Source organism: Cryobacterium sp. (assembly GCF_025463825.1).
GTDB lineage: Bacteria > Actinomycetota > Actinomycetes > Actinomycetales > Microbacteriaceae > Cryobacterium.
Genome location: NZ_JAODBG010000088.1, coordinates 1 through 47,200 on the forward strand (window position 1 = coordinate 1; position 47,200 = coordinate 47,200).

The following is a 47,200-nucleotide window of genomic DNA, read 5'->3' on the forward strand; positions in this document are numbered from 1 at the left end:
CCTCGCCACCGCCTAACGGCGAACGAGAGGGCCAGTGGCTCCTAGACACACCGCCACTGGCTCTCTTCCGCACGATCGCTGGCTCTGAACCGCACGATCGGGTGGCTCTCAAGACCTCAAATACTCAAGGATTCTGATTGGGTTCTGGAGATGGCGGTTTCGGCGTCTCTCCGTTCGGGATGATGAGCACTTCTGAAATGCGGCGACGATCCATTGCCGTGACTTGCAAACTAATGTCGTCGAGTTGAACGACGTCACCGATACGAGCGAGCCGCCCGAGCCGCTCAATGACAAATCCAGCGACGGTATCGGAAGCGCTCACGGGCAAACGAACACCGGTTGCTTCTTCAAAGTCCTGGAAGTTGAGTCGGCCATCGATCGCGCCTCCTTCTGACTGGAGGTCGCGGACGGGAGAGTCGGTGTCGTATTCGTCAAAGATCTCACCCACGACTTCTTCCACGAGGTCTTCGAGGGTGACGATACCGTCGGTGCCGCCGTACTCATCGATTACGACGGCGATCTGGTGACCTTGTGCCCGCATCGTTGTGAGTGTGGGGAGCACTCTTGCGGTTGCTGGGAAGTACGAGATTGTGCGCATGATGTTTCGAACGGGCTTGTCGGGATTCTCCGCGATGGCCTCGTTTAGGTCTCGAACGTGGACGAAGCCGATGACGTCATCGATGGTGCGGTCGACGACCGGGTATCGCGAATACGGTTGGTCGTGCACTTCATCAGCGACTTCGCGAAGGGTTGCGGTTCCATCTACTGCGGCGACCTCGGGTCGGGGTCTCATGACCTCGCTGAGTTGACGATGCCGTAAGGAGAGCACGTCGTCGAGGATCCGCCGTTCGTCTTCGGGTAGCCCCTCATGGCTTGAAACTATGTCGCGTAGTTCTTCCTCGGTCATTACTTCGCCGGTCTTGTGCGGGTCTCCGCCGAGTAGACGCACGATCAGGTTCGTCGACACCGACAACAGCCAGATAACAGGGCGCATGATGATTGCAAAACCGTTGAGCACGGGAGCGACGGCGTACGCGAATGCTGCATTGCGCTGGATCGCGAGGCGTTTCGGGGCGAGTTCACCGAGCACTAAAGATAGGTACGCGATTACTAAAGTCAGTGCGATCGTGGCAAGCGTAGACGCAAGCGCTGTGTTGAGGCCCAACCCGACAAACAGCGGGACGACTGAGGGTACGATCGAGGCGGCCCCGTAGGCGGCGGACGCGAATCCAGCGACGGTGACGCCGATCTGTACGGCGGCGAGGAACTTATTGGGGTTACGTGCCAGCGCCGCAACCTTCTCACCGCGCTTTCCGCGGGCCGCGATTGCATTGATCTGGCTTTCTCGGAGCGTAACGAGTGCCATCTCGGTAGCGGCGAAAACGCCGCCGACCAAGACGAAGATGAGGACGAGAGTGATGTTTAGTACAAGGTCGCCGTTCATGACGTCTCGACTGTCGTCGTGTGGGGCTGGGTCGAGACGAAAGGTCTATGACCATCGGGAGACGGCTCCTTAGATGTCCTGTACATGCGTAGAGGATACCGAAGGTCTCGCGATAGAAGCTGGGTCGGAGATCATCGCCCAAACCTTTCCGGGGCTGTCTCTGGTGTGCGCAGTGAAGCTGTGTCAATGGCCATTAGGAACTGGGCGGTTTCTAGCCAACGTCGCATCACCTGAGCTTCAGGAGAAGCGATGCCAGATAGTCCAAGAAAACGGCAGAAGGTTGCCGGCGCACTGCCGATGGTCGAGACGCGTAAGAAATATGCTCAGCTGATGAGGCAAGGAATCAGCAACGCCGAGGCGTGCCGAACGCTGAACATCAACCGGCGCACGGGCATGCGGTGGCGGCATGGGCGGACAGTGACGAATGGGCACGGACACGCGACGACGTACGCACCGATCTCGCTGAAGGCACCACCGGTAATCTCGCCGCGATACCTGTCCGAGGGCGAGCGGATTCAGATCGCTGATGGGCTGCAGGTCGGCAAGAGCCTGCGTCAAATCGCGGCCGAAATCGGCAGAAGCCCGTCAACGGTCAGCCGTGAGGTGATCCGAAACCGGTCGCCGCGCCTGAAACGATATGCCCCTCGAGTGGCCCAAGTGCTGGCAGACGCTGCGCGCAAACGCCCTCGGCCGGGCAAGATCGCCGGGAACCCACAGCTGCGGGATGCCATTTCCAAACACCTTCTCGAACAGTGGAGCCCTAGACAGATCAGCCACCAGTTGCGCATCGATTATCCGGGGCAGCCCGAGATGCACGTCGTACATGAAAGCATCTATCAAGCTCTGTATTCGTCGCACGCGAGCGGACTATCCCGGGGAATGAGCCGTCATCTCCGAACCGGGCGCCGCGGGCGACTGAGCCACCGTCACACGACGAAACGCCGTTCGAGGTTCTCCGGCCCGCTACTGGGCGAGCGCCCTGCCGAGGTCGATAGTCGCCTCGTCCCCGGCCATTGGGAGGGCGATCTCGTCTGCGGAACATTTAACCGTTCAGCCATTGCGACCCTCGTGGAACGCACCAGCGGCATGCTGCTGCTCGTACACCTGAGCGGGAAGCGCGACGCCGCCACGGTCCGTGAACGCGTCGGTCAGGCCATGTCAGCGTTGCCAGCGCACCTGCGTAAGTCATTGACGTGGGACCAGGGATCGGAGATGGCGGAGTATCTGCAGTTCAAGAAAGAAACGACGATCCCGGTCTACTTCTGCGACCCGCATTCCCCTTGGCAACGCGGCTCCAACGAAAACACCAATGGGCTCGTCCGCCAGTACTTTCCCAAGGGCACCAACCTGAACCTGCACAGTCCCGAACGCCTCGCTGAAGTCGCCGCAAAGATCAACGCTCGTCCACGGGAATCCCGCAACTGGGAACCAGCTCAAGTGCACTTCGATAGGCTCAAGAAACAGCCCCCAATTTGATCCAGTGATGCGACGTTGGGTAGAAAACACCCAGTTTGGCATGGCCGCTAACAGAGCTGTAGTGAGCGGTGCCACTGGTATCCGACACCTGATTGGATTCGCAGCATTTTTCAGGATCTGGTGCCAGTTTTCTCGTCAGACCGGTGGTTTCCTGGGAGCGGTCGTCGCCCCTGCCCTCTGCACACGTCGGAGTGTGAAGGTGATGGGACAGTGGGGGCATTGTGTGGTGCGCTGTGCGCCATGACCCAGGACGGAGTGCGATGGCAACGCGGTGGGCGCGGGTCGTTCGTGGCTTCATCGCTGCACTTGTGGCGACTTTTGTCGCGGGGTTCATGCACGCCTTGGCCGGTGGTGGGGCGCCAGGAACTCTGGGCATCGTGATCGCGTTGGCGTTTACTCTGCCCGCTGCTGTCTTCCTCGCGGGAACGTCGATGTCCTGGGTTCGCCTGTCGGTGACGGTGATGGGGAGTCAGAGTTTTTTCCACGCCACGTTGGGCTTGGGGAGCGGTTCGGGATCTCTCACGCTGGGACAATCCTCCGGGCACGCCCACGGTGCAACGGCCCTGCCGATCAACGATTCTTCCCAGACACTCGACCCGGACCTGATCGGCCAGGGCTTCGCTATGGGGCCCGCGCACCTGATCGCAGCGATGATCACCATCCTCGCCCTCCGCTACGGGGAAGCAGCCTTTTGGTCTGTGCTCGCGCTGACAGGTCTGAGCATTGCCGTGGCACTGATCCGCGTGCCAGCCACGACCTTGTGGCCTCATGGTCTGACGCGTCCGTCGGTAGTTTTCGCCGAGTTGGCATCCTCGCTCGCTGAGCTGTCTCCGATGCGGCATCGAGGGCCGCCGTCGGTCGTGGTCTAAACCACGCACCCACACTCTTTTTCTATATCCAGGTAGCGCCGTGCGCTTTATGCGATTTCCGGCATGCCCTCGAACGAAAGATTCCTATGAATAAGCGCACCCTGTCCGCTTCCCTTACCGCGGCCGGCGTTGGACTTGCCCTCGCTCTTGCTGCCCCGCTGGCCGCATCGGCGCACGTGAGCGTCACCCCCAACGATTCAGACACCGGGACGTACTCGAACTTTGAGTTCAAGGCCCTGAACGAATCAGCCACCGCCACCACGACCACCCTCGAAATTGAGCTGCCGACAGACACTCCCATTGTCAGCGTGTCCTACCAGCCCACGCCGGGGTGGACGACGTCGGTGATCACGGAGGACCTCCCGGAGCCCGTCACCGTGGGGGAGAACGAAATCACTGAAGCACCCACCCGGATCATCTTCCAAGCCGACGCTGGCGCGGGGATCGCACCCGGCCAGTTCCAGCAGTGGACCGTATCGTTTGGCCCGCTCCCGGACGTGGGAAGCCTTGTGCTTCCCGCCGTGCAGACTTATGACGATGGTGAAGTCGCCAACTGGACGGCCACAGCCGAGGAGGTGGAAGCCGACTCTTCCCTCAAGCCGGCACCGGTCATCTTCATCAACGACGAGCCCAACACCGGAGGCCACGGACACGACAGCGCTGACACCGAGGAAACGGTCACCGATGATCACGGCACCGAGTCGGCGTCGGCGGTCACCTCAAGCGACGGTTCCGGTCTGGCAGTTGGCTTGAGTATTGCGGCGCTCGTCCTGGCCGCGATCGGCGCCGGGCTGGGCGCCTTCGCGGTGTTCGGCCGTAAGACCCCCCGTAGCTGACCATGGCGCAGCGACTGCGTTCCGTGTCGGCGGGGGTGGCGGCCATTGCCGCTGTCCTGCTGCTCACCTTTGGAGGTGCCGCGGCGCCGGCGACAGCCCACGACGCCCTGATCTCCAGCTCCCCGGCTGAAGGGTCAACCGTTGCCGAGGTCGAGACGGTGGCGCTGACGTTCAGTGACACCCTGCTGAACCTCGGCGGGATCGATAACGCGTTCGTGATCCAGGTCATCGGTCCCGATGACCGGTACTACGAAACAAGCTGCACAACACTCGCCGGCGCCGTCATCTCGTCCGACGCGGCCCTGGGCGTCGGCGGGGAATACACCGTGCAGTGGCAGGTGGTGTCCGCCGACGGACACCCCATCTCCGACACTTACACCTTCGACTACCAACCCGTCGACGCCACGAGCGAATCGGAGGGAAGCAGCACACCAGCGTCCTGCGGGACCGATGTCACAGACCCCAAGGGGGCAGTTGAGACGGGCAACTCTGACTCGTCCGGTCTTCTGCTGGGGTTGGCCCTCGGCGGCGGATTCGTCCTGGTCGTCGGAATCGCCGTGGCCCTTCTGATCCGGGAGACACGGCGCCGCGAGTGAACCGTGGTGGCCCCGTTACCGTCGTCACGGGGCCACCACAACCCCCGGCATGACCTATGTGCAATTATATTCGCATGAATGCAGATACGAATGTTTGCACGTTGGATGTTGATGGTGAGTATGTCGAGTTGGCCGTCGAGATCTTCGCGATGCTCGCCGACGCCACACGTATCCGCATCATTTTGGCGCTGCGCGATACGGAGCTCCCGGTCAATCAACTCGCGGAGCGGGTCAATAAATCGCAAGCCGCGGTGTCCCAGCATCTGGCGAAGCTGCGCATGGCCCGGATCGTGACCACCCGCCGGGACGGGACGCGGGTGTTCTATCGACTGGCGAATGAGCATGCCCGCCAGCTGGTCGCCGACGCCATCTTCCAAGCCGAGCACGCCCTGGACGCTATCCCCGCTCATCACCGACACCCGCACGACGTCCGTAACGCCGAGTCGGACCCCGGCGCACATGCTTGACGTGCTGAGAAACCCTACCTACCGCAGACTCTTCACCGCCCAGGTGGTGGCGTTGATCGGGACCGGGCTGCTCACGATCGCGTTGGGCTTGCTGGCCTTCGATTTGGCCGGCGGAGACGCCGGCATCGTGTTGGGCATCGCTCTAACGATCAAAATGCTCGCCTACGTCGGTGTGGCACCTGTCGTGTCCGCGCTGACCAGCCGCGTGCCACGGAAACTTTTGCTGGTGTCCTCGGACGTCCTCCGGGCGGCCGTGGCGATTTCGTTGCCGTTCGTTACCGAGGCCTGGCAGATCTACGTTCTGATCTTTGTGCTCCAGGCCGCGTCTGCTACTTTCACGCCCGCTTTCCAGGCCCTCATCCCTGACGTGCTGGCCAAGGAGAGCGAATACACCCGGGCGCTCTCGCTGTCCCGTCTGGCCTACGACCTGGAGTCGTTACTCAGCCCCATTCTCGCAGCGGCACTTCTGACCGTGATCAGCTACCACTCCCTGTTCGTGGGAACAGCCCTGGGGTTCATCGGCTCCGCGGCCCTGGTGATATCGGCCGTGCTACCAACGATGAAGCCACCAGCCGTCACACCGTTTGTTGACCGGCTCACCCGCGGGGCGCGTGCCTTTTGGCGCACACCCCAGTTGCGGGCGCTCCTGGCGATGAACCTGGTCGTGGCCGCGGCCACCGCCATGGTGATCGTCAACACCGTCATCCTCGTGCAAAACAATCTCGGCCGCACCCAAATCGACTTCGCGATCACCCTGGCCAGCTACGGATTCGGTTCCATGGTCGTCGCGCTCGGCTTGCCCCGGGTACTGGATCGGTATCCCGATCGCCGCGTGATGCTGGCCGGCAGCGCCATCCTCCCGGTCGGACTCGTGGCCGTCGCGCTGCTGGCCCTCGCACCGGCTTCACTGCCGACCTGGTGGGGAGTGCTGGTTGTCTGGTTCGTGCTGGGCGCCGCGACATCGCTGATTCTCACGCCCTCGGCACGGCTTCTGCGCCGCTATTCCGACGACACCACCAGGCCCGCCGTGTTCGCAGCCCAGTTCTCGCTCTCACACGCCTGCTTCATCATTACCTACCCACTCGCCGGCATCCTGGGTGCAACGCTCGGCCTAACGCCAACAGCCCTCATCTTGGCGGCCATCGCGGGAATCGCCGGAATCACGGCAGCTCGCTCGTGGACCAAGCCGGTGCCAACGGGCGCAAACTCGACACCGCCACTGACCGCGCCCCCAGCCTCGCCCTGATCGGCGCCAGCTTTGCGGTCCATTCCGCCTGGATCCAAGACGGCGCGTGTTTTGCCTGGGGCTTATCGTCGCCCTCGCGGCTCGGCGATGACGAGCTAATCATTTCTCAGTCGAAATGTACACAAGTGTGTTACGTTTTTTTCGGATAGGGAGTGGTTATGAGTAATGCGGTGGCATTGAGCCCACAGACATACGTAGGTGACGATGTGGCTGGTGTCGCACGGGTGCACGATTTCCTCGCGGCGCATGAGGCTGCCGGTCGAGAAGCCCCTGTTCCGCACTACTTCTTGGCCGGCGCCGCAATGGGTGACCAGGTGGAGATTCCAGAGGAGATCCATCGGGTGCTCCTGCAGGTAATTGACTCTATGCAGCGGGGGCTTGCAGTGAGTATTTTGCCGCAGTCGAAGACGCTCACCACTCAGCAGGCGGCGGATCTCCTTGGGATCAGTAGGCCCACGCTTGTGAAGCTCCTTGATGAGCAGAAGCTTCCCTTTGAGCGAGTTGGCACTCATCGAAGAGTGCTTCTTGTTGATGTGATGGCTTTTCGGGATCGACGTCGTCAAGAGCAATATGACGCTCTTGAGGAGATGCGGTCGACTCTTGATGACGAGACTCCTGTTGAGGAGATCTTGGAGCGGGCGCGCCAGACTCGGCGTGCCTTGGGTGCTCAGCGTCGGGCGAGGGCTGGCGCACTGACAGACTAAGCGGGTGTTTACCGCCCTCTTAGATAGCTGCGTGCTGTGGCCCAGCACCCTCCGGGACTTCCTGCTTTCCCTAGCGATTGATATGCCTGCGTGGAGTAGCGCGGTCTTGGATGAGGTCGAACGTAATGAGGCTGTGAAGCTTACTGAGCGCGGGCCAAAGCTGAGCGATGGTGAAGCAGCACAGCGCGCGGCCGCCTTGGTCCGGCAGATGCGTCTCATGTTCCCGGATGCTGAGACTCAGGGGTGGGAGCCGCTGGAGGGCACTTTTGATCTCCCCGATATCGATGACGAGCACGTGGTCGCCGCCGCGGTCCTAGCGAAAGCAGGGGCGATCGTGACCGAGAACGCGAAGGATTTCCCGAGTGACCGGATACCGCCGCAGATCAAGATCCTGAGCGCGAGAGAGTTCTGTCGGGACACTGTTGAAATGAACCCCCAGCTCGCTTTGAGGGCCGTCCGAGAGATGGCCGCGAGGTCTGGGAGATCCGGTCCAAGACTCGATGAGGGCTCCATCTTGGACATCCTCGAGCAGCGCTACAGCCTCCATGAGGCCACAGCGATGATCAGAGAATCGATGAACCTGTGACCCGCGCAGCGCCTTACAGCTGATCAAACCGCGAGCGTTTGTTTGCAGACATCTGGGTTGCCTCAGTCGCTGGGGAATTGGCCAACAGCTCGTTGACCAATTGGGACAGGTTGTTCCCAGATCGGATGTTTAGCGGGCGGGTGGGTGGCGCCGCGGACACGGTTGTGAGCTTTATCGAGGATGAGCCGGTTGTCATCGGGCCAAGTGGTTGCCAGACAGTCGTTCGGAGCATTCCTGCACGCACCTATGGGCCGGCAGGCGTGTTCGTCGCGGTGCTGTCGTCCGGGCGAACAGCGCCGGCAAGGTTTGCAGGGATTAGCGCGGCTCGCTTCATCTCGCGTGTGGCGATGCCGAGACGCCCGGCAACTTCGGCGCGGGATGCACCCGTTGTCAGCATCTCGTCGATGATTAGGGCTGCACTTGTGCGCCGGGCGGCGGTGTTCTTCTCCGCTTAAGCGCGGATGCGGGTGATCTCTTTTTCTGCCAGCTCGGTTACCTCGTCTATCTGCTCGAGGTACGTGAAGTAATCGACGGCCAGGGACTCTAGTTTGTCCTCGCGTTCACGGAACTGTGCGGACTTCTCACGGGCGAGCTGCCGGGCCGCGCCGCAAAAGCCGCCCGGTAGGGGTTGGAGCTGAGCATTGGGAGCGAGGTCAGTTGCTGCAGACTAGCTCGGCCGTTGCTTTTCGACCGCGTTTACTGTACTCACCTCGTTCTTCGTCGGCTCCGTGCACTCCCCTGGTCTCAAAGCACAGCCGTAGTCTCATCGATCCCGGCCGCTTTCTTTCCTCATTCTTCGTCATTTAATCCGTCACTCCTCTGGCATTAGTAATCAACGAGGCAAACTGTGCGTGTGATGACCATGCATATCCTCTCCGCGGGAGACGGGTATGCGTACTACACGAGCGAGACCGTGACCGGTGACGTTAAGCGCGAGAACGGCCGTGAGCTGGGCGATTACTACACCGAGGATGGCAACCCTCCCGGTGTCTGGATCGGTGGTGGCTTGACCGCTCTTGGCGTGACCGGAACGGTTACCGAGGAGCAGATGAAGGCTCTTTACGGTGAAGGGTTGCACCCAGACGCGGAATGGATCATCACCGCCGCACAGGCCCAGGGGAAGACCGCGGATGGGGCGATCGCGGAGGCCAAACTGGGGCGGTCGTACTACGGCTACAGCACCGGAGGCACCGACTTGAAGGACTAGATCGAGGCCGGATACGCCGACGTCGATAAGACGAAACGACGTGAACCCAGCGTTGCCGAGCGACGCGTGATCCGGGCCCGCGAAGGCGCCCTGGCGTTTCGTGAGGCCAAGGGGCGTCCGGCCGCGGACAAGGAAGAGCTCGGCCGGTTCATCACCGCGGCGACCCGGCCGCCGCAACAAGCCGTCGCCGGATTCGACCTGGTCTTCTCCCCCGCCAAGAGCGTGTCCCTACTCTGGGGCCTGGGTGACGAACCCACCCGTCAGGCGATCGAGGCCGCGCAGGCGGTCGCTATCGCTGACACGGTGAAGTACCTCGAGCGTGAGGCTGTCGCCACCCGCGCCGGCACGAACGGCGTCGCCCAGATCGACGTCGAGGGCGGTCTGATCGCGACCCTGTTCCGACACTACGACTCCCGCAACGGCGGCCCGCAACTGCACGATCACCTAGTCGTCGCGAACAAGGTCAAGGGGGTCGACGGCAAGTGGCGAACCCTGGATTCCAAGCTTCTCCACCGGCAGGGTGTCGCCGCATCCGAGTTCTACAACCAGCGCGTCAGGACGAGGTCACCAGCACGCTGGGCCTAACCACGGAGCTGCGCGAAGTCACCCCGGGCAAATGCCCCGTGGCCGAGATCGCAGGTATCGACGAGCGCCTCACCTCGCAGTTCTCGACCCGGTCTGCAGATATCAAGAAGGCAGTCGGCCAGCTCGAGAAGGACTACCGCGCCAGCCACGGCCGCTCCCCCGACGCGGCCGCCCGCATCAAGCTCGCCCAGCAAGCCACCCTCGACACCCGCGCGCAAAAACTGCACGCCCGCTCCCTCGCAGCGCTCCGCACCGAGTGGGCCGCAAAAGGCACTGAACGCGTTGGCACCGCCACCATCCGGAACCTCCTTCTGGATGCTCGTGCCGCCGCACACGCGACGGACGAGACAAGAGCTGAGCCGCGCCTGGTGGATATCGACCGTGCTGCTCGCCAGGTCGTCGCGACGGTGTCTGAGCACCACGCGGTCTGGGGGCCGCACATGATCGAAGCCGAAGCCCGCCGCTGGGTCCAGAACGAAACCAGCCGCGGAGCTGTGCCAGCCGGCACCGTCGAGCAGATCACCCGGCGAGCGTTGGAGACGGACTCAATCGCGGTCACATCGCCCGCTCCGCACGGTGCGTTCCAACCCTTGACCCGTCGTGACGGGTCGAGCATTTACGATCATAAGAGCCGCATGCTCTTCACCTCCGCCGGCCTATTGGCTGCCGAAGATACCCTCCTCGACGCTGCCCGCACCCGGACAATCGCGCCGGTCGCCGTAGCCGAGTTTGACTGGACCGCCGCGGCCCACAGTGGTCCGCTGGACGCGGGACAGCGGGCCCTGGCCCGGGAGTTCACGACGTCGGGAACGCTGCTGGTCGTGGGGACGGGCCCTGCCGGGGCGGGTAAAACGACCGCGCTGGCGTTGGCGGCCCGCGCCACCGAGCACGCCGGCGGCCGGCTGATCGAATTGGCCCCATCCGCAACTGCCGCCACCGTGTTCCGTGACGCCGTGGGCGTGCCCGCGGCGACGATCCACTCGTTCGTGGGTGCCTACGACACCCACGGCGACGCGACACCGGATAGTCGCCAACCGGACGAGTTGAAGCTGCGTCCGGGCGATATCGTCGTGGTCGACGAGGCCGGCATGGCCGGCATGGCCGGCACCGTCAACTTGGCCAAAGTCACCCGAATCGCCGAACGCCACGGCGCTCACGTGCGCCTGATTGGTGACGATCGGCAACTCGCTGCCGTCGAATCCGGTGGAGCGCTTCGCCTACTGGAACGTGAAGTCGGTTCGGTCCAGCTCGAGCAGATCCACCGGTTCGCCTCCCAAAATACGGCTTGTCACGGTGGCGTCGCTGTTACCGGTCCACCTCACGAACGCACGCCCTCGGACCTGCGCGTGCCGGGCGCGCCCGACGAAGCGGTATCGAGCCAGGCCCGCAGGGCCGGGTAGAGCTCGTACAGATGCGTTGCGGTGACCGTCGGGGTGGCGCCGGCCGGCAGGTGGCCGCCGACGAGGGCGGTCGTGGCTCCGCGGGCGTGTGCGGGCGCGAGGTCGTTCGCCCAGACGTCCCCGATGCTGGTCAGGCCGGTGGCGGCATCCGTGTCGGCGGGCAACAGGGCGAGCAATTCGTCCAGCAGCGGCCCGAAGCCGGCCGGCTTGCCCACCGAGGTGTGCACGGTGTCGAAGGCGCCGGCCAGGCCCAGGGAGGCCAAGGCCTCGTGGATCCGGATGCTGGGACATTCGTCGCGAGCACGAGGTGGGCCTTCGGCCGGGCCTCGGCCAGGAACTCGGCCAGGCCGGTCGGCGCGATCACCGGCGCGGCCGCGGTGGCGAGCTCGACCCGGCTCGCCAGGTACGCGCTGCTGCGCACACCGGCGGGCACGGCGTAGCTCTCGGCGAGTACCCGGACGAGGTCGTAGCCGTCGATCGGGTTGGCGGCGTCGGCGCCGCTGCCGGGCCGTGGAGCGAGCAGATCATCACGGCCCGCAATTCGAGGCGCTGCACGCCGCGGCCGGCCTCGAGGCCGAGTGGCCGGTCGGTAACGCGGGGTGCTGCATGTCTACGGCTACCTGTTGTCGAAGGTGGCCACGCCGTACGGCCTCAAGGGTGACCGCTGGCGGAACGGCGAGCTGGCCGAGCTGCTCGGCCTGGCGCCCAGCGCGTTCCTGCTCGAGGCGGCGGAATCGGCCGGCGAGACCGTGTTGCAGCGCGTGACGCAGGCCACCCTGCCGCACCTGGCCCATCTCGCGCACGGTCGCGGCGACCTCCTGGTGATCGACGACGAAGTGCCCGGCGGCGGCACGTTCTTTCGCACCACCGTGCTCAGCGCACGCGGCCGCGACAGCGCCGCCTTGGTCTACGGTGTGTGCGAGGGCGGGCGGATGCGCCTGGTCACGGCGTTCCCGCTCGCCGACCCGACCGCGGCGTCGCTCGACGCCCTCGCGGCCGATCCGCCCCGCATGCGCTACAACGCGGCGTTGGCTACGATGCCGCCCCGGTCACCGCTGCAGCGCCGCCACTGACCGGCTCCACACGGCGGGCGGCGCTGCTCGCGAGAGCGGTGCTGTGGGCTCGTCAGCGGTGCTGAAGCAACCCTTCACCCGCTCTCGCGAAGGTCGCTACGCGAACGCGTTCGGCAGGGTGCTGCGGTGCCGCGACTGCAGCTCGCTGAGCGGCACCGTGAAGTAATCCTGGATCTCGAGCTGGGGAGCGGTGGCATCCGTCACGCCGATGCGCAGCACCGGGTAGTCGCGGCCTTCGCAGAGGCCGAGGAACTTGACGTCGTCCTCGCGGGGCACGGAGACAAGGACCCGGCCGGTCGACTCCGAGAACAGGGCAACGGATGCGTCGATGCCGTCGCGCTCGAGGATGTCGCCGAGCCAGACCCGGGCGCCGACACCGAACCGGAGAACGGCCTCGGCGAGAGCCTGCGCGAGGCCGCCCGTGGAGAGGTCGTGCGCGCTGTCGATCAAAGCCTCGATCGACGCGGCGTGCAGCAGCCCGGCGAGGTCGGCTTCGCGGCCGAGATCCACCACGGGCGGCACACCGCCGAGGTGGTCGTGCACGACAGCGCTCCAGGCGGAGCCGTCGAGCTCTTCGCGGGTGATGCCGAGCAGGTAGATGTTGTGTCCGTCGTCCTGCCAGCCGCTGGGCACGCGGCGGGCCACGTCGTCGATCACGCCGAGCACGGCCACGACAGGGGTCGGGTGGATCGGCTGGTCGCCGGTCTGGTTGTAGAAGGACACGTTGCCGCCGGTGACCGGGATCTCCAGCTCGAGGCAGCCATCCGCGAGGCCCGTAACGGCCTGGGAGAACTGCCACATGACCTCGGGGTTCTCGGGGGAGCCGAAGTTGAGGCAGTCGCTGATGCCCACCGGCACGGCGCCCGTGACGGCCACGTTGCGGTACGCCTCGGCCAGGGCCAGCTGGGCGCCGCGGTACGGGTCGAGCTGGCAGTAGCGGCCGTTCGCGTCGGAGGCGATGACGAAGCCCAGGCCCGACTCCTCATCGATGCGGATCATGCCGGCGTCGTCGGGGAAGGACAGGGCGGTGTTGCCCATCACGTAGCGGTCGTACTGGTCGGTGATCCAGCTCGGGTCGGCCAGGTTGGGCGAGCCGAGCAGGGCGAGGAACTGCTCCTGCAGGGTGGCGGCATCCGTCAAGCGGGGCAGGGCGGAGGCGCTGTCGGCCTGCAGGGCGTCGATCCAGGTGGGGTAGGCCACCGGGCGGTCGTAGACCGGGCCATCGACGGCGACGGTGCGCGGGTCGACGTTGACGATCTCTTCACCGTGGAAGTCGATGATCAGCCGGCCGGAGTCGGTGACCTCGCCGAGCACGCTGGTCTCCACGTCCCACTTCTCCACGACGGCGAGGAAGCCGGCGAGCTTCTCCGGCGTGACGACGGCCATCATGCGTTCCTGGCTCTCGCTCATCAGGATCTCTTCGGCCGTCAAAGACGGGTCGCGCAGCAGCACCTTCTCCAGCTGGATGTACATGCCGCCGTCGCCGTTGGAGGCCAGCTCGCTGGTGGCGCAGGAGATGCCCGCGGCGCCCAGGTCCTGGATGCCCTCGACGAGCTTCTCGCGGTACAGCTCGAGACAGCACTCGATGAGCACCTTTTCGGCGAACGGGTCGCCCACCTGCACGGCGGGCCGCTTGGTCGGGCCGCCCTCGCTGAAGGTGTCGGAGGCCAGGATGGATGCGCCGCCGATGCCGTCGCCGCCGGTGCGGGCGCCGAAGAGCACCACCTTGTTACCCGCGCCGGTCGCGTTGGCCAGGTGCAGGTCCTCGTGCCGCAACACGCCCACGGAAAGCGCGTTGACCAGGGGGTTGCCCTGGTAGACGGAGTCGAACCAGGTCTCGCCGCCGATGTTGGGCAGGCCCAGGCAGTTGCCGTAGAAGCTGATGCCGGAGACCACGCCGTGCACAACGCGGGCGGTGTCGGGGTCGTTGATGTCGCCGAAGCGGAGGGCGTCCATCACGGCGACCGGGCGGGCGCCCATCGAGATGATGTCGCGTACGATGCCGCCGACGCCTGTCGCGGCGCCCTGGAACGGCTCGATGTAGGAGGGGTGGTTGTGCGACTCGATCTTGAAGGTGACGGCCCAGCCCTCACCCACGTCGAGGACGCCGGCGTTCTCGCCCATGCCCACCATCAGGTTCTTCTTCATGGCGGGGGAGACCTTGTCGCCGAACTGGCGCAGGTACTTCTTCGAGCTCTTGTAGGAGCAGTGTTCGCTCCACATCACCGAGTACATGGCGAGCTCACCCGAGGTGGGCCGGCGGCCCAGGATGGTGCGGATCTCGGCGTATTCGCCGGGCGTCAACCCGAGGGCGGCGTACGGCTGCTCCTTCTCGGGAGTGTTGATCGCATTGGTCACGGTGTCAGCGACGCCGCGGGAGGATGGGTTGGAAACAGCGGTCACGAGTGGCGTTCTCCCAGAGATAGCGGATGCTTGACCTGCTTAGTCTACCGGGCCGGGTCGGCCGCGACCCGGTGGGTGCCGCCCGGGGAGTTACGCGGGTCAGGCGCCGCTGCGCGGGTGGCGCGCCACCCGCGCAGCGGCGCGGAGCCCGCGCTCGACAAACACGTGCCGAGTGCCGGGCTGCCCGCTAGAACAGGGTGTCGGGCCCGAGGCTGAGGCCGAGGGCGCCGACGACGAACATGACGAGCAGCACAGCGCCGAGCGCGCAGACGAGGAGCAGCCCGTCGGCCGGGCCGAGTGGCACCGGACGCCACACGGTGCGGGGACCACGGCCGAGACCCCTGGACTCCAGGGACTGCGACAGTCGTTCGCCGCGCCGCAACGACACGACCAGGAGGGCGAACGCGGCCGTGCCGAACGCACGCACCCCGAACCGGGTGCCGCCGCGAGCGCGAAGCGGCGACCGCACCGATTGCGCCTGGCGGATCACCTGCCATTCCCGGGGTAGTTGCTGCAGCATCCGGTAGCCGGCCAGGACCGCGAACGTCACCCGGGCGCTCAGCCTGGCGTGCTGATGGAGGCTGGTCATGAGCGCCACCGGGTCGGTCGTGGCGATGAAACCGATCGACAGGATGCCGATGGCCATGCTGCGCAGCGCTAGCGCCGATCCCACCACGAGTCCCTCCACGCTCACCCGGATCGGTGGCAGGTCGACCAGAACCTCGCCGGGCCGGCTCAGGGCGTTGACCACGAGGATCCCCAGAGCAAACCCGACGAACGGCAGGTGCGCCAGCAGCAGCGTGCGTGCCGGGATCCGGGCGAAGCCGAGTACGGCAGCGAGACCGAGCAGGTAGAGCACTCCGGGGGTGACCGGGTCGAACACGACGAGCAGCAGGAGGGAGACCAGGAAGAGGAGCGCCAGCTTCACGGTGGGGTTCCGCCGCGATAGCGGGGAGGCCGCCACGGCGCCGACCCAGCTCACCGGGTCACCGCTGGGGCAGCGGCCGGCCCGGCGGTCCCGGGGTCGGGCGCGGGTGCCCCGCGGTCGCCGGCGTCCACTGACGCGTCGAGGGCGTCGAGCACCCGCCGCACCCGGGCGCCGGAATCGAGCGTCGCGACGAGCCAGGCCACCAACGGCGGCACGGTGACCCCGGCGCGCCTGAGCTGCTCACCGCCCCGCAACACCTCGATGGCCGGGCCGTCCGCCACGATCCGGCCGTCCGCCACGAGAAGAACCCGGTCGGCAACCGTTGCGACGGTGCGCACATCGTGGCTGGAGAACAGGATGCCGGTGCCCGCGGCGGCCGCCCGCCGGAAAGCGGCGATCGTGGCGATGGTGGAACGCCGGTCCAGGCCGAGCGTCGGTTCGTCCGCCAGCAGACTGGCGCGCTTGTGGGCGAGCATCGCGGCGAGGCTTAGCCGCCGCTTCTGCCCTCCGGAGAGCCGGTAGGGGTTCCGGTCGGCGAGGCGGCCGAGCCCGTGCTCCTCGAGCAGCCGCTCCACCCGCGGCCCGGCATCGGCCGGCAAACCCACCAGAACCTCCTCCCGCACGGTGTTGCCGAGGAACTGGTGCTCCGGATTCTGGAAGACCAGTCCGGGCCGCTCGCCGGCAACCGTGCCGCCGGTCGGCGTCAGCAAGCCCGCGAGGGTCAGCAACAACGACGACTTGCCGGCGCCGTTCCGCCCGAGGACCGCCACTATCTCGCCGGCACGCAACTCGACGTCCACGGCGCTCAGCAGAGCGCGGCGGTCGGCGCCCGGCCGCCGCCGGTGGAACCGTCCGGTGCGTCGTGGGACCGGGTCGCGGCTCACCCCGAGGGCACGCCCGGCCAGCACCACGGCGCCCGCCACGGTGGCCGGCGGAGCGTCGGCCCCTGTCGGGTCGCCAGCCAGACCGAGAAGCGCCCGCCGCACGGCCGGCTCAGCGATACCGCCGGGGATTCCGAGGGCGGCCTGCAGTTCCGTCTCGCAGGGCAGCCAACAGCCGGCCCGGTGCAACTCGCCCGCAGCCCGGGGCAGAACGGATGCCGTGGGCCCGTCGTGCCGGATCCCGCCGTCGGCGCCGAGCACTATGCACCGCTCGGGCAGGCCCGCGATGCCGCGGTTGCCGGCGTACTCGTCCAGCCGGTGCTCCACCAGGAGCACGGCCACGGTGCCGGGCCGGGCCGCCGCGTCGACGGCGTCCCGCACCTGGCGCATGCCGTCGGCATCGAGCATCGAGGTGGGTTCGTCGAGCACGAGGATCTCGGGGCGGCCGATGAGCGCGGCAGCGAGCGCCACGCGCTGGCTTTCGCCGCCGGAGAGGGTGCCGGTCGCGCGGCCGCGGAGAGCTGCGGCACCGACGGTGGCGAGGGCGCCGTCGATCCGCGCCGAGATCTCGGTCGGCGGCACCGCCCGGTTCTCCAGCACGAACGCGAGCTCCTGTTCCACGCCCGGCAGGCACACGGCCGAGTCCGGGTCCTGTGGCAGCACGCCCAGGAGCGACGCGAGGTCGACGACCTCGGTGTCCCGGGTGTCCCGGCCGCCGACGGTGACGGTGCCGGTCACGTCGGCGATCACAGAGTGCGGAACGACGCCGGTGACCATGGCCAGCAGGGTCGACTTCCCGGCGCCGGACGGGCCCAACACCACCACCCGCTCGCCCGCGGCGATCGTGAAGGAGGCGCCGGCCAGCACGGCCCGGTTGGAGCGCGGGAACGTGACCGACACGTCCTCGAAGCGGACGGCGGGCGGTGCGGTGCTGGATGCCGGTGCGCTGGTTGCGGTCATCCCCGCGCCTGGGCGTGCAGCGCGCGGCCGATGGCGAAGTTGTCGACCACGCCCGTCTTGGCCAGCGCGTCGACGATCACCTTGGCCAGGAGCCCGCCGAGGATCACGCCGGACGCCAGCTGGATGGCCAGCCGGAGGAAGAACAGGTCCTGGCCGTACCAGCCGGACCGGAAGGCGGAGAAGACGAACACGAAGCCGGCGCCGAGCAGCCCGGACAGCGCGTAACTACCCCAGCCGAAGGAGGTGTAGCGCCGCAGGGCGAACGGAAGCTCACTGCCGACCCCCTGGATGGCGGCGGCGACGAGGAGCATCGGCCCGACGGCCGAGCCGAGGAAGACAACTTCGATGACGGAGGCGATCACCTCGGCGATCACACCGGCGAACCGGGTGCGCACGATCGCGACGGCGATGGGCGCTACGAGCAGCCACCCGCCGAGCAGCACGTGCTGGGCGAGGTCGCCGGCGGGTCCGAGCAGGATCGACAGGCCGGTCCAGGCCTGCACCAGCGCCCAGTAGAGGAAACCGAAGACCACCCCGAGCACGACGATGAGCACGAGGTCTTTCAGGGTGAAGCGGCTGGTGCGGCGGGTGCCGGTTGGGGCCGAGGGTGTGGGGACAACGGTGGATGCGGGCATGGCGGAATCCTTCGAATGTGGGTCAACAAAAGTGAGAGGGGCCGGATGTGGCCTGGAGAGCCGGGCGCGACAGGGCGCCGGGCTCGTCGGCGAATCCGGGTGTTACAGCGCTGAGGGGCTGTTGATCGACAGCGTGAGGTGGCTGGTGACGTGCTGCACGCTGCGGCCGACCAGGATCCACCCTGCGGCGGCGGTCTGGATCACTGTGGCGAGGTCACCCTCCAGCCGGGTCACGAAGTGTTCGGACGCGACGAAGCTCCCGTTGGCTGTGGCGTAGTCGATGGCGGCGTAGATGTCCCGCATGTGGTCGGGGGTGGTGCCGGGGCGCCCGCCGTCGTCGAGCGGGTAGAGCGCCCACTCGCCGGCGGCGCGGATGCCCGTCGCCGGCACCTCGGGAATCTCGCTGTGCAGCGGTCCGGCGCCGCCGGGCAGCTCGCAGATGACCTCGCCGGGGCATCCGCGCGAGAAGTGCACGGTGGCGCTCACGTGGTGGCCCGACCGGCCGGCGGCGGCAATGAGGTCGGTCAGGTACCGGACGATGTCGGGCTCAGCACCACCGACGAAGGTGCTGACCACGCCGGTCTCCAGCGTGAGTCCGGTGGGATCGGTGCTCCGGATCGCAGCCAAAATGATGTCGGCATAGCGCTCGCTCATCACCGCGAGGGTGACGCGGGCACCGACCCCGAATTGCGGGGGAGTGAAGGTGGCCGCGGGCGTCGCCGCGGCATCCGGCAGGGTAGGGATGGTGGTCATTTCGCGCCTTTTGTCAGTGAACAGGGCACGGGAATTTGTCGAGTGCGTTCTCCCTGCGCTGGCATGATCCAGATCAGGTTCAACGGTCGAAGCTTGAGTAGCTTCCTCTCAGCCCGGCTTACCGGACTCCCGTGTACAGCACCGACCCTACACGGTCGCACCGGCGCGACGCGCGCTACCCTCGGGGCATGGCATTCGCGAATGTAGGCACACTCGAGACCGTTCCCGGCAAACGCGACGAACTCGTCGCTCATCTCGTGCGGCGTAACGACCGCCTGGGTGAGGTCGGGTGTCTGTCGTACGAAGTGGGCGTGAACGACGATGAGCCGAACACGGTGTTCGTGGTGGAGCTCTGGGAGGACGCAGCCGCACACCGGGCGTCACTCGACCCTCCCGAGGTGCAGGAGGCGATCGCCGCGGCCCGTCCGCTGCTGACGGGCACGTTCGGCGGTTTCCGTTTTGATGTCGTCGGGTCACCGCTTCGCGCGTGACGCCGGCCGGATTATCGGCCGGGACCCGTTGCGGTGACCGGCACCGGGGTCAGGCGCCGCCGCCGGGAGGGCCCACCACCAGCAGCGTCGTGAAGACGGCGACCAGGCCCACGGCGAGGACGGATGCGAACAGCACCGGTCGGGCCAGCCCGACCCGCAGCAACCGGCTCGCCACGGTGTGGTCGCGGGGGTCGTCGGTGGCGTCGCTGCGCCAGTCGCCGGCCAGCAGGTCGCGACGTTCGAGCCAGCGGTCGAACGGGATGGTGGCGTACGGCACCACGGCGGTCGCCACGGCGACGAGCATCAGCCGAGGCCGCCAGTGCTGGTTGACGCCCACGAGCACCGCGGTGATCCCGTAGGCCAGGAACACCAGCCCGTGCACGAACCCGGCCACCCGAACGGCCGCGTCGCCGAACTCGCCGGGCGCGAACACGTACTTGAGTAGCATCCCGGTGATCAGGAGGGTCCAGGTGATCGCCTCGGCGATGGACAGGGTGCGGTAGAGCAGGCGGGGTGACACGTCGAGATCTCCTGGAGGCATGGGTGGCGGGCGGGGGTGCTGTGGGACTGCTTCCAGCCTGTCAGGCCCACCTGAGCGGAGCATCCGTCGAACGATTGAACGCGAGTTGCCCCTTAACGCACGAATTGCCCCGGCGCACCGGGGCAACTCGTCCGCAACAGGGCAACTCGGCGCAGGTTCCTACGCATTGACCAGCGATCGCTCGATTGCCGAGGTGAAGAACGCCAGGCCGTCGACGCCGCTGCGCATGGCGGCGGCGGTGTCGGGGCCGAAGCCGGGCTCGACGGCGTGTTCGGGGTGCGGCATCAGGCCCACGACGTTGCCGCGCTCGTTGCTCACACCGGCGATGTCGTTCAGGGAGCCGTTCGGGTTCACGTCGAGGTAACGGGCGATGACGCGGCCCTCACCCTCGAGACGGGCCAGGGTCTCGGCGGAGGCGATGAAGCCGCCCTCGCCGTTCTTCAGCGGGATGGTGATCTCCTGGTTGGCGGTGAAGCCACGGGTCCACGCGGTGTCGGTGTTCTCGATGCGCAGCCGCTGGTCGCGGCAGATGAACGCGCCGGCCTCGTTGCGAATCAGGCCGCCCGGAAGCAGGTGCGCTTCGGTGAGCATCTGGAAGCCGTTGCAGATGCCGAGCACCGGCATCCCCTTGTTCGCGGCGTCGATGACCTCGGCCATGATCGGCGAGAGACTGGCGATCGCGCCGGCGCGCAGGTAGTCGCCGTAGCTGAACCCGCCGGGTAGCACGAGCGCATCCACGCCGTGCAGGTCGTGCTCGCCGTGCCACAGGGCCACCGGCTCGGCGCCGGCCAGGCGGACCGCGCGCTGGGCGTCACGATCGTCGAGCGAGCCCGGGAAGGTGACGACGCCGATGCGCATCAGAGCGTTTCCCCGGCGGCGGCCTCGAGCACGAAGATTCCGGTGACGTCCTCGATGACAGAGTTGGAGAGCACGGTGTCGGCGAGTTCCTGCACCTCGGCGAGCAGCGCCGCATCCGCGGGCCCGTCAACGGACAGTTCGAACCGCTTGCCGACGCGCACGCCGGTGAATTCGGTCTTGCCGAGGCGGCGGAGGGCGCCGGCGACGGCCTTGCCCTGGGGATCGAGCAGTTCTGCCTTGGGCATAACTTCTACGACGATGGTTGTCATGTCACTTCCGTAAGACGTCGGGGGCGGATGCGTCGATTCTACAGTCCCTGGACGGGGCCGAGTCCGGCCTGGCCGAGGAGGATGCCTCGCAGCACGTCTCGGATGGCCGCGATCCCGTCGTAGGTTTCCACGAAGCTGGTGCTCAGCGGCGCCAGCCCGATCCGCAGCCCCTCCGGCGCCCGGAAGTCCGGGATCACGTCGTGCTCCCACAGAATCCGGGTGACCTGCCGCATGGCGGGGTGGTTCACGGTCAGGTGGCCGCCGCGGTGGGTGTGCTCGCGCGGCGAGGCGACGGTGACGCCCATCGGCACCAGCCAGGCGTCCACCAGTTCGAGCGCGTATTCGGTGAGCGCCACCGATTTGGCGCGCACCTGGTCGATTCCCACCTCGTCGATCATGGCGATGGTGTCCCGCATGGCGAGCATGCCCACGATCGCGGGGGTGCCGCTCAGAAACCGGCGGATGCCCGCGGCCGGCACATACTGAGGGCCCATCGCGAACACGTCCGCGGCGCCCATCCAGCCCTGGATCGGCTGTGCCAGGTCGGGCTGCAGCTCGGCGCGCACGTAACCGAACGCGGGGGCGCCGGGCCCGCCATTGAGGTACTTGTAGCTGCAGCCCACGGCCAGGTCGACGCCGTCGAGGTCGAGGTTGACCGGCACCGAGCCGACGGAGTGGCACAGGTCCCAGAGCACCAGGGCGCCGGCCTCGTGCACGGCGGCGGTGATCGCGGGCACGTCGGCGAGATAGCCGGACCGGTAGGCCACGTGGCTGAGCACGACCAGGGCGGTGCGCGGGCCGACCACGGCGCGCACCTGGTCGACGGTGACGCCGGCGGTGGTGCCGGACTCGATCCAGCGCAGGGTGAGGCCGCGTTCGGCGGCGATGCCGGCGAGTACGTACCGGTCGGTGGGGAAGTTGTCGGTGTCCAGCACGATCTCGGTGCGCTGCGGCAGGAAGTCCACCGCGGCGCGGGCGAGTTTGTAAAGCGTGACGGTGGTGGAGTCGCCGATGTAGACCTGGCCGGGACCGGCGCCGAGCGCGGCCTTACCGAGGGCGTCGCCGATGGTCAGCGGCAGCTGCATCCACTCGTCGTCCCAGCCGCGGATCAGCCGGTTGCCCCAGGCGCCGGAGAGGAACTCGGTGATGCGCGCCACGCTGGCGGTGGTGGGGCGACCCAGCGAGTTGCCGTCGAGGTATACGACGGAGGGCGCCGCATCCGCGCTGCCGGCCGGAGCGGTGTCGCCCAGGCCCACGAACCGGCGCCGGTAGTGCCCGAGGCCGTCGATCCGGTCCATCCGCCGGGCGAAGGCGAGCTGGGCGTCCAGGCCGGTGCCCTCTGGCGCCGCGGTGTCGTGCTGGGTCATGATGTGAGGTCCTCGAGTTCGGTCCGGGGGAGGACGCTGGCGGGCAGGGAGCGAGCGCCGAGCAGCCAGTCGGTGAAACCGGTCAGGTCGTTCGGGTCGGTGGGTCGATCGCCGGGTATAACGGTAACCCGGCCGGGCGCGGCGGTCGATGCTTCGGCGGCGGATGCGGCGCGCCCGCCCGCCGGGACGTGGGGGAAGTCGGCCGTGAGGGCCGCGAGCACATCATCGGGGGAGAGGCCGCAAGCCAGCAGCGCCTCGATCTCGCGCCGGTTGAGGCCGACCGGCAACGGCCCGTTGCCGAGGTCGGTGCCGTAGAGCACCCGGCCGCCGGCGGCATGGAAGCGGGCCAGGTTGTCGCTCGCGGTGGAGAACGCCGCGGTGGGTTGGCCCCAGCCGTGGATGTCAAGAGTGCTGATCCACGTCATCCGGGCGGCCATGGCCGTGATGGCGTCGTCCGGCAGCCGCTGGCTGAACGGGGTGTGCGCGAACAGGTTGACGCCGGCTCGGAAGGCGGCCGCGGCCTGGCCGGGGCCTTCGGCGTGGGCGGCGACGGGGAGCAGCCGCTCCTGCGCGGCCGCCACGATCGCCGCGAGGGTGTCGGCGTTGAGCACCGGTCCGGCCATCGGGTTGAGGGTGACCTTGATCACGGCCGCACCGGCGTCGGCCTGCCGGGCCACGGCGGCGGCAGCGTCCCCGGGCGATGCCACCGGGCAGCTGCTGCCGGGCGGGGCCCAGGCCTGCCGGCTGGGGTAGCCGCCGGGGGCGGTGAGGAACTGGCCGGCGAAGCGAGTCTCCGGCTGCAACCCGGATGGGGCGGCAGTGCCGGCGGCCTGTTCGGCGGCCTGCTCATCGGCCGTGCCGCCGAGCAGCCGTCCGTCCGGCGCCCAGCCGCCGAGGTCGAGCACCCGGCCGATGCCGGCGCCGGCCAGCCGCGCCGGGTCGATCAGGGCGAGGTGCACGTGCGCATCCAGGAACCCGGGGAAGACCGGCGTCACCGGCCCACCTCGGTGCGCACCGCGAACAGCTCGGGAAAGAAGGTGAGTTCAAGCGCCTTCTGCAGGAACCCGGCCCCGCTGGACCCGCCGGTGCCTGGCTTCATACCGATGATGCGCTGCACCGTCTTCAGGTGTCGGAACCGCCAGAGCTGGAAGTTGTCCTCGAGGTCGACGAGTTCCTCGCACGCCTCGTAGACGGTCCAGTTCTCCGTCTCGTTCTCGTATATGCCACGGAAGGTATGCACCAGTTCGGGGTGCAACACCCAGGCCTCGGTCACATCGCGCTCGAGCACCGAGAGCGGGATGTCGAAGCCCTGTCGGTGCAGGTAACGCAGGAACTCGTCGTGGACACTCGGCGCCTGGTAGACCTCGGTCAGCAGCGCCAGGGCGTCGGCGTCGTCGGCGAAGACCTCGAGCATGCGGGGATGCTTGTTGCCGAGCACGAACTCCACCGCTCGGTACTGGAACGACTGGAACCCCGACGAGTTGAGGAAGTCCCGGAACTGGGCGTACTCGGTGGGCGTCAGCGTGGCGAGGACCGACCATTGCTCGGTGAGGGTGCGCTGGATGTGCTTGACGCTGGCGATGCCTTGAGCGCGGGCGGCAGCCGGTCGTGCCGCAGGTTCTCGGCGGCCGCGCGCAACTCGTGCAGCACGAGCTTGAGCCAGAGCTCGGTAGTCTGGTGCTGGATGATGAAGAGCAACTCGTCGTGGTGCGCGGGGGTGCTCGGGGGCCGCTGCGCCGAGAGCAGCGTGGCCAGGTCCAGGTAGCCGCCGTAGCTCATCCGCTCGCGGAGGTCGGTGACGATCGTCGCCTCGAGGTCGCGGCTGTTGTTCTCGACTGGCACTGTGTCCTTTCCGCGGGGCGCGCATCGCGCCTCGACCGGTTCCTGCATTGTGCGCTGCTCCCGGTCGCGGCCGCAACACCGCTTTGCTCGCCCCGGCGACACGCCAGTCCTGCAGCAGCCCGCCGCCCGGCCTGAGCGGGCGAGGAGGCCTGCCTCCGCGGGGTCGGAGGAAGAAGATCTAGACTCGCTCCCATGACATCCTCCGCACGGCCTCCGCAGGACGCGTCCCAACCGCGTCGTCGTGATGCTCGGCAGAATCGTGAACGCCTCATCGATGAGGCGCGCAGCCTGATCGCCGAGCACGGTGTGGATGCCTCCCTCGAGGAGATCGCCCGTCGTGCCGATGTGGGCGTGGCCACCCTGTACCGCAACTTTCCCACCCGCGACGACCTCGTACGCGCCCTCTACGACATCGCCATCGCCGAGCTCTTCGCCGTGCGTGAGGAGATCAAGACGGCCCCGACGGCGTGGGCCGGCCTCGTGCTCTACACCGAGCGCCTCGCCGAATGGCTGGTGGCCGACCCGTCCCTGCCACCTATTCTCAAACGGATGGCCGTCATCGACCCCACGGCCCGGCCGTCGGTGGAGTTCGAGAGTCACATCCTGTCGCTCGTGGCGCAGGCCAAGAAGGACGGCGACCTGCGCTCGGACGTGGACTCGATGGACCTCGCGGTGGTGATCACCATGATCGGGTCGCTGGGGACCCTCGGCGGTGGGTACACCGGCCAGTGGCGCCGGCAGCTGTCGCTGGTGCTCGACGGCCTGCGCAGCCCGGAGAAGGCCCGGCCCAAGCTGCCCGGTCGCCCCCTGAGCGTCAAGGAGTTCCAGGCCACCGTGCACGGCCTCACCCGCCGCTCCAAGCGCGCCGCCCGGGGCGCCCGCGCCGCCGGCTGACCCGCCCGCGCCCGATCACCCAGGCTCCCGCACGTATACGCCCGTTCGTGGCACGTGTTCGCCCTGGTGGCACGTGTTCCCACACGTGCCGCGGGACCCGACCCGTGCCGCGAGACCTCGCGCGCAACTCGGCACCCGGGCGCGCCGGCTACGCCGTGCGCACCCGGATCTGGTTCGCCCAGGGGTCGTCGAAGCCGAGCACCTGGCCGTCGTGGCGGGTCTGCACGCCGTAATGGGCCATCCGCTCGCCGAGCTGGCCGAGGTCGTCGCTGGTGGGCAGCACGATCTCCACCTGGCCGAGGCCGAGCGCCAGGCGGCGTTTGCCCGAGCCGACGCTGTTCCAGGTGTTCATCGCCATGTGGTGGTGGTACCCGCCGGCGGAGACGAACAGGGCCGAGTCGCCCACCGTCGCGGTGGATGCGAAGCCGAGCCGGTTGACATAGAACTCGCGGGCCCTGGCGACATCGCCCACGGAAAGGTGCACGTGGCCCACCACGGCGTTGCCGGCCGACGGGTCGCTGAGCCCGGATTCGGTGAGGTGTTCGGTGATGAAAGCGTTGGGGTCCAGGTACAGGGTCGCCATCTCGATCTGGCCGTGCGTCCAGCTCCACTCCGAGCGGGCACGGTCCCAGTACAGCTCGATGCCGTTGCCCTCGGGGTCGGTGAAGTAGAACGCCTGGCTGACCAGGTGGTCGGCGCTGCCGGTGAACGTGCCCGGATGCTTGGACGCGACCGAGTACACCGCAGCGGCGAGCTGCGCCTGGGTGTCGAACAGGATCGCGGTGTGGAACAGGCCGGCGGCGCGGGGTGCGGCGGCGGCCAGCTCGGGAGCGTGCTGCAGGATCACGATGGGCGTCGTGCCCCGACCGAGCACGGCGACAGGGCCGTCGTGGCTGAGCAGCGTCAGGGTCACCGCGTCGCGGTAGTACCCGATCATGCCGTCGAGGTCGCCCACACGCAGCGTCACGGCGCCCATTCCGGTGTCGGCGGCCAGCAGTTCGGAAGAGGATCGAGTCACGTCACGGTCAACGGATTCGTCCGCCCCGCTATTCCTTGACGGGACGGGAGAACAAGCTCGGCTACACCCGGCCGGCCCACTCGGCGATCGACCGGATCGCTGCGGCGAAGCCGGGGTCGCGCGGCCGGTTCAGAAACGCGTGGGCGGCACCGGCGTGAACACGGTATTCCACCGGCACACCGGCAGCGGTGAGTTCCCGGCCGAACGCCTCGCCGGAGGCCCGGATCGAGTCGCTCTCGGCGTCGATCATCAGCGTGGGCGGGAACCCGGCGACCGGGTGGCCGCCCGCAAACGCGAACGGGTCTGCCAGCGCGGCCGCCGTACCCGCGTAGTACCGATTCAGCAGGTTGAGCAGGGTCGGTGCGTGCAGGAACCGCCGCCGGCCGCGCAGCCGGCTGCGCACCTCGCGGGAGAGCTCCGGCAGGCGGGCGTGGAAGATTCCGTAGGTGAAGAACACTCCCCGCAGCGGCGGGGCGCCCCCGGCCGCCAGCCGGAGCACCGCCCCCGCCGCGAGGCACGCGCCGGCGCTCGCACCGCCGACGATCACGCCATCCGGGTGGTCCCGGTGCACGGCCCGCACCACGGCCAGCACGTCGTCGCCCGGCACCGGGTAGCGGATGCGCGCCCCGGCCGGCCGCAGGAACCCCGGGGTGGCAAGGCGGTAGTCCACGGTGACGACGCGATAGCCTTCCGCCGCCAGGGCGAGGGCGACCTCGTGGGTCTCCGGCAGGTCGAGGTCGCCCCGGACGAACGCGCCGCCGTGCACCCACACAATCGGCGCGGTGCCCGCGGCTGGTGCTCCCCGCGGTGAATACCAGCGCACCGGGATGGGCCCGTGCGGCCCCGCAACGGTGTCGTCGACCGGGGCGCTGTCGTCGCTCGGGCCGGCGGTGGCGATCGGGTCGGCGGTGGCGTCCGGGGTCATCCCGCCAGACTAGGGGTTCATCCGCCGCCTGCCGCCCCGCTACGCGGTGGTCAGCAGGGTCAGTAGCTCGCGGTAACGGGCCGCGGTCTGTTCCACGATTTCGGCGGGCAGCTCGGGCGGGGTGCCGGTCTGGTCCCAGTGCTCGATCAGCCAGTCGCGCACGATCTGCTTGTCGAAGCTCGCCATCCGCTCGCTCGGGGTGCTGCCGGCCAGCCAGCGCGCGGCATCCCAGTACCGGCTGGAGTCGCTGGTGAGCACCTCGTCGCCGAGGGTGAGCACTCCAGTGGCGCGGTCAGCGCCGAACTCGAACTTGGTGTCGGCGAGAATCACCCCGGCCGTCTCGGCGATGACCGACGCGCGCCGGAAGATCTCCAGCGACGCATCCCGCAGAGCCGCGGCGACATCGGGGCCGACGAGCTCCACGGTGCGCTCGAACGAGATGTTCTCGTCGTGCTCGCCCATTGGGGCCTTCCACGCCGGGGTATAGATCGGCTCGGGCAGCCGGTCCCCGTTCTGCAGGCCGGCGGGCAACGGGATGCCGCACACCGTCTGGCTGGCCAGGTACTCCAGCCAGCCGGAACCCGTGAGATACCCCCGCACGACGCATTCGATCGGGTACATGTCCAGGGTCTTGCACAGCATGGCGCGGCCGGCGACGGCGGCGGGGATCAGACTCGTCCTGTCGACCCGGTGATCGGGCACCAGGTGGTTCGGCACACCGTCGAGCTGGTCGAACCACCACAGGCTCAGGGTGGTGAGCAGTTCGCCCTTGCCGGGGATGCCCGGTTCGAGCACGTGGTCGAACGCGCTCACCCGGTCGCTGGCGACGACGAGCACCCGCTCGGCTGTGGCCAGATCGGTCGCGCCGGCCGGCACGTAGAGGTCGCGCACCTTGCCCGAGTAGACGTGCTGCCAGCCGTCCAGCTGCATGGCGGCCATCAGTTCGCGACCTTGGCGGCGATGTCGCCGCGGTGCTGCGAACCCGCCAGACCGATGAGGCCGACGGCCTCATACGCGCGGGCGCGCGCCTGGGTGAAGTCGGCACCCACCGCGACCACGCTGAGCACCCGGCCGCCGGTGGCGACGAGCTCACCGCCGGATACGGCGGTCGCGGCGTGCGCGATGGTCACGCCGGCCACCGCAGCGGCCTCGGCGAGCCCGGTGATCGGGCGCCCGGTGACCGGGGTCTCCGGATAGTTCTCACTGGCGATCACCACGGTCACCGCGGCCTCGGCCGAGAACTCCGGGCGGGGCAGCCCGGCCAGCTCGCCGGTCGACGCAGCCAGCAGCAGGCCGGACAGCGGCGTCACCAGGCGCGGCAGCACCACCTGGGTCTCAGGGTCGCCGAAGCGGGCGTTGAATTCGATCACCCGGATGCCGGCATCGGTGAGGATCAGTCCGCAGTAGAGCAGCCCGATGAACGGGGTGTCCTCGCCGGCGAGCTGCCGCACGGTGGGTAGGGCGATGGTCTCGATGACCTCGTCCACGAACGCGGCCTCGCTGCCGAAACCGGCGTCGAGCCAGGGCAACGGGGAGTAGGCGCCCATGCCCCCGGTGTTGGGGCCTTCGTCGTTGTCGGCGAGGCGCTTGTAGTCCTGGGCGGGGGAGAGCGGCAGCACGCTGTGGCCGTCGCTGAGGAGGAAGAGGGAGACCTCCGCGCCGTCGAGGAATTCCTCGACCAGCACGGCGCCGTGCTGCAGCCAGCGCACCGCGTGGGCGAGGGCGTCGTCACGGTCGGTGGTGACGAGCACACCCTTGCCTGCGGCAAGGCCGTCGGCCTTGACCACGTAGGGGGCGCCGTATTCGTCGAGGGCGCCCTGCGCCTCGGCGAGGTTGCCGGCTCGCACGGCGCGGCCGGTCGGTACCCCGGCCTCGTCCATGATGCGCTTGGCGAAGGTCTTGCTGCCTTCGAGGGCGGCGGCGGCCTGGCCGGGCCCGAACACCGGGATGCCGCGGGTGCGCAGCGCGTCGGCCACACCGGCCACCAGGGGAGCCTCGGGGCCCACCACGACCAGGTCGATGTTGTGCTCCTGGGCGAAGTTGGTGACCACGTCGGAATCGGTGGGGTCGAGGTCCACCACCGGAACGTCCGCGGCGATGCCGGCATTGCCGGGAGCGGCGATCACGTAGGGTCGCGGCTCCTCGCGCAGGAGGGCAGTGACGATGGCGTGCTCGCGGGCGCCGGAACCGAGGACCAATATTCTCACCGGATCAGGCTACCCGGCGAACGAGGTCGTGCGCTCCCGCACGCCCGCCTGCTCACCCCGGCGGCCGCGAAGCGGCAGACTGGAGGCATGGCACGCGCGAGGATCGATGACGGGTTGGGCAGAACCGCTGTGAGCGCGTACCTGGCCGACGAATCGGGTGCGACGCGCGACACCCGGGCGCTCGCCGTGCGGTACACCCTCCAGTTGCTGGCCGAGAAGGCCGAGGGCAACACCGTCGAGGTGCGGGTACCCCCGTTCGGCGCCACGCAGTGCATTGCCGGCCCCCGGCATACCCGCGGCACCCCGCCCAACGTCGTCGAGACGGATGTCGCCACCTGGCTCAGCCTCGCCACCGGCACCCTGGCCTGGAGCGATGGCATCGCCTCCGGCCGCATCCACGCGTCCGGAGCGCGCGCCGACCTCGCGGCGGAACTGCCGCTGATCCCCTAGCCGCACCCCGTTCCGCACGAGGTGCCGGTACCTGTTCCCCGTGCGGACAATTGCACCCGGCGCACCGGGTGCAATTGTCCGCAGTGGCAACAGTTGCAGCGCGGAAGCGGCCGCTCAGGCCAGGACGGCAGCGACCTCGGCCAGGCCGGGCATCGAGCTCGTGGCGCCGGGCCGGGTCACCGAGATCGACGACGCCACGGTGGCCCAGCGCACGGCATCGATCATCCGCTCCTCGGTGATGCCGGCGCCGCTCAGCTGCTCCGGCAGGGTGAAGGAAGCCAGCCGGGCGACCAGGGCGCCCACGAAGGTGTCGCCGGCGGCGGTGGTGTCCACGGCCGTCACCGGGCGGGCTGGCGCCAGGCCCAGCACCTCACCGTTGAACGCGACAACGCAACCCTCGGCGCCGAGCGTCACGATCGCCCAGGTGTGACCGGCGCTGAGCACCTCGGCGGCGCGCACCGGGTCGGCCTCACCGGTGAGCTCGGCGGCCTCGATCTCATTGGGCACGACCAGGTCGACCGACGCCAGGAAACCGGCCGGCAGCGGCATGACCGGGGCGGGGGTGAGCACGGTGAAGACGCCATTCGCCCGGGCGACGGCGATGCCCGCGGCCAGCGCCTGCACCGGCAGCTCGCACTGCATCACGAGGAACGACGCCTGCGAGATCGTCGATTCCTGCGCCGCGGTGAGCCTCGTCACGGTGGCGTTCGCGCCGGACACGACGACGATCGAGTTCTCGCCGGAGTCCACGACGGAGATGTGCGCGGTGCCTGTCGGCGCCGTCACCCCGGTCAGGTCCGTCGCGCCGATTCCCTCGGCGCCCAGGAGGTCCCGCAGGTCGCGGCCATTGGTGTCGTCGCCGACAGCCCCGATGAAGTCGACGGAGCCGCCCTGCCGGGCGGCGGCGACGGCCTGATTGAGCCCCTTGCCGCCCGGCACAGTGCTGAAGTCGGTGCCGAACATGGTTTCGCCCGGCCTCGGCAGCCGGGGCTGACGCACAACGAGGTCCATATTGGCGCTGCCGAGCACGGCAATCCGGTTGCCCTTGAAATCGTTCACCGGCCCAGTCTGACGGATGCCGCGGCCGAGCACCCCGAAAATGGTCCGGGATGCCCACCCCGCGGGCTGCACCCCGGTGCGCGGGCGGCGCGCCACCCGCGCAGCGGCGCCTTCCCCGCGTAACGCGCCGTGCAGACGCGGACGCGGCCCCCGCACCCGGGCAGGCCGGCATCCGGCCGCGCCGTGCGACAATAGAACCGTGAGCTCCGCAGATCAGAACGGTGACGCCGAGACGCGCCCGTCCGGCAGTGGTCCGGTGTCGGCTGAGCCGGCCGGTGCCCTGGCCCCGTTTGCCCAGGAGCCCACCGAGACGGTGGTCTCCGAGGACACCCTCGTCGTACGCCGCTCGCCCAAATACGTCAACTTCATGATCGTCGGTGCCGTCGTCGGCGCCGTCCTGGCGCTGCTGCTGACCGTGATCTTCCCGCGAAACGCGGAGTTCGACCCGGCGCAGGTGTTCGGCTTCCTGCTCCTGGGCGGAATCGCCATCGGTGTCGCGGTCAGCTGTGTGGTCGCGATCATCCTCGACCGAATCGTCGGACGCTCCGCAACCACGGTCGTCGTCGATAGACTCGATGCGAACATCACACGCGCCTTCGATAAAACGGATCCTGGATCCGACCCCCAACCTTCCAACGAGAATTCTTAGTAAAGGGGCTGCGGCTTGCCCGGTGGCGACGGACGTCTGAATCATGATCTTCTTCCTGGCGAGAAGGGTCCGCAGGATGCCTGCGGGGTCTTCGGGGTCTGGGCGCCGGGTGAAGAGGTAGCGAAACTCAGCTACTTCGGCCTGTACGCCCTGCAGCATCGCGGCCAGGAATCGGCGGGCATCGCCACGAGCGATGGCTCGAAGATCCTCATCTACAAGGACATGGGCCTGGTGTCCCAGGTCTTCAACGAGGCCTCGCTGAGCACTCTGCTCGGCCACCTCGCAGTGGGGCACACCCGCTACTCCACGACCGGGTCGTCGAGTTGGCAGAACGCCCAGCCCACCCTGGGCCGCACGGCCGGCGGCACCGTGGCCCTCGGCCACAACGGCAACCTCACCAACACCGCCGAGCTGCTCGAACTGGTGCGGGAGCGCTACCCCAAGGTCGACGGCGAACTCGCCCGTGGCAACACCACCGACACCGCCGTGATCACCGCGCTGCTCACCGGTGACCTGGACCACACCCTCGAGGCCACCGCCATGGAGGTGCTCCCGCGCCTGCGCGGTGCCTTCTGCCTGGTGTTCATGGACGAGACCACGCTGTACGCCGCCCGCGACCCGCAGGGCGTTCGTCCGCTGGTACTCGGCCGGCTCGAGCGCGGCTGGGTCGTCGCCTCGGAGACCGCCGCCCTCGACATCGTCGGCGCCAGCTTCGTGCGCGAGGTGGAACCCGGTGAACTGATCACCATCGACGAGAACGGCCTGCGCACCCAGCGCTTCGCCGAGGTCAAGCGCGCCGGATGCGTGTTCGAGTACGTCTACCTCGCCCGGCCCGACACCACCATCGCCGGTCGTGGCGTGCACGAGGCCCGCGTCGAGATGGGCCGCCAGCTCGCCGCCGAGTACCCCGTCGAAGCCGACCTCGTCATCCCCACCCCCGAGTCCGGCACCCCCGCGGCCATCGGCTACGCGCAGGCGTCCGGCATCCCGTTCGGGCAGGGCCTGGTCAAGAACACCTACGTGGGCCGAACCTTCATCCAGCCCTCCGAAACCATCCGCCAGCGCGGCATCAAGCTCAAGCTGAACCCGCTCAAAGAGGTCATCAAGGGCAAGCGGCTGATCGTCGTGGACGACTCCATCGTGCGCGGCAACACCCAGCGGGCGCTGGTCAGCATGCTCCGTGAGGCCGGCGCCGCCGAGGTGCACGTGCGCATCTCCAGCCCGCCCATCACCTGGCCCTGTTTCTACGGCATCGACTTCGCCTCGCGTGCCGAACTGATCGCGACCGGCCTCGGCGTCGACGAGGTGCGCCAGGCCATCGGCGCCGACTCGCTCGGCTACCTCTCCGAGGACGGCATGATCGCCGCCACCGAGCAGCCGCGCGAAAGCCTCTGCACGGCCTGTTTCACCGGGGTCTACCCGATCAAACTGCCCGACACCCAGCACCTGGGCAAGAACCTCCTCGAGCGCGACTTTTCCACCTCGGACGGCTGTGACCCCGGTCCAGACGCCGAGTTCGAAAATGTGCTCATCCCTGAACCGACGCGGACGGCCAGCCTCGCCCAGCACGGTCAGGTCCCGTTCGGCGATCCCGGAAGACCAGAATGAGCAACGCAACCTACGCCGCCGCCGGAGTCGACACGCACGCGGGGGACCTCGCGGTGTCGCTGATGAAGACCGCGGTCTCCGCGACCCACGGCCCCGAGGTGCTCGGCGGCTTCGGCGGTTTCGCCGGCCTGTACGACGTCTCGTTCCTCACCACCTTCAAGCGCCCGCTGCTGGCGACCTCCACGGACGGTGTCGGCACGAAGGTCGCCATCGCTCAGGCGCTCGACAAGCACGACACCATCGGGCAGGACCTGGTGGGCATGGTCGTCGACGACATCATCGTCGTCGGCGCGCGGCCGCTGTTCATGACCGACTACATCGCCTGCGGCAAGGTCGTCCCCGAGCGCATCGCGTCGATCGTCGAGGGCATCGCGAAGGCCTGCGCCGCGACCGGCACCGCGCTCGTCGGCGGCGAGACCGCCGAGCACCCCGGGCTGCTCGGCCCGGATGACTACGACGTGGCCGGTGCGGCCACCGGTGTCGTCGAGGCCGACCAGGTCCTTGGTGCCGAGCGCGTGCAATCCGGTGACGTCGTCGTCGCGATGGCGTCTTCCGGCCTGCACTCGAACGGGTTCTCGCTCGTGCGGCACATCCTGGCCAAGCGCAGCATCGGCTACACCGACACCTCCGACGAACTCGGCGGCGTCGTGGGCGAGGCGCTCCTGGAGCCCACCCGCCTGTACACCGGGCCGCTGCTCAGTGTGCTCGCCGACCCGGAACTTGCGGGGGTCGTGCACTCGCTCAGCCACGTCACCGGCGGCGGCATCGCCGCCAACCTGGCCCGCGTGCTGCCCGTCGGCAGCTGGGTCGAGGTCGACCGGTCCACCTGGTCGCCCGCGCCGGTGTTCCGGGTGCTCGGCGACATGGCCGGCAGCACCCTCGAAAGCGCCGAGGGCACCTGGAACCTCGGCGTGGGCATGTTCGCCGTAGTCGCGGCCAACGCCGCATCATCCGTCATCGCCCGGCTGAAATCTGAGGGGATCCCCTCCTGGGTCGCCGGCCGCGTCTCCATGGTCGATCACGACCTCGCCGGCTTCGAGCAGGGTGCCAAGGGCGTCAACGGCGGGGCCGTGCGCCTCGTCGGCGCCTACGCCGCCTGATCCCGACCGCTCAGTCCCACCCTGACCGGCCCATTTTCGCTCGTGCGGCAGTGCCCGCGACGAGCAAAAGTGGGCCAGTCACGTCGGCGCACCTGACGGGAGGGCGGCGTGAGGCTGGCAGTTGGCCGAAGGCACGCTGTACGGCGCGGCCGGAGAAACACAGCTGCCACGGAACGACGTTCCGTGGCAGCTCGGACCGCACCGGTCGAGCGAACAGCTACGCGCGCTTCTTCTCGTCTTCGGGTGCGTAGCGGTCAATGTACTCGTCAGGCTCGTCGGCCGTGACCTTGCTCGCCTCGTACTCCGGCCACTTGGCCAGGTCCTCGTCTAGTTGCGGGTCGGTCGCCGGATGCCCGGTGAGCTCGCGTTCGAGCGCGTTGTAGTTGGTGTCCGGGCTGAAGTACTTCAGCTCGCGGGCAACCTTGGTGTGCTTTGCTTTTTGACGGCCGCGCCCCATGCGTGACCCCCTAACGATGCCAGGCCGGGTGAGCCATGAGTCACCCGGGAGTTGCCGAACAGAATAGTGAAATCTAACCGCTAGTTTAGCATGATGGGCCTGACGCCCCGATGACGCGGATGGCGCCGAGAACAACGGATGAGGTTGCGTGGTGGACGGCAGGGCTGTTCCGGTGGTGATCATCGGGTCCGGGCAGGCCGGATTGTCCGTCGCGTACCACCTGGGCCGGTTCGGCCTCGCGTCGGGCCGCGACTTCGTCATCTTCGACCGGGGCGCGGACGCCGGCGGCGCGTGGCAGCACCGCTGGGAGTCGCTGCGCCTCGGGGAGGCCCATCGGGTCAACGACCTGCCCGGGCTCGCCGAGCTGGGCCTGAGCTTTGAATCCGCCGACCGGAGCCGCCCCGCGCGCGACGTCGTCACCGAGTACTACCGGCGTTTCGAGGAGCACTTCGACCTTAGGGTGGTGCGGCCGATCACGGTGGCGTCCGTGTTCGACCGCGGCGCCGACCTCGTCGTCCGCACCGAGTCGGCCGAGCACGGCCAGCGGGAGACCGTCACCCGGCTGCTGGTGAACGCCACCGGCACCTGGGGTGCCCCGTTCGTGCCGTACTACCCCGGCGCCGGGTCCTTCACCGGGCGCCAACTGCACACCAGCGGGTACCGGGATGCCGCGGAGTTCGCCGGCCGGCGGGTGGTCGTGGTCGGCGGTGGCACCTCCGCCATCGGCTTCCTACTCGAGCTGGACGGCATCGCGGCGAGCCTCACCTGGGCGGCCCGGCGCCCGATCGAGTGGGTGCACACCGAGCGCCTCGACCCGGAGGGTGCCCTGGCCGCCGTGGCGATGCAGGATGACGCCGCCCGCGCCGGCCGGGCGCTGCCGAGCATCGTCAGCGGCACGGGCGTACCGGTGAGCCGGCGCATCCAGGCCGGCATCGACCGGGGCCTGCTGGTGGCCCGGCCCATGTTCACCGCCGTCGAACCGACCGGCGTGCGATGGTCGGACGGCTCGACTACCTCGGCCGACACGATTATCTGGGCCACCGGTTTCCGGCCGGAACTGCGGCACCTGGCGCCGCTGGGGCTCCGCGACCGGTCGGGCGGGCTCATCGTCGGTTCCGGATCGTCCTGGACCGACCCGCGCATCTTCCTGGCCGGCTACGGCCCGCAGGCCAGCACGATCGGAGCCCGCCGCGCCGGCCGGGTGATCGCCCGGCAGGTCATGGCGCTGCTCTGACCTGCCGTTTCCTGAGGGCGGGGTTGGTGCGGGCCGGCTACTTGCGCTTTCGTCTCTTGGCACTGCCGGGCCGGGCACGCGGCTTCGGCGGCGGGCTGGCCGGGCTGGACTTCGGGCCGGCCGCCTCCGCCGTCGCGACAGTGACACTGGTGGTGTCCAGGGTCGCCGGCGCGAGGGGCTTGCGCGGGATCGGGTGCGACCGGACCGGCTCGCCACGACGCTCCTGGCCGGGGATCGGCCGGGACCGGCGCCCGTAGATGAGCTCGGACGAGTCCAACAGCCAGGGCACCAGGGCGATGGTCACGCCGTGCACGAGCATCAGCTTCTGGCGCAGTCGCCGGGCCTTATGGTTGTGCAGCAACGACTCCCACCAGTGCCCGACGATATAGATCGGCGTGTACACGGTGACGACCTCTGACCCGAAGACCTCGCGGCGGTCCTTGATGTAGCAGATCAGCGGCCAGCTGATATCCCGGTACGGCGAGGCCACGATGTTCAGTGGCACCTGGATGTTCTGTTTGGCCCAGTCGATGATGAGGTTCTCGGTCTCCTCCTCGTCGATCGACACGTGCACGGCCTCGAGGCTCACGTGCCGGGCGGCGATGGCGTAGTCCAGCGCCTTGAGCACCGGCTTTTGCATCTTGCCCACGAGCACGATGGCGTGGTCGCCCTGCGAGCCGAAGGTCGTGATCGGGTCGACCTCGACCTCCTTGGCCACGTCGCGGTAGTAGCGGTTCACGCCGAGCATCAGCATGAACAGGATCGGCATCATCAGGAACACCAGCCAGGCGCCGTGGGTAAACTTCGTGATCGTCACCACGATCAGCACAACCCCGGTGAGCAGGGCGCCAAAACCGTTGATCGACAGGCTCCGGATGATCGACCCGCGGTTGGGTTGATCGGTCTTCAGCAGGGTGAGCCAGTGCTTCACCATGCCGGTCTGCCCGATCGTGAACGACACGAACACACCGATGATGTAGAGCTGGATCAGCACGGTCAGGTTCGCCTGGTAGACCACGATGATCAGGATGGCGGCCAGCGCGAGCAGCACCACACCGTTCGAGTAGATCAGGCGGTCGCCGCGGGTGCTCAGCGACTTCGGGGCGTAGGAGTCGCGGGCCAGCACGCTGCCGAGCAGCGGGAAGCCGTTGAACGCGGTGTTCGCGGCCAGCAACAGCACCATCGCGGTGGCGCCCTGGAGGATGAAGAACATCAGCGAGTTGTTGCCGAAGGTGGCCGCGGCGATCTGGGCGATCAGGCTGCGCTGGGGCTGGGTTTCACACTCCGCCCAGCCGATCAGGTCACAGGGATTCTCGGCGTAGTGCACCTTCGCGATCAGAGCCAGTGCGACCAGGCCCACGAACAGCACGATCGCGATGCCGCCCATGAGGGTCAGGGTGATCTGGGCGTTCCTGATCTTGGGGCGCTGGAAAGCGGGCACGCCGTTGGCGATGGCCTCCACGCCGGTCAGGGCGCTGCAGCCGCTGGCGAAGGAGCGCAACAGCAGCAGGATGAACGCGGTCTGGGCGAGGTTGTGGGCGTGTACCTCGAACCCGGCCGATTCGGCCACGGGTGCGTCGCCGAGAATCACGCGGCCGAGGCCGACGACGATCATCAGCAGCACGCTGCCGATGAAGAGGTAGGTGGGCAGCGCGAAGGCCTTGCTGGACTCGGCCACCCCGCGCAGGTTCACGGCGGCCAGGCCGATCACGAACACGACGGCCATTTCCACGCGCAGCGGCGCCAGGCCCGGCAGCGCCGAGATGATGTTGTCCACGCCGCTGGACACCGAGACCACCACGGTCATCACGTAGTCGACGAGCAAGGCGGATGCGACGACGAGGCCGGCCTTCTCGCCGAGATTCTTGGAGGCGACCTCGTAGTCGCCGCCGCCGTTCGGGTAGGCCTTGATGAGCTGGCGGTACGAGGCCACCACGACCACCAGGAGCAGCACAACGACGGCGGCCACCCAGGGGGCGAAGCTGAGGAAGGCGAGTCCGCCCAGGGTCAGGATCATGAGCAGTTCCTGCGGGGCGTAGGCCACGCTGGAGAGCGGGTCACTGGCGAAAATCGGAAGAGCAAGGTGCTTGGGAAGCAACTGCCCGTCCAGGTGTTCGCTGGCAAGCGGTTCGCCGATTATCCACCGTTTAGGTGATCGACCTTCAGGTGCTGGGGGGTTCCCCTCTGATGTCACGAGGGACGACACTACTCCGATGCCCCCCACAGTCAAGTTGTCGGATGATTCCCAGCTTCAGATGGGAATACTCTCAGACGACCGCGCGGCACCCAGCCGCCCCCGGCGAGGACGGCTGGGCGGAGGCGGCGGCTACTACGCGAGCGATGCCAGGATGCTGGCGCGCACCGCATCCAGCTGGCGCCGCAGTTCCGGCACGGTGTCTTCGGGCAACGAGGCGCGGTAGGCCTGCTTGCGCAGATCGGCCCGCAGCTGCTGCCGGAACTCGTTGAGCACCATATCAGCCTCGCGCAGCGACCGGTTGGAGTCGGCGGCGGGCTTGGGCTCCGCATGGGTCTTGCCCATGTCGGGGACGGCCTGCCTGGCGGCGGACGCGAGGTCGGCGCGCAGGCTCTTCATCGCCTCGGTCACCCCGGTGCGCACCTGGTCGGCCAGTCGGCGCACCGAGTCGGTGAGCTCGGACTCGATGTCGCGCAGGTCATCGGCGCGAGCAGCCAGTTCAGCACGGCCCGCGTCGGTGATTTCGTAGACCGTCTTGCGTTCGCCCGCGGTCTTGCTGACCAGGCCTTCTTCTTCGAGCTTTGCGAGGCGGGGGTAAATCGTGCCGGCGCTGGGGCTGTAGGTGCCGCCGAAGCGCTCGCTGAGGGCCTGGATCAACTCGTAGCCGTGCCGGGGACGCTCGGCCAGGAGGCTGAGCAGGTACAGGCGGAGGCTGCCGTGGGAGAAGGTCGGGGTCATGAGTCGACCTCGCCGCCCGGATATCCCTCGGCGGTGTCGGCGCCGGTACTGGTCGCGTCGCTCACCGTGTCGGGTGCCCGGCGCACCACGGAGATGTTGCCGGAGACCGACTTGGCCCGAAGGTCGAGCCAGGCGCCGCTGAGTTCTCCGGTGGTGCCCTCGTATCCCTTGCCGAGCGTGCCGCGGATGGTCTGGTTGTCCAGCTGCAGCGTTCCCGAGACGGTGTTCAACCGGTAGCGGGTGGCCACGTCGGAGCCCAGGCGAACGGTCAGCGCGCCGCTGACCAGATTCGTCGAGATCTCGTCGGGGGTGCCGTCGATGTCCAGGAATACCGCGCTGGTCACGCCGTCGGCGCTGAACTTGCCGATCGTGCCGCTCGCGGTGAGGTCGCCGGACACCGTGTGCGCGGTGATGTTGCCGGTGTGGTTCCGCACCGAGATCTCGCCGTTGACGGCGTTGAGTTCCAGGTCACCGAGGACATCGTCGATGACGAGGTCACCGGAGACCGTGCTGAGCTTGGCGTCGCTGCGGAGGCCCGTGATGAGGGCATCCGCGGTGATCACACCGAACTTCAGGAGGACGTCGCGCGGAACGGTCACGCTGACCTCCGACTTGGCGCTGCCGCGGAAGGATGCGAACACGTCGATGAAGTTGTCCCAGCGCAGCTGGGGGTGGTCGATCTCGAGTGCGTCGTCGACGATCGCGACCTTGAGGTCGAGCCCGGAGACACTGTGCACCTCGATGCGGGCACCTGGTTCGTCGCTGCCGATGATGTCGACTTTTCCCCCGATCAGGCTCACCTTGAGGGTGCGCACCAGCTCAATGTCGATGATCTTGGACTGACCCGGGGCGACCAGCCATTTTTCCTGCGTCATGGTTTTTCTCCTTACGCGATATATCGCGTTCACTAGAACTCAAGCTATATCGCGTCAAAGGGTCACACAAGGTCTCTCGGCAAACCCGAAGGTACCCGATCAATACGGGAAGATCGCCAGCCAGTCCCGGTTGTGGGCATGCACCAGCACCAGGAAAACGGCCAGGTCGAAGAGCAGGTGCACGCACACCACGTAGGTCAGCGACTTCGTGATCGAGAAGGTGTAACCCTGCAACAACGCAAACGGGATCGTCAGCAGCGGGCCCCAGCTGCGGTAGCCCAGCTCCCAGAGGAACGAGACGAACACCACCATCTGCAGCAGGTTCGCCGTCCAAAACGAAAAATGCCGCCGGAACAGGGCGAAGACCGTACAGATGAAGAACAGTTCGTCCCAGATCCCGACGAATCCCACTCCCACGAAGAGCCGCCCGAGTTCGTCGGGGGCGTTGATGGCCGGCCAGTTCAGGTATGCGCCTGAGCGGATGAAGTAACTGGGCAGGATCAGGTAACCCAGCAGCAGCACGCCCACCAGGTACCAGCGCTCAAGGGTGGTCCATCGTTGACCGGTCCTGATCGGGAACCACACCTGGCGATCGCCGAAAAACCGCCGCGACAGCAGGTACGGCACGGCGACGGCCGCGCTCAGGACGATCCCCATCAGGGCCATATTCGGGTAACTGATGTCAGCCTCGACCGAGATGGTGCTGATGATGACCAGCCCGACCGCGATCAGGAGCAGGTCCCTGAACAGGGCGCGATCCACCAGGAACGCCACCAGCAGCGCCGCGGCGAGCACCGCATAGCCGGGCAGCGGCAGACGCAGTCCGAACAGGAGCACCGCGGATGCCGACACCAGCGCCGCGGCCAGGAGGCGTGTCGCCCGCCGTTGCACGACCGCCCCGGGGCTCGCTCTGGCCGTGCCGCCGGTTCCTTGGTCCATGGGGCAATTCTGGTCGATGTCGCCGCCGGCGTAAATGGCGTGGCCCTGCTTGACGTTGACGCAGCGGCAAGTTCTACGCTGGGTCGTATCGGGCAACCGCCCGCTCGGCACTCAGGAAAGGGGAGGACATGGATCACTCGATCCAGGACGTCGCCCGGCTCGCCGGAACGACCAGCCGTACCCTGCGCCACTACGGTGCGGAAGGGCTCCTGCCGCCGAGCCGGATCGGGACGAACGGGTACCGCTATTACGACGACCGGGCGCTGGTGCGGCTGCAGCGCATCCTGCTGCTGCGCGACCTCGGCCTCGGGCTCCCCGCCATCCGGCTGGTGCTCGACCGTGAGGTCGACGAGACGGCGGCCCTCCGGGAGCACCTGGGCTGGCTCGAACAGGAACAACAGCGCCTCGACCGGCAGATCCGGTCGGTGCAGACCACCATCACCACATTAGAAGGAGAGGACCAACTCATGGCAGATCAGATGTTCGACGGCTTCGACCACACCCAGTACAAGGAGGAGGTCGTTGAGCGTTGGGGGGCAGACGCCTACAGAAACTCTGACGAGTGGTGGCGCAGCATGACCACCGCGCAACGGAAGGAGTGGCGGGCCGCCACCCGGGCGCTCCAGGCCGACTGGGCGGACGCCGTGACCCGACGGGTCGACCCGGCCGGCGCCGAGGGGCAGCAACTGGCCCGCCGCCACGTGCGGTGGCTCGGCGCGGTACCCGGCCTGCCGCGCGAAAACGGGCACCTGGCCGCGGACTATGTGCGGGGCCTTGGCGAGATGTACGTGGCCGACGACCGGTTCGGAGCCGATTACGGCGGCCCGGCCGGCGCGGCTTTCGTGCGGGACGCGCTCGCGCACTACGCCGACGAGCACCTGTAACCGGCCAGGCCCCGCGGGACAGCCCCGGGCCGGCTCAGGCGGCTGAGGGCGCCGCGGCGACCATCCGGCCGCTGTGGAGTTCCGGGCGGGCGAACAGCGGCAGCGTCCACTGGCAGAGCGGACCGACCAACAGGGCGAAGGCCACCGTGCCCAGACCCACATTGCCGCCGAGGGCCCAACCGACGCTGAGCACGGCACCCTCGATCCCGGTGCGCACGACCCAGATCTTCCACCCGGTTCGAGCGTGCAGCCCGGTCATCAGACCGTCCCGCGGACCGGGTCCCAGACCCGCACCGATGTAAATGCCCGACGCCACGGCCAGGAGCACCAGCCCCGCAGCGAAGAGCAGCACCCGTAGCCACAGGTCGAGGCCGGCGGGCACCAGCCACAGGCCGACATCCGCCGCCGGTCCCACGAGCACCGCGTTGAGCACGGTGCCGATGCCGGGGCGCTGCCGAAGCGGGATCCAGAGCAGCAGCACGAACACGCTGGTGATCGTCGTGATCACGCCGAAGCCCAGGTGGACGTGCAGGTCGATGCCCTGAGTCAGGGCCTCCCACGGGGCCACGCCGACGGCTCCGCGCACAATGAGCGCGATGCCGATTCCATACAGGAAAAGGCCAATGAGGAGCTGGGCGAGGTGACGTGTCATGAAAGCAATCCAATTCTACCCGCGGGCTGTAAACAAGAAGCCAATCGGCCTACAGTGGCTTTATGCCATCCCATCAGTTGTCCGCCCGGGGGCTGGAAAGCCTGCTGGGCCAGTGGCGTACCAGCGGCCCCGCGTACCGGGCGCTCGCCGACCGCATCCGTCTGCTCACCCTGGACGGACGCATTCCCGGCGGCAGCGGCCTGCCCGCCGAGCGGGATCTGGGCACCAGGCTCGGCCTCAGCCGTACCACGGTGACGGCGGCGTACCGCGAGCTGCGGGACGCGGGCTTCCTCGTCAGCGTGCAGGGCTCCGGCAGCCAGACCCGGCTGCCCGGCATATCGGCCGCCGCGGAGGCCGCGGGCGCGGTGGCCGTGCTCGACCTGGGCAAGGCGGTCCTGCCGGCCTGGCCCGGCCTGGCGGAGGTGGCAGCGCTCGCCGCGGCCGACCTGCCGGGGCAACTGGGGGGCTCCGGGTTCGAACCGCTCGGGATCCCGGAATTGCGCAGGGCCATCGCCGAACGCTACCGCGCCAGAGGGCTGCCCACCGAGCCCGAGCAGATCATGGTCACCGTCGGCGCGCAGCACGCCATCGCCCTGCTCGCCCGGGTGCTGGTCAGCCGCGGCGACCGCGTGCTCATCGAGACGCCCACCTATCCGCACGCCTCCGAAGCCCTGCGTGCCGCGGGCGGCCGGTTGATGCCGGTGTCCGTGACGGCCGCGCTGCCCGGTGCCGATGCGGGCTGGGACGAGTCCGCCCTGCTGCAGACCCTGGATCGCAGCAACCCGGTGCTCGGCTACCTGATGCCCGACTTCCAGAACCCGACCGGGCAGAGCATGCCCGTGGCGCAGCGCGAACGGGTGCTGGCGGCCGCAGCCCGGCAGGGCACCGTTCTCATCAACGACGAGACCATCGGTGAGCTCGACATCGACCGGGCGGGCGAGTACCCGCCGTTCGCGGCATCGGCGGACCCGGCCAGGCCCGACCTGGCCATCACCGTCGGGTCGGTGGGTAAGAGCGTCTGGGGCGGCCTGCGGGTCGGCTGGATCCGCGCCGACCCCGGCTTCATCCGCAAGCTGGCAGCCGCCCGCCTCGTCAACGACCTCGGCACGCCGGTGCTCGAGCAGCTTATCGTCGTCCGGCTGCTGGCCGAGCTGCCCGCAATCCTCGAGTCCCGCCGCGCGCTGCTGCGCGCGGGGCGCGACAGTCTGGTCGCCGGCCTGGCCGAACGCTTCCCGGAGTGGCAGGTGCCCCTCGTCGACGGCGGTGTCACCCTGTGGGTCAATCTCGCCAGTCCGGTCAGTTCCCAACTCGCCCTGGCCGCCAGGGCCCAGGGCCTGCTGTTGCCTGCCGGGCCACAGTTCGGCACCGACGGCGCATTCGAGAGGTTCCTGCGCATCCCGTTCTGCTACGGCCCCGAGGAGATGCCCCGTGCGCTGGACGCGCTCGCGCTGGCCTGGGAGTCGCTGCTGCGGCATCCGCTGCCCGACACCGGCTACCTCGCCGACGTGGTGTAACCGTAACGAGACCGTCACGTCGCTGCCGCATCCTGCCGAAGCCTGCAGACCCTGCAATGAGATACTGATCGGGTGTATTTTCTCTCGGTACTGAGCATGAAGAACCGGGCGCTCATTGCGCTCATCACCATCGTTGCGGCGATTTTCGGCAGCCTGGCACTGACCAGCCTCAAGCAGGAGCTGATCCCGTCCCTGCAGCTGCCGACCCTGCTGATCTCCACCAGTTACCCCGGCGCCTCGCCCGAGGTCGTCAACGACGACGTGTCCACGCCGATCGAGACCGCGATCCAAGGCATCGAGGGCCTGGAGACGACCTCCACGACGAGCAGCACCGATTCGTCGCTGGTCAACGCCACGTTCACCTACGGCACCGACCTGGTCAAGGCCGAGTCCAAGGTCAGCCAGGCCGTGAACCGCATCAAAACCACCCTGCCGGCCGACCTGGACCCGCAGGTGATCAGCGGCAGCATCGATGACTTCCCGGTGCTTTCCCTGGCCGTGTCCGGCGGCGACACCGACACCGTCGCCGACCAGCTCACCCGCAGCGTTCTCGGCGACATCCGCGACATCGAGGGGGTGCGCGACGCCGCCCTCGTCGGTGACATCGGCCAGCGCGTCACCATCACCCCGCATGCCGCAGCGCTCACCGCCCGCGGGCTCAGCAGCACCGCCATCCGGGACGCCCTGCAGCAGAACGGGTCGCTCATCCCGGCCGGCTCCCTCACCCAGAACGACCAGACCCTGTCCGTCCAGGCCGGCACGAAGCTCAGCTCCGCCGAGGACATCGCGGCCCTGCCGCTGCTCAACGCCGCACCGACCACCCTGCCCACCACCCTGCCCACCGGGCCGACCGCCACCGACCCCGCGACGATCGGCGACGTCGCCGAGGTCGTCCTTGTCGACAATCCCGTCACCAGCATCTCCCGCGTCGACGGGGAACCCGCCCTCACGATCTCTGTCACCAAGGTTCCTGCCGCGAACACCGTCGACGTCTCCACCGCCGTGCGCGCCATCCTGCCGCAGCTCGAGGACGCCGTGCCCGGCACCACCCTCACCGTGGTCTTCGACCAGGCCCCGTTCATCCAGGAGTCCATCGACGCGCTCACCCAGGAAGGCATCCTCGGGCTCGTCTTCGCGGTCCTGGTGATCCTGGTCTTCCTGCTGTCGGTGCGCGCGACCCTGGTCACGGCCATCTCCATCCCCACCTCGGTGCTGATCACCTTCATCGGCCTGCAGTCGGTGGGTTACTCGCTGAACATCCTCACTCTCGGCGCGCTCACGATCGCCATCGGCCGGGTCGTCGACGACTCCATCGTCGTGATCGAGAACATCAAGCGGCACCTGGTGTTCGGAGCAGACCGCTCCGAGACCATCGTGCGCGCGGTGCGCGAGGTGGCCGGCGCCATCACTGCGTCCACCATCACCACCGTCACGGTGTTCCTGCCGATCTCGTTCGTCGGTGGCTCCACCGGCGAACTGTTCCGGCCGTTCGCGCTCACCGTCACCATCGCGCTGCTGGCGTCCCTACTCGTCTCGCTCACCATCGTTCCCGTGCTGGCCTACTGGTTCCTGCGGGCGCCGAAGTCGGCCCCCGCCGAGGAGCCGGCCCCCGCTGTCGAGGTGACCCCGGCAGCACTGCCGGCCGCGGCGACGGATGCCGGACTGCCCAGCGCCGCCACGAGCACGGCCCCGGCGGGCGCCCGCAACCGGCACGCCGCCCCGGACGCCGACGGTTTCGACGAACGCGATGCCCGCGAGCAGCCCAGCCGGCTGCAGAAGGGCTACCTGCCGATCATCCGCTGGACCCTCAGGCACTACGTGGCCACCCTGCTGCTCGCCGCCCTGGTCCTCGCCGGCACCGTTGCCCTGCTGCCGTTCATGAAGGTCAACTTCCTCGGCTCCACCGGGCAGTCCACCTTCCAGGTCAGCCAGGAACTTCCGGTGGGCACCAGCCTGGCCGCTCAGGACGCCGCGTCCACCGTGGTGGAAGACACGGTTCGCGGTGTCGACGGCGTGAGCATCGTGCAGGTCTCCATCGGGGGTGGCAGTGCGTTCGCCGCGTTCTCCGGCGGGGGCTCGTCCTCCAGCACCGTCACGTATTCGGTCACCACCGACGACTCCGCCGATTCCGATGCCGTGCAGGCCGAGGTGCGCGACCAGCTGGACGGCGTCGACGACGCCGGTGAGATCACGGTCTCCTCCGGCGGTGGCGGCTTCGGCTCCACCGACATCGAGATCGACATCACGGCGGCCTCCGGCGCCGACCTGCAGTCGGCGTCCGACGACATCCTCGCCGCCGTCGGCGACCTCGACGCCGTCACCCAGGTGACCAGTAACCTGGCCGCCTCGCGTCCGTATGTGGCCGTGACGATCGACCGTACGAAGGCCGCCCGCGCCGGTCTCAGCGAACTCGCGCTCGGCACCCTGGTATCGCAGGCGATGCAGCCGAGCAGCATCGGCTCGATCACCATCGATGAGGCGTCCCTGTCGGTCTATCTGCAGTCCGAATCGTCCCCGGCGACCACCGCCGAGCTCGCCGACCTGCAGATCCCCACCCTTACCGGCCCGGTGGCGCTGGACACCCTGGCCATCGTCGAGCAGGTCGACGGGCCGTCAACCCTCACCACCACCAAGGGCCTGCGCACCGCCACCGTTTCAGCGACGCCGGGCAGCGATGACCTGGGCACCGCTTCCGCGCAGGTGTCCACCGCGCTGGCCGACACCGATCTGCCCACCGGCGCGACCGCGACCCTCGGCGGCGTCTCCGCCGACCAGACCGATGCCTTCCAGCAGCTCGGCATAGCCATGCTCGTGGCCATCCTGATCGTCTACATCGTGATGGTCGCCACGTTCCGGTCGCTGCTGCAGCCACTGTTGTTGCTCGTTTCCGTGCCGTTCGCGGCGACCGGCGCCATCGCCTTGCAGGTGATCACCGGCATCCCGCTCGGTGTGGCGTCGCTCATCGGCGTGCTGATGCTCATCGGCATCGTGGTGACCAACGCCATCGTGCTCGTCGACCTCGTCAACCAGTACCGCCGCCGGGGGCAGAGCGTCTTCGACGCTCTCGTGCACGGAGCCTCGCGCCGCCTCCGCCCGATCCTGATGACCGCCCTCGCCACGATCTTCGCGCTGCTGCCGATGGCGATCGGCCTCACCGGGCACGGCGGTTTCATCTCCCAGCCGCTGGCCCTGGTGGTCATCGGCGGCCTGGTCTCGTCGACGGTGCTCACCCTGGTGGTGCTGCCGGCGCTCTACCTGGTCGTCGAAGGCGGCCGGGAGCGCCGCCGGCTGCGCCGCGCCGCGCGCTGAGTCCGCTGCGCGGTGACCCGACGAGGTCGGGCCCGGCAACGCGGGTGCCGCGCCCGAACGCGGATGACGCGCGCGAC

The 47,200-nt window shown here is 68.3% G+C and carries 44 protein-coding genes, 2 pseudogenes and 1 riboswitch; of the genes and pseudogenes, 22 read left to right on the forward strand and 24 right to left on the reverse strand.

Annotated features, from left to right (window positions below):
• Positions 1–124: 124 nt before the first annotated feature.
• Positions 125–1,444, reverse strand: coding sequence for a hemolysin family protein (locus JWP54_RS10695; RefSeq protein WP_297371611.1), 1,320 nt, complete (start codon positions 1,442–1,444; stop codon positions 125–127).
• Between the two features lie 249 nt (positions 1,445–1,693).
• Between JWP54_RS10695 and JWP54_RS10700 the strand changes: the two genes are divergently transcribed.
• The 11 genes and pseudogenes from JWP54_RS10700 (at position 1,694) to JWP54_RS10750 (ending at position 11,416) form a co-directional block, all read left to right on the forward strand.
• Complete coding sequence (locus tag JWP54_RS10700) at positions 1,694–2,920, forward strand: IS30 family transposase (RefSeq protein WP_297371614.1); 1,227 nt, start codon at positions 1,694–1,696, stop codon at positions 2,918–2,920.
• Positions 2,921–3,180: 260 nt separating this feature from the next.
• Complete coding sequence (locus JWP54_RS10705) at positions 3,181–3,789, forward strand: hypothetical protein (protein ID WP_297371617.1); 609 nt, start codon at positions 3,181–3,183, stop codon at positions 3,787–3,789.
• Between the two features lie 86 nt (positions 3,790–3,875).
• Positions 3,876–4,625 (forward strand): YcnI family protein, encoded by a 750-nt coding sequence (locus JWP54_RS10710; RefSeq protein WP_297371620.1) that lies wholly within the window; start codon positions 3,876–3,878, stop codon positions 4,623–4,625.
• A 2-nt stretch (positions 4,626–4,627) separates the two neighbouring features.
• Entirely contained in the window at positions 4,628–5,221 is a 594-nt protein-coding gene (locus JWP54_RS10715) for a copper resistance CopC family protein (protein ID WP_297371623.1), read from the forward strand.
• A gap of 74 nt (positions 5,222–5,295) precedes the next feature.
• Complete coding sequence (locus tag JWP54_RS10720) at positions 5,296–5,688, forward strand: metalloregulator ArsR/SmtB family transcription factor (protein WP_297371626.1); 393 nt, start codon at positions 5,296–5,298, stop codon at positions 5,686–5,688.
• Positions 5,681–6,934 carry an MFS transporter gene (locus JWP54_RS10725; RefSeq protein WP_297371715.1) on the forward strand — a complete coding sequence of 418 codons (1,254 nt, stop codon included), beginning with the start codon at positions 5,681–5,683 and terminating at the stop codon, positions 6,932–6,934. Before JWP54_RS10720 ends, JWP54_RS10725 begins: the two co-directional genes overlap by 8 nt.
• A 158-nt stretch (positions 6,935–7,092) precedes the next feature.
• Positions 7,093–7,638 carry a helix-turn-helix domain-containing protein gene (locus JWP54_RS10730; RefSeq protein WP_297371629.1) on the forward strand — a complete coding sequence of 182 codons (546 nt, stop codon included), beginning with the start codon at positions 7,093–7,095 and terminating at the stop codon, positions 7,636–7,638.
• A gap of 4 nt (positions 7,639–7,642) precedes the next feature.
• On the forward strand, positions 7,643–8,224 hold the full coding sequence (locus JWP54_RS10735; protein ID WP_297371632.1) for a PIN domain-containing protein: 582 nt from the start codon (positions 7,643–7,645) through the stop codon (positions 8,222–8,224).
• A gap of 856 nt (positions 8,225–9,080) precedes the next feature.
• On the forward strand, positions 9,081–9,431 hold the full coding sequence (locus JWP54_RS10740; protein WP_297371718.1) for a relaxase domain-containing protein: 351 nt from the start codon (positions 9,081–9,083) through the stop codon (positions 9,429–9,431).
• Positions 9,432–9,497: 66 nt separating this feature from the next.
• Positions 9,498–10,225, forward strand: a pseudogene (gene mobF, locus JWP54_RS10745) (MobF family relaxase); the annotation flags it as partial.
• Between the two features lie 426 nt (positions 10,226–10,651).
• Positions 10,652–11,416 carry an AAA family ATPase gene (locus JWP54_RS10750; protein ID WP_297371721.1) on the forward strand — a complete coding sequence of 255 codons (765 nt, stop codon included), beginning with the start codon at positions 10,652–10,654 and terminating at the stop codon, positions 11,414–11,416.
• Here the strand turns inward: JWP54_RS10750 and JWP54_RS10755 are convergent.
• Positions 11,335–11,679 carry a hypothetical protein gene (locus tag JWP54_RS10755; RefSeq protein ID WP_297371635.1) on the reverse strand — a complete coding sequence of 115 codons (345 nt, stop codon included), beginning with the start codon at positions 11,677–11,679 and terminating at the stop codon, positions 11,335–11,337. The two genes, JWP54_RS10750 and JWP54_RS10755, sit on opposite strands and share 82 nt — an antisense overlap.
• Before the next feature lie 336 nt (positions 11,680–12,015).
• On the opposite strand from JWP54_RS10755, the gene JWP54_RS10760 reads away from it, so the two are divergent.
• Complete coding sequence (locus JWP54_RS10760) at positions 12,016–12,489, forward strand: hypothetical protein (protein WP_297371638.1); 474 nt, start codon at positions 12,016–12,018, stop codon at positions 12,487–12,489.
• Between the two features lie 96 nt (positions 12,490–12,585).
• On the opposite strand, the gene purL is transcribed toward JWP54_RS10760, so the two are convergent.
• From purL to JWP54_RS10785, 5 genes are all read right to left on the reverse strand, one after another.
• Positions 12,586–14,892, reverse strand: a complete 2,307-nt coding sequence (gene purL, locus JWP54_RS10765) for a phosphoribosylformylglycinamidine synthase subunit PurL (protein WP_297371641.1) — start codon at positions 14,890–14,892, stop codon at positions 12,586–12,588.
• Between the two features lie 187 nt (positions 14,893–15,079).
• Complete coding sequence (locus tag JWP54_RS10770; RefSeq protein WP_297371644.1) at positions 15,080–15,874, reverse strand: energy-coupling factor transporter transmembrane protein EcfT; 795 nt, start codon at positions 15,872–15,874, stop codon at positions 15,080–15,082.
• Entirely contained in the window at positions 15,871–17,661 is a 1,791-nt protein-coding gene (locus JWP54_RS10775; protein WP_297371647.1) for an ABC transporter ATP-binding protein, read from the reverse strand. Before JWP54_RS10775 ends, JWP54_RS10770 begins: the two co-directional genes overlap by 4 nt.
• Entirely contained in the window at positions 17,658–18,296 is a 639-nt protein-coding gene (locus JWP54_RS10780; RefSeq protein WP_297371650.1) for an ECF transporter S component, read from the reverse strand. Before JWP54_RS10780 ends, JWP54_RS10775 begins: the two co-directional genes overlap by 4 nt.
• A 102-nt stretch (positions 18,297–18,398) precedes the next feature.
• Positions 18,399–19,049: a YkoF family thiamine/hydroxymethylpyrimidine-binding protein gene (locus JWP54_RS10785; protein ID WP_297371653.1), complete on the reverse strand. Its 651-nt coding sequence runs from the start codon at positions 19,047–19,049 to the stop codon at positions 18,399–18,401.
• Positions 19,050–19,082: 33 nt separating this feature from the next.
• Positions 19,083–19,192: riboswitch (TPP riboswitch) on the reverse strand.
• A gap of 45 nt (positions 19,193–19,237) precedes the next feature.
• Here JWP54_RS10785 and JWP54_RS10790 point away from each other — a divergent pair.
• Complete coding sequence (locus JWP54_RS10790) at positions 19,238–19,540, forward strand: putative quinol monooxygenase (protein ID WP_297371655.1); 303 nt, start codon at positions 19,238–19,240, stop codon at positions 19,538–19,540.
• Between the two features lie 49 nt (positions 19,541–19,589).
• On the opposite strand, the gene JWP54_RS10795 is transcribed toward JWP54_RS10790, so the two are convergent.
• The 6 genes and pseudogenes from JWP54_RS10795 to JWP54_RS10820 all read right to left on the reverse strand — a co-directional run bounded on the left by JWP54_RS10795 (position 19,590) and on the right by JWP54_RS10820 (position 24,417).
• Complete coding sequence (locus tag JWP54_RS10795) at positions 19,590–20,060, reverse strand: DUF3817 domain-containing protein (RefSeq protein ID WP_297371657.1); 471 nt, start codon at positions 20,058–20,060, stop codon at positions 19,590–19,592.
• A 180-nt stretch (positions 20,061–20,240) separates the two neighbouring features.
• Entirely contained in the window at positions 20,241–20,939 is a 699-nt protein-coding gene (gene purQ, locus JWP54_RS10800; protein ID WP_297371660.1) for a phosphoribosylformylglycinamidine synthase subunit PurQ, read from the reverse strand.
• On the reverse strand, positions 20,939–21,208 hold the full coding sequence (purS, locus tag JWP54_RS10805) for a phosphoribosylformylglycinamidine synthase subunit PurS (RefSeq protein ID WP_297371662.1): 270 nt from the start codon (positions 21,206–21,208) through the stop codon (positions 20,939–20,941). The genes purQ and purS overlap by 1 nt, the downstream gene beginning before the upstream one ends.
• Positions 21,209–21,246: 38 nt before the next feature.
• Positions 21,247–22,575 (reverse strand): aminotransferase class V-fold PLP-dependent enzyme, encoded by a 1,329-nt coding sequence (locus JWP54_RS10810; protein ID WP_297371665.1) that lies wholly within the window; start codon positions 22,573–22,575, stop codon positions 21,247–21,249.
• Complete coding sequence (locus JWP54_RS10815; RefSeq protein ID WP_297371668.1) at positions 22,572–23,570, reverse strand: amidohydrolase family protein; 999 nt, start codon at positions 23,568–23,570, stop codon at positions 22,572–22,574. Before JWP54_RS10815 ends, JWP54_RS10810 begins: the two co-directional genes overlap by 4 nt.
• A pseudogene (locus JWP54_RS10820) lies at positions 23,567–24,417 on the reverse strand (tryptophan 2,3-dioxygenase). Before JWP54_RS10820 ends, JWP54_RS10815 begins: the two are co-directional and overlap by 4 nt.
• 192 nt (positions 24,418–24,609) lie before the next feature.
• Between JWP54_RS10820 and JWP54_RS10825 the strand changes: the two are divergent.
• Positions 24,610–25,311, forward strand: a complete 702-nt coding sequence (locus tag JWP54_RS10825; protein ID WP_297371670.1) for a TetR/AcrR family transcriptional regulator — start codon at positions 24,610–24,612, stop codon at positions 25,309–25,311.
• Positions 25,312–25,459: 148 nt separating this feature from the next.
• Here the strand turns inward: JWP54_RS10825 and JWP54_RS10830 are convergent, their stop codons facing one another.
• The 4 genes from JWP54_RS10830 to purD form a co-directional block, all read right to left on the reverse strand.
• Entirely contained in the window at positions 25,460–26,287 is an 828-nt protein-coding gene (locus JWP54_RS10830) for a VOC family protein (RefSeq protein ID WP_297371723.1), read from the reverse strand.
• Positions 26,288–26,390: 103 nt separating this feature from the next.
• Positions 26,391–27,254: an alpha/beta hydrolase gene (locus JWP54_RS10835; RefSeq protein WP_297371672.1), complete on the reverse strand. Its 864-nt coding sequence runs from the start codon at positions 27,252–27,254 to the stop codon at positions 26,391–26,393.
• Positions 27,255–27,293: 39 nt separating this feature from the next.
• Positions 27,294–28,193 (reverse strand): phosphoribosylaminoimidazolesuccinocarboxamide synthase, encoded by a 900-nt coding sequence (locus JWP54_RS10840; protein WP_297371674.1) that lies wholly within the window; start codon positions 28,191–28,193, stop codon positions 27,294–27,296.
• Positions 28,193–29,461 (reverse strand): phosphoribosylamine--glycine ligase, encoded by a 1,269-nt coding sequence (purD, locus tag JWP54_RS10845; protein WP_297371676.1) that lies wholly within the window; start codon positions 29,459–29,461, stop codon positions 28,193–28,195. Before purD ends, JWP54_RS10840 begins: the two co-directional genes overlap by 1 nt.
• A gap of 87 nt (positions 29,462–29,548) precedes the next feature.
• On the opposite strand from purD, the gene JWP54_RS10850 reads away from it, so the two are divergent.
• Positions 29,549–29,911: a sterol carrier family protein gene (locus JWP54_RS10850; protein WP_297371678.1), complete on the forward strand. Its 363-nt coding sequence runs from the start codon at positions 29,549–29,551 to the stop codon at positions 29,909–29,911.
• A gap of 114 nt (positions 29,912–30,025) precedes the next feature.
• Here JWP54_RS10850 and JWP54_RS10855 read toward each other — a convergent pair whose 3' ends face one another.
• Positions 30,026–30,970, reverse strand: coding sequence for a ribokinase (locus tag JWP54_RS10855; RefSeq protein WP_297371680.1), 945 nt, complete (start codon positions 30,968–30,970; stop codon positions 30,026–30,028).
• Positions 30,971–31,169: 199 nt separating this feature from the next.
• Between JWP54_RS10855 and JWP54_RS10860 the strand changes: the two genes are divergently transcribed.
• The 3 genes from JWP54_RS10860 to purM are packed head-to-tail and all read left to right on the forward strand — an operon-like array spanning position 31,170 to position 34,327.
• A complete protein-coding gene (locus JWP54_RS10860) occupies positions 31,170–31,619 on the forward strand; it encodes a hypothetical protein (RefSeq protein WP_297371682.1) in 450 nt (149 codons plus the stop codon).
• A gap of 15 nt (positions 31,620–31,634) precedes the next feature.
• Positions 31,635–33,227 carry an amidophosphoribosyltransferase gene (gene purF, locus JWP54_RS10865; RefSeq protein ID WP_297371684.1) on the forward strand — a complete coding sequence of 531 codons (1,593 nt, stop codon included), beginning with the start codon at positions 31,635–31,637 and terminating at the stop codon, positions 33,225–33,227.
• On the forward strand, positions 33,224–34,327 hold the full coding sequence (gene purM / locus JWP54_RS10870) for a phosphoribosylformylglycinamidine cyclo-ligase (RefSeq protein WP_297371687.1): 1,104 nt from the start codon (positions 33,224–33,226) through the stop codon (positions 34,325–34,327). The genes purF and purM overlap by 4 nt, the downstream gene beginning before the upstream one ends.
• Before the next feature lie 217 nt (positions 34,328–34,544).
• Here the strand turns inward: purM and JWP54_RS10875 are convergent, their stop codons facing one another.
• Positions 34,545–34,784 carry a DUF3073 domain-containing protein gene (locus tag JWP54_RS10875; RefSeq protein WP_297371689.1) on the reverse strand — a complete coding sequence of 80 codons (240 nt, stop codon included), beginning with the start codon at positions 34,782–34,784 and terminating at the stop codon, positions 34,545–34,547.
• 148 nt (positions 34,785–34,932) lie between these two features.
• On the opposite strand from JWP54_RS10875, the gene JWP54_RS10880 reads away from it, so the two are divergent.
• Positions 34,933–36,018 carry an NAD(P)-binding domain-containing protein gene (locus JWP54_RS10880; RefSeq protein ID WP_297371692.1) on the forward strand — a complete coding sequence of 362 codons (1,086 nt, stop codon included), beginning with the start codon at positions 34,933–34,935 and terminating at the stop codon, positions 36,016–36,018.
• Positions 36,019–36,055: 37 nt separating this feature from the next.
• Here JWP54_RS10880 and JWP54_RS10885 read toward each other — a convergent pair whose 3' ends face one another.
• The 4 genes from JWP54_RS10885 to JWP54_RS10900 all read right to left on the reverse strand — a co-directional run bounded on the left by JWP54_RS10885 (position 36,056) and on the right by JWP54_RS10900 (position 40,764).
• On the reverse strand, positions 36,056–38,158 hold the full coding sequence (locus JWP54_RS10885) for an APC family permease (RefSeq protein ID WP_297371726.1): 2,103 nt from the start codon (positions 38,156–38,158) through the stop codon (positions 36,056–36,058).
• A gap of 189 nt (positions 38,159–38,347) precedes the next feature.
• Positions 38,348–38,950, reverse strand: a complete 603-nt coding sequence (locus tag JWP54_RS10890; protein ID WP_297371695.1) for a PadR family transcriptional regulator — start codon at positions 38,948–38,950, stop codon at positions 38,348–38,350.
• Positions 38,947–39,825, reverse strand: coding sequence for a DUF4097 family beta strand repeat-containing protein (locus JWP54_RS10895; protein ID WP_297371698.1), 879 nt, complete (start codon positions 39,823–39,825; stop codon positions 38,947–38,949). The genes JWP54_RS10890 and JWP54_RS10895 overlap by 4 nt, the downstream gene beginning before the upstream one ends.
• A gap of 99 nt (positions 39,826–39,924) precedes the next feature.
• Positions 39,925–40,764, reverse strand: a complete 840-nt coding sequence (locus tag JWP54_RS10900; protein WP_297371700.1) for a CPBP family intramembrane glutamic endopeptidase — start codon at positions 40,762–40,764, stop codon at positions 39,925–39,927.
• A gap of 128 nt (positions 40,765–40,892) precedes the next feature.
• Here JWP54_RS10900 and JWP54_RS10905 point away from each other — a divergent pair, with 128 nt between their 5' ends.
• Positions 40,893–41,648 carry a MerR family transcriptional regulator gene (locus JWP54_RS10905; protein WP_297371703.1) on the forward strand — a complete coding sequence of 252 codons (756 nt, stop codon included), beginning with the start codon at positions 40,893–40,895 and terminating at the stop codon, positions 41,646–41,648.
• A gap of 34 nt (positions 41,649–41,682) precedes the next feature.
• Here the strand turns inward: JWP54_RS10905 and JWP54_RS10910 are convergent, their stop codons facing one another.
• On the reverse strand, positions 41,683–42,300 hold the full coding sequence (locus tag JWP54_RS10910) for a hypothetical protein (RefSeq protein WP_297371706.1): 618 nt from the start codon (positions 42,298–42,300) through the stop codon (positions 41,683–41,685).
• A gap of 62 nt (positions 42,301–42,362) precedes the next feature.
• On the opposite strand from JWP54_RS10910, the gene JWP54_RS10915 reads away from it, so the two are divergent.
• Positions 42,363–43,814: a PLP-dependent aminotransferase family protein gene (locus JWP54_RS10915; RefSeq protein WP_297371709.1), complete on the forward strand. Its 1,452-nt coding sequence runs from the start codon at positions 42,363–42,365 to the stop codon at positions 43,812–43,814.
• Between the two features lie 72 nt (positions 43,815–43,886).
• The gene (locus tag JWP54_RS10920) at positions 43,887–47,123 is read left to right on the forward strand and encodes an efflux RND transporter permease subunit (protein ID WP_297371712.1); all 3,237 of its coding nucleotides are present in this window, start codon (positions 43,887–43,889) and stop codon (positions 47,121–47,123) included.
• The last annotated feature ends 77 nt before the right edge of the window (positions 47,124–47,200 follow it).

Coding starts and splice junctions, on each gene's coding strand:
- JWP54_RS10695 (WP_297371611.1), bottom strand. CDS start 1,444: ATGAACGGCGACCTTGTACTAAACATCACTCTCGTCCTCATCTTCGTC.
- JWP54_RS10700 (WP_297371614.1), top strand. CDS start 1,694: ATGCCAGATAGTCCAAGAAAACGGCAGAAGGTTGCCGGCGCACTGCCG.
- JWP54_RS10705 (WP_297371617.1), top strand. CDS start 3,181: ATGGCAACGCGGTGGGCGCGGGTCGTTCGTGGCTTCATCGCTGCACTT.
- JWP54_RS10710 (WP_297371620.1), top strand. CDS start 3,876: ATGAATAAGCGCACCCTGTCCGCTTCCCTTACCGCGGCCGGCGTTGGA.
- JWP54_RS10715 (WP_297371623.1), top strand. CDS start 4,628: ATGGCGCAGCGACTGCGTTCCGTGTCGGCGGGGGTGGCGGCCATTGCC.
- JWP54_RS10720 (WP_297371626.1), top strand. CDS start 5,296: ATGAATGCAGATACGAATGTTTGCACGTTGGATGTTGATGGTGAGTAT.
- JWP54_RS10725 (WP_297371715.1), top strand. CDS start 5,681: ATGCTTGACGTGCTGAGAAACCCTACCTACCGCAGACTCTTCACCGCC.
- JWP54_RS10730 (WP_297371629.1), top strand. CDS start 7,093: ATGAGTAATGCGGTGGCATTGAGCCCACAGACATACGTAGGTGACGAT.
- JWP54_RS10740 (WP_297371718.1), top strand. CDS start 9,081: ATGACCATGCATATCCTCTCCGCGGGAGACGGGTATGCGTACTACACG.
- JWP54_RS10750 (WP_297371721.1), top strand. CDS start 10,652: ATGCTCTTCACCTCCGCCGGCCTATTGGCTGCCGAAGATACCCTCCTC.
- JWP54_RS10775 (WP_297371647.1), bottom strand. CDS start 17,661: ATGACCGCAACCAGCGCACCGGCATCCAGCACCGCACCGCCCGCCGTC.
- JWP54_RS10780 (WP_297371650.1), bottom strand. CDS start 18,296: ATGCCCGCATCCACCGTTGTCCCCACACCCTCGGCCCCAACCGGCACC.
- JWP54_RS10785 (WP_297371653.1), bottom strand. CDS start 19,049: ATGACCACCATCCCTACCCTGCCGGATGCCGCGGCGACGCCCGCGGCC.
- JWP54_RS10790 (WP_297371655.1), top strand. CDS start 19,238: ATGGCATTCGCGAATGTAGGCACACTCGAGACCGTTCCCGGCAAACGC.
- purQ (WP_297371660.1), bottom strand. CDS start 20,939: ATGCGCATCGGCGTCGTCACCTTCCCGGGCTCGCTCGACGATCGTGAC.
- purS (WP_297371662.1), bottom strand. CDS start 21,208: ATGACAACCATCGTCGTAGAAGTTATGCCCAAGGCAGAACTGCTCGAT.
- JWP54_RS10810 (WP_297371665.1), bottom strand. CDS start 22,575: ATGACCCAGCACGACACCGCGGCGCCAGAGGGCACCGGCCTGGACGCC.
- JWP54_RS10825 (WP_297371670.1), top strand. CDS start 24,610: ATGACATCCTCCGCACGGCCTCCGCAGGACGCGTCCCAACCGCGTCGT.
- JWP54_RS10830 (WP_297371723.1), bottom strand. CDS start 26,287: ATGGGCGCCGTGACGCTGCGTGTGGGCGACCTCGACGGCATGATCGGG.
- JWP54_RS10835 (WP_297371672.1), bottom strand. CDS start 27,254: ATGACCCCGGACGCCACCGCCGACCCGATCGCCACCGCCGGCCCGAGC.
- JWP54_RS10840 (WP_297371674.1), bottom strand. CDS start 28,193: ATGGCCGCCATGCAGCTGGACGGCTGGCAGCACGTCTACTCGGGCAAG.
- JWP54_RS10850 (WP_297371678.1), top strand. CDS start 29,549: ATGGCACGCGCGAGGATCGATGACGGGTTGGGCAGAACCGCTGTGAGC.
- purM (WP_297371687.1), top strand. CDS start 33,224: ATGAGCAACGCAACCTACGCCGCCGCCGGAGTCGACACGCACGCGGGG.
- JWP54_RS10875 (WP_297371689.1), bottom strand. CDS start 34,784: ATGGGGCGCGGCCGTCAAAAAGCAAAGCACACCAAGGTTGCCCGCGAG.
- JWP54_RS10890 (WP_297371695.1), bottom strand. CDS start 38,950: ATGACCCCGACCTTCTCCCACGGCAGCCTCCGCCTGTACCTGCTCAGC.
- JWP54_RS10895 (WP_297371698.1), bottom strand. CDS start 39,825: ATGACGCAGGAAAAATGGCTGGTCGCCCCGGGTCAGTCCAAGATCATC.
- JWP54_RS10900 (WP_297371700.1), bottom strand. CDS start 40,764: ATGGACCAAGGAACCGGCGGCACGGCCAGAGCGAGCCCCGGGGCGGTC.
- JWP54_RS10905 (WP_297371703.1), top strand. CDS start 40,893: ATGGATCACTCGATCCAGGACGTCGCCCGGCTCGCCGGAACGACCAGC.
- JWP54_RS10910 (WP_297371706.1), bottom strand. CDS start 42,300: ATGACACGTCACCTCGCCCAGCTCCTCATTGGCCTTTTCCTGTATGGA.
- JWP54_RS10915 (WP_297371709.1), top strand. CDS start 42,363: ATGCCATCCCATCAGTTGTCCGCCCGGGGGCTGGAAAGCCTGCTGGGC.